The organism is Thioalkalivibrio sp. HK1, assembly GCA_000583135.1.
GTDB lineage: Bacteria > Pseudomonadota > Gammaproteobacteria > HK1 > HK1 > HK1.
The window spans coordinates 1-40514 of the sequence record JFBG01000032.1; the positions used below are offsets into that span (position 1 = coordinate 1).

Below are 40514 nucleotides of genomic sequence, written 5' to 3' on the forward strand. Positions count from 1 at the left end.
GTATGAGCCGAAGTTCAAGATCGAAAATCTGGGTGTCATTCGCGAAGGCGAGTTCACTCAAAAGCCCTTGACTATTTTTTGTGGCCCGAATAACAGTGGCAAGACATGGGTAATGTACTCCCTCTATTATTGGTCGAAAATGCTGAGTGATCCAGACTTTCGTTGCTCTCAATACTACCGCATAAGTAATGGTCACTCTGTTAAACCGACCAATTTCAAGGATATTGTGAATAGCGGACTGGCCGGTGTTTTTAATGTTAAAGAGGCGATGTTGGAGGGATCCAGAGTCGATTTAGTCGGCTCGGTCAAATCGCTGAAAGTCTTGTTGGACGAAAAGCGAAAGACTCGAAACGTTATTTTGATGCCTGTGGAACGCAGTAGTCTGTATCCGTTTTACCGTAACATCGGAAATCGTTCGACGACATTACCACATCATGTAGCGGAAGGTATATATAGTCCCAGTGAATCGTTGCGCGATACGATGCGCTCGTACTACGCCCAGCCGATCGCCGACTATATCGATTGGTTGAGTGAAATACCGGAGATCATGCGTGAAGGTAGAGGAGGGTTTCATAAATGCGCCGATGTACTCAGAAAGCGTCTTCTTCGAGGCACTTTCAGTATCAATAGAAGAACCGGCGATATCACATTCAAATCCCACCAAGCGAAGTGCGAAGGTCATAAGGTCCGACCCGTGAATCTGCATATTGCATCGGCAACGGTCAAAAGCCTGTTCGGGCTATGGTTTTATCTCGAATATCAAGCCCAAAAAGGCGATCTGTTGATGATCGAAGAGCCGGAAATCAATCTTCATCCGGCAAACCAAGTTGAAATGGCTCGCCTTCTGGCAAGACTGATCAATGCCGGATTGCGGTTGGTTATCAGTACCCATAGCGACTACATCGTCCGAGAACTGAATTCTCTCATCATGCTGAACCAACAAGGATCTAGCGGTATGCGGAAGCAATATCGCTACAAAGAAGAAGAGGTTCTCGATCCCGAAAAAGTCAGCGCCTATCAATTCGACGATCAGGTCATCGAACCGATGGAGATTTTCATGGAGGATGGTATTTACGCTATCACATTCGATAAGGTGATAGCAATGCAAGAAAAATCTAACGATGATATCTATTATACAATGAAAGAGCGCAGAGATGGATATTGATATTATCAGGATGATTGAGAAGGCGATCGATTATCGATATCGTTTGGAAAGAAACGCTCGTAGTTGGCTGCTGAACGAGTTTGATAAGCGAATCGAATTCCGGGTTCCCAGCAGCAATTCAATTGCTTTCTCATTAGACAGCGAGAGGGAAAAGCCTTTTTCCTTCTTCAGTAAATCACCGCCTTTACACTGGGCAAAGATATGCGATGCCTTTTTAGCTTGTGCTCACGAGGGTATCGTATATTTTTTCATTATAGAAATTAAATCCTCTTATGAGAATGAATGTGAGAAGCAGCTCATCAATGGCAAGTTATTTTGTGATTGGCTGTTGGCTTTATGTCGGGAGCACAACTATCCGAATGCTGAATTTTCGACCGCTTCCATGTTGGTATGGGAGCCGCGTGAACGAAAAACGACTCGTAAGGTCACGAGCGGCCACACTAGCCCCGATAGCCTTGGCATACAACAGCATGGCATTGTAGAAAAACAGGGGACGAACCATTTCCCCATTCGATTCGATGTCAGTAATCAAAGAAAAATAGACATCGGAGAGTTGATCTCTCGTATGAACCGCCGCCCCCGGCGGTAGCCAACCAATGGGCAGCGTGTCTTTCGAGTGACGGAGATGCCGACGACAAGAATCGATAGATGATTTTGACCATACGGACACTCGATGTGCCGCGAAGGATTGAAAATCGCTACGAAATGCCATTTCTAATTAATGCCACTAAGATGGCTATTAAGCGGATATAGGATAGCTCTCCCCAACAAAAATAAGGAGACACCATAATGATCGACCCTCGCCCGTTCGATAGTCTGGGAGCCTTCAAAACCAACTGGCTCGATGCCAAGCATCATTTCAGTTTCGGCCATTACACGGATCCCGAGCGCATGGGGGTGGGTGCCCTGCGTGTTTGGAACGATGACACCATCGAGCCCGGAACCGGCTTCGATCCGCACCCGCACCGTGATATGGAGATCATCACTTATGTTCGAAAAGGGGCGATCACTCACCAAGATGCTCTGGGCAACGAGGGACGCACCCAAGCCGGAGATGTACAGGTGATGTCCGCAGGTACCGGTATCGTTCATGCCGAATACAACCGGGAAAGCGAGCGGACGCAGATCTTCCAGATCTGGATCACCCCGGATTCAACGGATTATGAGCCTCGTTGGGATACCAGATCCTTTCCCAAGGGCGACCGGGCCGGAGAGTTGGTCGTGCTGGCATCGGGTCGCTCCCAAGACGAGGGTGCGCTGAAGATCAACCAAAACGCCGCCGTCTTGGGCGCCACTTTGGTATCCGGCCAAAGCGTCACCCACCGACTCGATAAGGATCGCAAGGCCTACCTCGTCCCGGCGATGGGTCAGGTGACGGTCAACGGCATCGCCATCAACGCGCGCGACGGCGTTGCGATCTTCGATGAGTCCGAGATCGTCATCACCGCAACCGAGACCGCCGAGATCGTCTTGGTCGATGTTCCCTAAGACCCTTCACGGCACGCTCCTCCATCGACACCGAAGCTAGATGAGCCCCGTAGGGAAGACAGCGAGGCGCGCTCACCCTTCATTTTCGCGGTGAGTCGGCGGTCAACGGTGTCGCCATCAATGTGCGAGATGGTGTTGCAATCCATGATGAACCCTAAATCGTCGTCCCCGTGACCGAGACTGCCGAGGTCGTTATGGTCGATGCCCCTGAAGATTCCGCTCGGATCCTTGGCGCCCCTTATTAGGAGTCAGGCGAGCCATTCGAGGGACGACGGAGCGCGCACGCTTGGAAAAGATCGCCGCATCTATCCCGGCTACATCCACAAATCGTTGCTGTCAAGATGACCCAATATCCGCCAGACTAAAAAGCGGTAAGGCGCTTTTGGGCGCGAGGTCACGACAAGAACGAAGGGAGGGTGAGTGACCAGAGCGAACCAGTTGAAGGCGTTTTTGAAGCCATCTAGAAGAGGACGAAGATCGCCCCCTCTCTGTGGCGATGCAGGTGGCAGCCATCGATCAAGCCAAGACTCGTCGGGGTTTGCCATCGCCGAGTGGGGGCGGGGAGATGAGGCTTTCGATCAGGCGCCCGCACGATGATATTGGCGGTCATCTACCCGAAGGTGCACGGGCTCCGCAGAGATGGTGCTCGAAATGCCTTGGCGAGCCAACACAATCGGGCGATCAAGGGGCAGCGGCAACCATCGAAGGCTCTCTCCCGCCGCAACTCTGCTGATGGGTGTACCGGGCACCGGAAAAAATGATGACGACATCAGTGTTCGCTGGCGAACTCGGCCTGCCGCTCACTCAAAGTGCATTTGGGCAGTCTGATCACCAAGTACATGGGCTAGACCGCGGTCAAACTACGGAAAGTCTTCGATTTGACCGGCCGCCCTCAATGCGTATATCTTGTCGATGAGTTTGATGCCATCGTCTCGCAGCGCGGATTCGTCGACGATATCGGTGAAGTTCAAAGCACCCTGAACAGTTTCCAGCAAATGATCGAGCAAGATGACCCGCAAAGCCTGATCATGATCGCGATCAACCACCCTGAAATCCTTGGCCCAGTGCTCTTTCTCCGCTTCGACAACGTTCTGTACTACAATCTACCTAGCGAAGCCAGCATCATAACGATCCTCAAATCTAGCATCGGAAAGATGGTCGCCAACGGCATATCATGGAAGCGCCTCGCCACCTTGGCTACGCCGAAGAGCCCTGCATATCGGAAGAGGCCTTGAAGGAAGCCCTGATCGACAATCGTCAGAGCCTCACGGAGGCTGATATTCGCCGAATGCAGGAAGAAAGGTAGAGAATCTCGAATCGAATCGCCCATCTACAAGGGGAAAGCGATTGATCTTTGGTAGGCATGAAGTAGAGTAGGGGCCAAGTGGGTATCTTAATGCAGTCCAAGATCGTCCCCCTCAATGCCATTTCCTTCTGGATAAATAAAATGAGAGCATATCGAGGGTGATTTTAAAATGCAATTTATCAAAGATGGTCCTGATATTCCAGAGCGATTGTTGCAGGCGCATGAAGAAGGTGGTGTCGTGTTTTTTTGTGGTGCCGGCATCTCCCGTTCGGCGGGATTGCCGGATTTTGAGGGTTTAGTGAAAAAGCTATTTGAGAGCGTTGGTGTTGATCCTAACAATAATAAAGAACAAAGAGAAGCTATAAAGGCACGTCAGTATGATACTGCCATTGGACTTCTGGAAAAATTTCGCAATGATCGTAAGATGGTGCGAAAAAAACTAGCAAGTATTTTGAAACTAAATTCCGATATCAAAAATTCCACTGAAATTCATGAGGCACTACTGATGTTGAGTAGAGATCGTAAATATCTTGATAATAGTGACGGACGTATGCGTTTGGTTACTACCAATTATGACCGTTTATTTGAAGAAATAATTACCAAGAAATATCCGTCAATGGAAAGATTTAGAGCTCCACTCTTACCTATTCCAAAGAAAAGTCAATGGAATGGGTTGGTTTATCTGCACGGATTATTAGAGGAGAATCCAACATCTACTGATTTGGAACGTCTAGTAATTTCAAGCGGCGATTTCGGCTTGGCATATCTCACTGAACGTTGGGCGGCTCGCTTTGTGAGTGAGCTACTTCATAACTACATAGTTTGTTTTGTCGGATATAGTATCAACGATCCTATGCTGCGTTACATGATGGATGCACTTGCTGCCGATCGCTTACTCGGAGAAGTGCCCCTTGATATGTTCGCTTTTGGAGATTACTCGAAAGGTAAGTATGATGATGTTGCCGAGCAATGGAAGGCAAAAAATGTCATACCTATTCTGTATCGTAAATATAAAAATCATTTCTATTTACGCAAGACACTATGTAATTGGGCTGATACATATCGCAATGGAGTGCGCGGTAAGGAGCAAATAGTTGTTGAGCTTGCTCGTTCGCGTCCTTCAAATAGTACATTAGAAGATGATTTCGTTGGACGTATGCTGTGGGCTCTGAGTGATTCTAGAGGCATACCTGCTAGAAAATTTACTGATTTTAGTCCATCCCCGTCTTTAGATTGGTTAAGTGTTTTGAGCGAAAACCGTTATCATAATGCCGACTTATACCGTTTTGAAATTTTCCCAAAATCAGATACCGACAAAAATATCACTTTCAGCATGATTCGAAGACCGCCGCCTTATTTCTTGGCGCCGCTGATGAGTATTGCAGATGATGGCGCCAAAAGAAGTGAATGGGATAATATAATGTGGCAGCTGGGGTGCTGGTTAGTCAATCACATTGATAATCCGAAGTTGTTGCTTTGGCTTGCCAAACAGGGCGGTCAATTACATGATAATTTTATTAGATTAATAAAAGACGAGATGGATAAATCTGCTGATATGAATCATGATAGCGAGACACCAAGGCAGATGTCATCTTCTGGATATGATGGCAAGAAAACCCTCAGTCCTGCAATGCGAATTTTTTGGAATTTGATGATTGCTGGCCGTGTTAGATCCAGAGAAAATAGCACGGGAATAGACAAACATCACATGTATCATTGGTGTGAGCGATTCAAGAGAAATGGACTTACTTCAGATATGCGTCTGAAGCTTCGGGAGTATCTGACGCCATGTGTATTTCTGCACGAACCGATTTATCGATCAATCGAAGGTAACGATGAATCAAAAGATATCAGACACTCGATTGGTTGGATGATCGTACTATCGGTGGACCATGTTCATCGGGACATAAAAAATCTATTCAATAACGAGCAATGGATCGATCGCTTACCGGAACTCCTATCCGATTTTACCAGCTTGCTCCAAGATACACTTGATCTCATGCACGAACTTGGAGTTGAGGATGAACAGGATGAAAAATCTCATATTCATCAGCCTTCCATAAGCAAGCATTCTCAGAATAGGAAATTTCACGATTGGACAGTACTAATTGACTTGGCTCGAGATGCATGGGTTGAGGTCGCAGAGGAATCATGTAAACGAGCGATTATTGAGGCAGAGCTTTGGTGGAGTATGCCATATCCATTGTTCCGTAGGCTCGCTCTTTTCGCAGCAGCGCAAGAGACTAAAGATAATCGACCAGTGATACCTGATCGTATTGCTCTGGAGTGGCTCTTGGCGGATTCATGTCGGTGGCTTTGGTCTGGGATAGCCAAACGAGAAGTCATACGATTACTTGTGGTTCTTGCGAAAAGACTTGATAAGGGTATGTTGGCGGAATTGGAGCAGGCTATTCTTGACGGACCGCCATCTAATATTTCCAAGAGCGATATTAAATTTGATGATGATAATTTTATTGTGGATAAGAAGGTGTGGCTGCGATTAGCAAAAATTGATGAATCAATTGATGTTTTGAGTGAGGTTGCCAAAAAACGACTAAATTCTTTATCTTCCCAATATCCAGATTGGAAATTGGAAAAAGATCAGCGTGATGAATTTCTTTTTTGGGCTGATGATATCAAGCGTGTTCCAACCAAAGATTTAGATCAACGAGACGATTGGTCTCAAATCTGCCGAGATGATTTTGAGATGGCTACCGATGTTTTGTGTGCATTGGCAAAGAAAAAGGATTGGCCATCTGGCCGTTGGCAGGAGGCACTTCGTGTTTGGTCGGAGGACGAATTTACTCAAAAATCATGGAGTAAGTTAGCTCCGATTTTGATCGATATGCCGAGAAGTAAGTTGCAATGTGTCGCTAATGAATTAACTCGGTGGATATTGTCAATTGCCAAGACATTTGAATACTATGAAGATAATTTTTTTACTATTATAAATATGATTCTTGAATCGGACTATGAAGATTACACTGGTAGCGAAGATTCTTTTACTCGCGCTATCAATCATCCTGTAGGGATCATAACCGAGGCGTTAATTTTTTGGTGGCATCGGATGACGCTTAAGGACGATCAAGGATTCCCTGAAAAAATAGAAAATATATTTACTAAACTGTGCGATAGAGAAATTAAGAGATATTGCTATGGTCGAATAATATTGGCCGCTTACTCTGTCATGCTATATCGAGTAGATTCAAAATGGACGGAATCACATTTACTGTCATTATTTAGCTGGAGTAAATGTCAAGAGGAGGCTCGATTGATTTGGGGAGGTTTTTTATGGACACCTCGATTATACCTACCTTTGATGGATCGCCTCAAGAAAGATTTTCTTGAGGCTCTGAATCATCTTTCTAAACTGAGTAGAGTGGAGCGCGTGCAATATGTCGCATTTCTTATTTTTGTCATCATTAATTTAGATGATAAATTTATTAATGATAAAGCAAAGGGATTTGTCGGTGAATTGCCATCAGATATTGTTCCTGTGGTTTTTGACGAGTTATTAAGGATGCTTGAAGGTTCTGATAATCGACGAGCGGAATTTTGGGCTAATCGAATTACCCCATGTATAAAAACGATCTTACCAATCGAACATGATAGAATTTCATCAGTAATGATCAACAATATAAGCATTTTTTGTATCCATTCGAAAGAACAATTTCCGAATGCGATCAGTCTTCTTCGTGATCGAATGAGAGCCATTGAAGACATTGGTTATCCAATTTTTGAACTTGATCAATCTGATATATGTATAAATTATCCAATGGATGCGTTAAATTTTTTGGATTGTATTATTGGTAAAAATACGAGAGATTTACCGCTAAGCAAACTTAGGTGTTGTCTTGATGCAATCATCGAGTCTAATGGTGATCTTGTAAACGATATTAGATATAAAAAATTGAATAGTTATCTAATAGAATCTGGAGAAAGATAAATATTGAGAAAGCCATTCTGTTTGATTTTTCTATGGAAATACAAATAAGTTGATAAGCCATAAATAAGAAACGTTTGATTCGAGAATTCTTTCTATGTATATTTTTATTTGATTTAATCTATGATTCTCCAGAACCTTTATACTTCCAACCATCATTGATGATGGACTGGCTAATGGAGGATGAGATGAAAATCGAAATACGGCCGGAGATGCTGCGGTGGGCGCGGGAGCGGGCTGGGTTGGGCTTGGATGAGGTTGTCTCCAAGTTTGCCGGCTATGCTGAGTGGGAGGGTGGGGATGTTCTTCCGACGCTGATGCAGTTGGAGGGAGTTGCACAAAAGATGAACACCCCGGTCGGTTATTTCTTTTTGGATGCTCCGCCGGATGAGCCTTTGCCTATTCCCGATCTTCGTACGTTGCGCGATCGGGCGTCTCGTCGTCCTGGTCCGGATTTGCTGGAGACGATTTATCTTTGTCTGCGTCGTCAGGATTGGTATCGGGATTATTGTCTTTTCGAGGGCTATGAGCCGCTTTCGTTGGTTGGTTCGGCAAGGCTTGGGCAATCGGTCGAGCAGGTTGCGGCGTCGATGAGGGAAGCCTTCGGCTTTGGCTTGGAGGCTCGATCTCGATGTGGAACGTGGCGGGATGCGCTGGATCGGCTCTTGGCGGATATCGATGATGCCGGGATTATGGTGATGCGTAGCGGGGTGGTCTTCGGTAATGGTGAGCGTGAGTTGAAGGTCGGGGAGTTTCGGGGTTTTGTGCTTGCCGATGAGATGGCGCCGCTCGTTTTTATCAACGGTGGCGATGCGAGGTCGGCGCAGATGTTGACGCTGGCTCATGGGTTGGCGCATTTATGGCTGGGTGAATCGGCGTTGTTCACGGCGCATATCGATGGTGGCGAAGAGGAGCGAGTCGAGCGATGGTGTAATGAGGTGGCGGCGGAGATGTTGCTTCCTCTCGATGCTTTGCGTGCCGATATTGATCCCGGCGAGCCGGTCGATGATGCGGTTGCAAGGCTGGTTCGTCGATTCAAGGTCGGTCCGTTGGTTGTCCTTCGGCGATTGTTCGATCTTGGATTTCTTGATCGGTCCGATCTTTATGGTCGATACGATGCCGAGGTCGAAGGTGTGGCGATTTCGGGTAGCGGGGAATCGAGTGATGGACTCGAGTCATCTCAAATCGCCGGGTTGAGTCGGCGGTTCGGGTGGGCTTTGATCGGGGATACCTTGGAAGGCCGGACCTTGTATCGGGATGCTTTGCGTTTGGCGGGCTTGAAGAGGGTTTTGACCCTCCATGAGATCGGTCGTCGTTTGGGGTTTTCGATTTGATGACTTCGTGTTGCAGGTGCCGATCGTTGTCATAGCCGGCATCGGGTTTGCTTGGCTCACCCGAGACCAAGTTCCGCCACGATGCCGGTGAAGATGGCCGCCCCCGCCCAGTGGTTGTTGCGGAAGGCGCGAAAGCAGGCTCGGGGTTCTCGGTTTCGGATCAGCCATTGTTGGTAGGAGAAAAGGGCGATCGTGGCGACAAGGCCTGCTTTGTAGAAGCCTTTGAAGTCTTCGAATTGGCCGACGAGGGCGAGGATTGCGATGGTCGTGATTTGGCACGAGGCGATGAAGGCGCGGTCGTGTTGTCCGCAGAGGATGGCGGTGGATTTGATGCCGATTTTGAGATCGTCCTGCCGGTCGACCATTGCGTAGATGGTGTCGTAGGCAACGGCCCAGATGGCCACGGCGGTGAAGATCAGCCATGCCAATCGGGGTACTTCGTCGGTCAGGGCCGCAAATGCCATCGGCACTCCCCAAGCGAAGGCGAGTCCCAAGTAGAGTTGGGGCAGGGATGTCCATCGCTTCATGAAGGGATAGCTGGCGGTGAGAAGGATCCCGCCGATGGAGTAGAGCCAGGTCAGGGGGTTGAGCATCGATACCAAGGCGAGGGCGATCAGCCCCAGGAAAGTGAAGAGCGCCAAGGCTTCGGCGCTGCCGATTTCTCCGCTGGCCAAGGGTCGGTTGCGGGTGCGCTCGACGTGGGGGTCGAGTCTTCGATCCGCGAAATCGTTGATGACGCAGCCGGCGGAGCGCATGACGAAAACGCCGATCACGAAGATGATCACGATCGTGGGCTGCGGGTGGCCGTCGCCTGCAATCCAAAGCGCCCAGAGGGTCGGCCAGAGCAAGAGCAAGGTGCCGATGGGTTGGTGAGCCCGCATCAGCCGAAGGTAGATCGGGATGCGTTTGGTCCAAGGCCTCGGGCTGCGCTTTGTGTGGAAGTGGTTCATATTTCTTGGCGCCGGTTTCGACTTGGCCTTAGGCCCGTGGTTCTCGCCACTTGCGGGATCGGGCGGTACGAGAGATTGCCCCCGCCAGCCCCCAAGGGAGCAAGCGGGCAGGCATCGAGCGAGGATGAATCGTCGCCCGCCCGATCGAGATCCGCACGCTGTTCGTTGCCGAAGAGATCGTCAGACACATCCGCAGCACAACCCTCAAACTCGCCCGTAGACCGCATCTTCGGCCTTGACCCAGCGGCGGATGATTGCCGCGCTTCGATCAAGGGGATGGCGGGTGAGCAGTTCGGATCCGGCGCGGGCGACTGCGGGTAACAGGGCTCGGTCTCGAAGGTGATCGGCGATGCGCATTCGTGCGATTCCGGTTTGGCGGGTTCCCAAGACCTCTCCCGGGCCGCGGATTTCGAGGTCCTTTTGGGCGATCTCGAAGCCGTCGTTGGTTGCGCGCAATACGCCCAAGCGTTGACGCGCGGTGTCGGTCAGGGGGCGGTCGTACATCATGACGCAAACGCTGTGTTTGCTGCCTCGCCCCACTCGTCCGCGCAACTGATGGAGCTGGGCGAGACCCAAACGGTCGGCATTGTCGATGATCATCAGCGATGCCTCGGGCACATCGACCCCGACCTCGATCACCGTGGTGGCCACGAGCACGTTGTACCGGGCCTCTTTGAAGGCCCGCATCGCGGCATCCTTGTCCGCCGCCTTCATCCGCCCGTGCACCAAGCCGATATTCAAATCGGGAAGGGCCTGCCGCAGATCGCGAGCGGTATCTTCGGCCGCTTGGCATTCCAAGGCCTCGGATTCCTCGATCACGGTGCAAACCCAATAGGCTTGCCCGCCCGCCCGACACGCAATCTCGATGCGCTCGACGACGTTCGGGCGTTTGGTCGATGGCATCACCGCGGTATTCACCGGTGTGCGTCCCGGCGGCAGTTCGTTCAAGGTAGACATATCGAGATCCGCCCAAGCGGTCATGGCGAGGGTGCGGGGGATCGGGGTGGCGGTCATCAGCAGTTGATGGGGATGCATCCCCTCTCGCTCCCCCTTGTCGCGCAATGCCAAACGCTGATCCACGCCGAAACGATGTTGTTCGTCGATGATCGCAAGGCCCAGCCGGGAAAACTCGATTTGCGATTGAAAGAGGGCATGGGTGCCAATCGCCAGCACCGGCTCTTTGTCTTTCGCCAGCCGTTCCATCGTCGAACGCCGTTCTTTGCCGCCGGTCTTTCCCGATAGCCAAAGCACCTCCATGCCCAGCGGCGAAAGCCAAGCATCGAGGGTATGCCAGTGCTGCTCGGCCAGGAGCTCGGTGGGAGCCATGAGGGCGCATTGCCATCCGCTGTCCAAGGCCAATACCGCGGCATAAGCGGCTACCACCGTCTTCCCCGCCCCCACATCGCCTTGTAAGAGTCGGTGCATCGGGCGGCCAAGACGCAGATCCTTTCGAATCTCCTTGATGACTCGGCTTTGAGCGGCGGTGGGGGAGAAGGGCAGGGATGCGATGAAGCGCTCGGCAAGGCTCGGCGGCGAGGCGGCTTTTTTCGATCCCGAACCGTGTTCCTCGGCTCCGGCCTCGATCCCGGTTCCGGACTTGCGCCCGCGCGGGCGTTTGGCGCCGGTCAATTTCGGCGCTTTGCGATCGTCGAGGCGTCGGCGCAGCATGCGAAGCGCAAGGTGATTGGCCAGTAATTCCTCGAAGGCAAGACGTCGACGATAGAGATTGTCCGGGGAGATCAGGGCCTCGACATCGGCCTCGGGCGGCGGTCGGTGCATCGCTTGCAAGGAGGGCAGGAGACCGGGGAGTCGATTGTCCTGCACGATATCCTCGGGCAGCAGTTCCATCGCCTTCGAAAGAGCGGAGTGAGCGTTCACTTTATCCAACGCCCCGAGGATCAACCTTTGCAAGGGGCGATCTTTGAGTCCCGCCAGCGTCGGGTAGATCGGGGTCAGATAGGGATCGAGCGGGGGTGATTGACCGGTCTCGACGATCCCGAAATTCGGATTCGACATCGCCGGTCTGCCGCCCAAGCCGCTGCGCACCGATCCGTAGCACCACAGCCTTCGACCCATCTGAATCCGTTTGGTCAGCCAAGGCTTGCTGTTGAACCATTGCAGTTCGATCTGACCGCTTTCATCGCGCAGGACCACGGTCATCGGACGACGTCCGAGTGCAAGTGTAAGTTTGGTGATGTGTCCGCAGATCAGGACATCGTCGCCCGGCTTCGAAGAAGCGATGGGGCTGATGCGGGTGCGATCTTCGTAGCGAAGCGGAAGGTGGAAAAGGAGATCGACGATGGTCTCGATCCCTTCCGCGCGCAGTTTCTCGACATTTGCGGCCTTGATGCCGGGGAGCGATTCGATCGGCGGCGGTTCGAAAAGCGGTTCGAGGGACGATTCGAGAGGCGATGCGACCGGCGGATTCATGGTGCACTGCATGTCGGCACATCCCTCGAACGAGGCGAAAGGCGGATAACGAGCGCTTATTTTGGGGCCGAAGAGTTTTCCATCGAAGAGCGCCATCGAAGGCTAGTGTCGAAAAAGCGCAAGCCCTTCGATATCCGCAAGATCACAACCCCTTGACGAGGATTCCCTCGATCTCGACCTCGACATCCAAGGGCAAAGAGGCCACGCCGATCGCCGCCCGGGCCGGGTAGGGGGAAGTGAAATACTCGGCCATCACCTCGTTGACGAGGGGAAAGATCGACAGGTCTTTTAAATAGACATTGAGTTTGACCACATCGTCGAGGCTTCCTCCTGCGGCTTGGGCGACGGCCGAGAGGTTTCGCAGCACCTGATGGATTTGCTCTTTGGGATCGTCGGAGACGACTTTCATGGACTGAGGGTGCAAAGGGATTTGACCGGAGAGGTAGACGGTATCGCCGGCTCGAATCGCTTGGGAATAAGCGCCGATCGCCCCCGGCGCATCGGGGGTGACAATCGCTGTTCTGGGCATGAGGGATCTCCTTGGCGGGGGGTTGCGAACGGATGATCGAAGCGACGAATCGAGGAGCGTCGCCCCGATGGCGGCTTTTTATATGCGGGTGATTCGAGATACGTCGTTGATGCTCCGGATGCGATGGATGATTTTCTCGAGGTGGGTGCGATCTCGCACCTCCAACAAGAAGCTCAAGGTGGAGTTTAATCCGTCGCGCCCTTTGAAATCGATATTGTCGATATTGGAGTTCATATCCGCGATGACGGTGGCGACGGTTGCCAGCACCCCGGCGCGGTTGGCCATGTCCACCCGGATCTCGACCGGAAAATCACCCTCGACCCCGGGCTCCCACGCCACTTCCACCCAGCGTTCGGGTTGGTCGGAGTGCTCGGTGGCATTGCGGCAATTCATGGTATGGATCGTAAGTCCGCGGCCGGCGCTCAAAATGCCGATCACCGCATCGCCGGGGATCGGACGGCAGCAGCGCCCGAGATCGACCGCCATCCCCTCGGAGCCGCGAATATATAAAGGAGCGATTTCGCGCGAAAGAACGGTGGCTCTTTCATGCTCCACGGTGATCGCTTGTGCGGATTCGTTGTCGGCGAGCAAACGTCGTGCGACCAAAGGAGCGATATGTTCCCCGATCCCGATCGCCTTGTGCAGATCCTCTAGACCATCGAGACGAAATTCCTTGAGCAGGGAATCGAGCGGCTCGGGCGGGATATCATCGAATCTTATGGATTCCGCCGCCAAGGCCCGTTCCAGCAGTTGTTTGCCGATCGCTTTTGCCTCTTCGCCTTGCAGATTCTTCAAATAGCTGCGGATCGCGGAGCGGGCTTTGCCGGTGGTGGCGAAATCCAACCATGAGGCATTGGGTCGCCCCCAGTCGGCTTTGATGATCTCGATGGTATCCCCGGTGAACAGTTGTCTTTGCAAGGAGACATAGCGCCCGTCCAGTTTGGCGCCGATGCAATGATTCCCGATATCGGTATGGATGGAATAGGCATAGTCGATGACCGTCGCTCCTCGAGGGAGTACCACGGTTTCGCCGTCGGGGGTGAAGATATAGATTTCCTTGGGAAAGAGATCCTCTTTGACGCTTTCCAGGAATTCCATCGAATCCCCGGCATGGCTTTGCATCTCCAATAAATCTTTCACCCACTTTCGGATACGCCTTTGCGCCGCATTCGTTCCCGGTTTTCCGGTTTTATAAATCCAGTGGGCGGCGATCCCCGCTTCGGCCACCCGATTCATCTCTTTGGTACGGATCTGAATCTCTATCGGCTCGTCGAGAGGGCCGAATAAAACGGTATGCAAGGATTGATAGCCGTTGGCTTTGGGGATGGCGATGAAGTCCTTGAATTTTCCCGGTACCGGTTTATAAAGGCGATGCACCACGCCCAAGGCTCGATAGCAGTCGTCCGGGAGTTCGACGATGATTTTGAAACCGTAGCCATAGCGAATTTTTTCCAAGGAGATGCGTTTGGCGCGCATCTTGCGATAAAGGTCGTAGATATGTCGTTCTCGTCTTTCGATATGCGCTTTGATAATGAATCCCCGGCGTAGTTGTCGACCGATTTCCTTTTCGACTTTTTGCAATACCCGCTTATGGTTGCCCTGCAATTTTTTGACATGGGAGGCGATGATGCGGTGGCGCCAAGGATGGAGCGCTCGAAAGCAAAGATCCTCGAGTTCCATCCAGATCCCGCGCAACCCCAAGCGATTGGCGATCGGAGCGTAGATATCCAAGGTCTCTCGGGCGATCCGGCGCTGTTTTTCGATCGGCAGCGGATCGATGGTGCGCATATTGTGCAGGCGATCCGTGAGTTTGATCAGGATGACGCGGATATCGCGAGACATCGCCATCAATATCTTGCGAAAGTTTTCCGCCTGCGCCAAGGCGCGGTTCTCGCGCGAAAGGTGGGTGAGCTTGCTGACCCCGTCCACGAGTTCGGCCACCTCGTTGCCGAACTCCGCCAAGATCTGATCCTTGGCGGTGGGGGTGTCCTCGATCACGTCATGCAAGATGGCGGCGACGACGGTCTCATGATCGAGACGCATCTTCGCCAAGATGGTGGCGACCTCGATGGGATGAACGATATAGTCTTCGCCCGACGCTCTTTGCTGGCCTTTATGGGCGCGCTCACCGAAACGGATGGCGCGCCGTATTTCCTCCACCTGTGCCGGGCTGAGGTATTTCCCGGCCAAGTTGCACAATTCTCTGGAGGAAAACACTCCTGTCGGGTACCTAAAACTCTAAATATCCGTCCCTACCGCGTCGGGCTCGGGGGCATGGAAAGCGCTTTTTCGAAAGCCCGAGCCCGAAGGTCATCCGATGCTTTCGATAGGGATGACGACATCGGCCCGCAAAGGGCGAGGAGGTGGGGCGAAGTGAGGGATCAAGCATGATTTCGATGCGTCGTTTGAACGATCGGTCAATCTTCATCGGGTGCCGGCGACATCGTTTTATGCGGCGACAATATCGGCGAGGGGGTCGGCAAGACCGCCATGTCGTCGATGTATTCGTCGTCCTCGTCCTCGTCCATGCTCTTTCTCGGGACGGATCCGGGGGCGGGAATTCCCTCGGTCAGCGACATCGTCTCCGAGGGTCTGCGCGGCTCTTCCAAGATGGTTTTATCCACCTTGCCGTCGGCGATTTCGCGCAGAGCGATCACCGCCGGTTTGTCTTTCTCCACGGGGACGAGCGGCTCGCTGCCGAGAGAGATCAGGCGGGTGCGACGGGCCGCCACCAATACCAGATCGAATCGATTGGGAATCTTTTCGATGCAATCTTCAACGGTCACTCTGGCCATGCCGATACTCCGAGGGATGTTCCGGTGGATGATGATGGGTATTCGACGAGCGGGCGAACGATAGCCCCAGGCTCGTTTTGTTTGGGTCAAGCGCATGACGAAGTGTACTTCAATCGCGCATTGCGCTCCACGGATTTGCACTTGACGTTCGTTTTTTCGATGATCGCTTTTCGAGGCCCGCCCATCGAATCTCGCCCTTCGATCTTCGGGAAAAAGCGAGAAGCGTCAAGCGAAAAAAGGGGGGTTAGATGACACTGCGCATTGCATCTTCGATCAATGCCGCGGCCAAAGCCACCGCTTCTCGTCGCCCCGAGGCGTAGCGACCCTCATGGCTTTCGTCCAAGATCGCCGACAGGGCCGCTCTTGCCCCATCGAAATCGTCGTTGATCACCACGTGGTCGAATTCCGAGCAATGCTCGATGGTCGAGGATACCTCTCGCATGCGGCGTTCGATGGTCGGCAGATCCTGCCCGCGCTGCATCAACCGCCTTCTTAACTCGGCGATCGACGGGGGCAGGATGAAGACCCCGATCGCATCCGGAAGCGCCTTTCGCACCTGCTGCGCCCCTTGCCAATCGATATCGAGGATCGCATCTTGCCCGGCATCGAGTATCTCTCGCACCGCCCCCCTCGATGTGCCGTAGCGACAATCGAAAACCCGGGCATGCTCGAGGAATTCCCCGGCGTCGACCATCGCCTGAAATCGTTCGTCATCGACGAAATGATAGTCCCGACCTTGCACCTCGCCGCCTCGCGGAGCGCGGGTGGTGTGGGAGACGCTGAAAGCGGCCGCTCGATCCCTCGTCAGGGCATGGGCCAGTCTCGTTTTTCCCGCGCCCGAGGGTGCGGTCAAGATGATCGCCTGCGGTTGCGGATCTCGATCGAGGGAGTCTTTCACGGTGGATGCGGTCATTCGATATTTTGAATCTGCTCGCGCATCTGCTCGATCAACACTTTGAGATTGACCGAGCCGCGCGAGGTGGTCAGGGCCGCCGATTTCGCGCCCAAGGTATTCGCCTCCCGGTTGAGTTCTTGCATCAGGAAATCGAGCCGTCGGCCCACCGCGGCGCTTTGATCGAGGCTGTCTTTGATCTCCTCGACATGGGCATCGAGCCGATCCAGCTCTTCGGCCACATCCATGCGTTGAGCGATCAAGACCAGTTCTTGTTCGAGCCTTCCTTCGCCGACGGCCTCCGCCCCCTCTTGCCGGTTGATGCGGTTTCTCAAACGCTCGGCCAAGGAATCGAGGATGGCGGGCATCTGGGCGCGGATCGCTTGCACTTCTTCGGCCAGCTGATCGAGGCGTTCGATCAGCATCCGTCGGATACGTTCTCCTTCTCGGGCGCGCATCTCGACGAGCTGGTCCACGCCGCTTTCCAAGAGCTTGAGCAAGGCGGGTTCGAAGGGCTCGCCGTTCGGGGCCGGCGAGCGCACCACGCCGGGCCAGCGCATGATATCCAAGGGGTTGATCCCGGCGGTCCCGGCGGGAGAGGGGATCAGGGACGATACTTGGTGCGCGGCCTTGGCGATCTCCGTCGCCAGCGCTTGGTCCAAAACCAAACTGCCGGCGCCGGGCACCCTTCCCGATGCGCTCAAGGTGCAATCGACCTTTCCGCGCGAAAGACGGGTGCGGATCAATTCCTTGGCCTGATTTTCGAGGCTGCGGAATTCATCCGGCAGGCGGATATGGACATCCAGATAGCGGTGGTTGACGGAGCGGATCTCCCACTGGCATCGAAGAGCCTCGGGATGCGAATCCTCCACGGTGATCTGCGCTTCGGTGCGCGAATAGGCAGTCATGCTATGGAGCATGCTTTATGGACTCCGTCGGTTCGGGGATCCGCGATGTTCGATGACGCATCGATCGCAGGTTTTGGATCGTCGATTTTTCGGGGGATCGCAAGGCGATGGCGGGCTCGTCGATGTGTATCGTCGGGATTCGATGGCCGGATCGGATCCGGCGAGGATCGACGATAAGGCATTGGGGGGAAGGGCGAGCCCTCGAAGCGTTGCCGGACTAAGGTGGCCAAGGGAGGGTCGGCCGAGGGCATGCGCTTCGTTTTTTTCTCGCGCGTCCTTTTTTCGCAACGCATCGATGCGCAAGATCATCGGAACCGTCGGGAAGGGCGGTGGTGGCCAGGGGCGGAATCGAACCACCGACACGCGGATTTTCAGTCCGCTGCTCTACCAACTGAGCTACCTGGCCTTCTTCGAAATCCATCTGCGTCTTTCGTACGAACCTTCGCACAAGGTGGATATTCTACATTCGCCGACGAAACAGGCAAGCGGAAATCGCTTTGCCTGCCGATGCGCCAAGATGTGCGCCAAGGATCGAGGGATCGTCGGATCGAGATCCGGTCGATGAAAAAAGCCGAGGGATCGAGGCTCAATCGGCCAGATGGTCGATCAGCCGCCCGATGAAGCGTTCGCATTCCTCGACTTGGGCGAGATCGATGAATTCGTTGGCCTGATGGGCCTGGTCGATCGATCCCGGACCGCAGATCACGGTCGAAAATCCCGCCTCCTGAAATTGGCCGGCCTCGGCCGCATAGGCCGCAGCATGTACCGCATTGTCTCCGGTCAGCGAACGAACCAGACGCTCGGCTTCGCCTTGCGGCTCGGGGGCGAGCGCGGGGACGGAGCACAGCGCTCGGGTCGAGACCCCGGTATCGGGGGCGATGGCCCGCATTCCGGGCAGGATCTCCTCTTCCACCCACCGATCGAGATCCGCTCGGTAGCGCGAGGGATCGTCCCCGGGGATGGGGCGGATATCCCATAGAAAGCGGCAGTGTCGGCTGATGATATTGGGCGCCGTTCCTCCCTCGATCTTTCCGACATGGACGGTGGTGTAGGGGGGGTCGAAGGGGATATCCGATATCTCTCGGGCGGCGGTACGGGCCATCTCGTCGATTTTCGCGATCAGCCTGGCGGCGGTCATCACCGCGCTCACCCCGCGATGCGTTTGGCTGGAATGGGCTTCTCGACCGGTGACCGTCGTTTCCATGGTCACGATGCCCTTGTGGGCGCTCGTGACTCTCATCATGGTCGGTTCGCCGACGATCACCGCGGACGGGGTCGGGATGTCGGCGAGGATCTTGCGAATGATCGCCGGGGCTCCCAAGCAACCGACCTCCTCGTCGTAGGAAAGGGCGAAGTGGATGGGGCGCCGTATCGATCGCTCGAGCATCCTGGGCACCATTGCCAGGGCGATGGCATAAAAACTCTTCATATCCGCGGTGCCCCGCCCGAAAAGCCGTCCCGATCGCTCGACGACGGTGAAAGGGTCGCTCTCCCAAGGCTGATCGTTCACCGGCACCACATCCGTATGCCCGGAAAGCACGATCCCGCCGCTCGTTTGCGGCCCGATCGTGGCCAAAAGATTGGCTTTGGTGCCCTCTTCGTTGGGGATCAATTGCGATTCGATGCCGTGGGAGGCCAGATAATCCCTCACGAAATGGATCAGATCGAGGTTGGAATCGCAAGAGACCGTCGGAAAGCCGACCAGCTTCTCGATCAGTTCGCGAGATGTCATCTGCATGGGGCTTCCTTGGTCGATGTCGGGGGATCGATGGGATGATTGGCGCTATCGTCGTTCGATCATCGATGATCCTTCGACGAGCGGTCGACGACAAGGCTTCGAACGATCTTATCGGACACCGCTTTTTATCGGACGATCCTTAGCGCCGATGGCTTGCGATGACCGGTTGCAATCGCCAAGGCATCGACGGCAGTGACGGATTCCAAGCCCGCACGAGAAGCGCCGACAAAATCCTATCATGCGATCGCAGAATCATCCGGTGCGATCCGACGGAGGTTAGATCCCCATGACGTTGCGAAGACAGGATCTCGAACAGGGCGTGACGCTCCTGACCATCGATCGACCCGAGGCGCGCAATGCGCTCTCGGCGCAAATTCGAGATGACTTGGCGAGATGCTGTCGGTCGATGGCTTTCGAAGACAGCGTCCGAGCGGTGGTATTGACCGGTGCCGGGGATCATTTCTGTGCCGGCGGGGATGTGAAGACGATGGGGGGACAAGATCGCGCCGCCTTGGAGGAGCGTTATGCGGCGATGGCCCGCGCCGCCGAGGCCGTGATCCTCTTCCCCAAACCGCTGATCGCCGCGGTGAGAGGTCATGCGGCGGGGGCCGGGGTGGGGCTTGCTTGTCTTGCCGATGTGGTGGTGGCCGATACCAGCGCGAAGTTCACCCTTTCCTTCCTCAAAGTGGGGTTGGTTCCGGATTGGGGGCTCAGCCATACCCTGCCTCGGCGGGTCGGGGCCGCGGCCGCTCGCCGTCTGGCATTGACCCAAGAGCGCCTCGATGCCTTCGAGGCCCATCGCTTGGGGCTCGTGGATCGATGCGTGGAGGAGGGCGATCTGATGAGCGCGGCTTTGATGCAGGCGCAATCCCTTGCCGCTTCCGCTCCCGGTGCCATCGCCGCCATCAAGTCCATGGGCGACGATCCTCAAGCGGTGCGCAAGGCCCTTCGCATCGAGGCGCGAAATCAGCTGGAGCGGGCGCTGACCCTCGAGCATCGAGAGGGGGTGGCGGCCTTTCGCGAAAAGCGCGCCCCGGATTTCACCTCCTCTTCGCCTTCGCGCTGATCCCTATATCCCGATCCCGAACTCCCTCGTCTTCGAATCATCGCTCGAACCCTTGAAGACCCTCGCAATCAACCCCATTTCGTTCGATGATGCGAAGGCGGGGTATGCAATCGAGGATGAGCGACCGAGGATGGGATAAAAGATGGATGCGGGATCGACCTTCGGATAACGACCGCTTCGATAAAATGATATCGGATGATATTGGATGCTTTCGATCGGCGGATCGGCCTTAGGTACGAATCGCTCTTTTTCGAAGCGACATCCGATGCTCGGATTTTGCCCCGAGCGACCCCGCTGCAAGGCGGATTTTCAGCAAGGAGAATCGACGATGGATCACGAGCGACCGGCATACGCCGAGATCACCGAGGTCGGTCCCCGGGATGGCTTTCAGGCCGAGGCGACATTCATTCCCACCGCCCGCAAGATCGAGTTCATCGAGCGGCTGATTCAAGCCGGTATGCCTCGCATCGAGGCCACGTCTTTCGTCTCTCCCAAGGCCGTGCCCCAACTCGCCGATGCCGAGGAAGTGATGCGTGCATTGCCTCGAGGCCATGCCACTCGACTTGCGGCCCTGGTGCCGAACAAGCGCGGGGCCTTGCGAGCCGCCGAAGCGCAAGTGGACGATATGGTGGTTTTCGTATCCGCCTCCGAAAGCCACAACTCAAAGAACGTCAACTGCGCGATCGAGGATTCCTTGAAGGGCTTCGAGGATGTGGTGCGGGTGGCGCAAGAGGCGATGATTCCGGTGCACGGCGCGATAGCGACCGCCTTCGGTTGCCCCTTCGAAGGGGATGTGAAGGTGGCGCAGGTGGGCGAGATCGCGCGCCGATTTCAAGCGCTGGGATTTGCCGGGATCAGCCTCGGCGATACCACGGGCATGGCGACCCCTCCTCTCGTCGAAGCCGTCGTGCGGCAGGTGCGCAAGAGCGCTCCGGCATTGACTTTGGGGCTGCATTTTCACAATACCCGCGGGATCGGCCTTGCCAATGTCATGGCCGGGCTTGCGCTGGGCGTCGATCGCTACGAGGGATCCTTCGGGGGGATCGGTGGCTGTCCTTTCGCACCCAAGGCCACCGGCAATATCTGCACCGAGGATCTGGTCTACCTGCTCGAGGAATGCGGCGTTCGCACCGGCATCGACCTTCGTCGTCTGTGCGCCATCGCCTGCGATGTGGAGCGCGAAGTCGCGCATGAATTGCCGGGGCAGGTGATGAAGGCGGGCCCGCGGCTCGATTTGCATCCGATGGATTCGGTGCGCGCCGCGGTCGGTTGATAAAAGTTGATAGGGGAAGTGCGTAAGAACAGGGTAGGGATGGCGATGAAAAAGCGATCATGGCGTATGATCCCGACCCTTAAGGTTTTTTCGACGATCTCGGCCGGGATCCGAGCGCGGATCGGGCGGCTTGGGCAGATCGATGACGATAAGACCTGACGGCAATCGGCGATGCCCCGGGCGTAATCGATAAAAGAAGCACCGAAAAAACATGGCGATTGACGGTGGATTGACGGTGGATGCACGGTGACGCCGGCGATCTTCGAGGATCTTCGTGCATGATCGATCCTTGTCCGATCCTTGTCCGATCCTTGTCCGATCCTTGTCGGTCATCGCATCGTGATCTTGAACGTTCGCGAAATCCCCTGCAATTCGCAAAGTTTCATAACAAGTGTCTAAGACAATCGACCAAAGGGTCGAAGGCGGTCAATGAAATGGAGCGGTTTTCCGAAATCTCCCATCCCGAGAATCCATCGTCCCTTTCGATGGGACAAGCCTCGGCCATTCCCGTCGATCGAGATATCGCTCCCGACGCCTCGATGATGCGCTTGGGCGAGCTCTTGGTCGCCCGCGGCCATGTCCGGATGGCGGATGTGGAGACCGCGTTGCAGATACAAGAAGCCGGCGGAGGGCGCATCGGAGCGTTGCTGGTGCGAACCGGCGCCCTTTCCGAGGATCTGCTGCTGCGCACTCTTTCGGATCAGCTCGGCGCCACCTATCTCGTCGACGGCGGTGACTTTCCCGATAGTCTCTCGATGTATCAGTTCATGTCCGATTCCCCGATACGCATGGATTGGTTCTTGGACCACGGCGTGCTGATGTGGAGCGAGGGGGAGAAACTGCATTGCATCGCCCGCGATATCGTCGACCCCAGCCTGCTGGAGACCATCGAATATTTCTATGCCGGACACACGATCAATCTATGTCTTGCCGCCAATCACCAGATCGATCGCTTGGTGGATTTCGTGCGCAAGGAGCGCGCCATCGAGCGCCTGTTCGCCAGCGACGATGTGCGTCAGTTGCGGGAGATGGCGGAAGAGGCCCCGGTGATCGAGCTGGTCAACAACCTCCTCTCCCAGGCGGTGGATCTCAACGCCTCCGATATCCATGTCGAGCCCGCCGAAGAGAATTTCACGGTGCGGATGCGGATCGACGGCGTTTTGCATACCCGACTCGCCCAGCCGATGGAACGCTTCCCGGCGGTGGCTTCCCGCATCAAGTTGATATCGGGTATCGATATCGCCGAGCGCCGACTGCCGCAGGACGGGCGCATCACCGCGCGCATCTCGGGCCGGGAGATGGATATCCGGGTTTCCACCGTCCCTTGCGCCTTCGGCGAGTCCGTGGTGCTGCGTCTGCTGGCCAAGGAGCGGGGCGAGTTCGACCTGCCGGGGCTCGGCATCCAATCGGATCATCTCGAGATGTTCCGTGGCTGGCTCAGGGTCAGCAATGGCATCGTGCTGGTCACCGGTCCCACCGGCTCGGGGAAATCCACCACCCTCGCCGCCGCCTTGCAAGATCTGAATGACGGGGTCAAGAAGATCATCACGGTCGAGGATCCGGTGGAATTCCAGTTGCCGAATATCACTCAGATCCAAACCCACGCCGAGATCGGCTACACCTTCGCCCGCGCCCTGCGCGCCATCTTGCGCCAGGACCCGGATGTGATCATGATCGGCGAGATCCGCGATCTGGAGACGGCGGAGATCGCGATCCGGGCCGCGCTGACGGGTCATGTGGTTCTATCCACCGTCCACACCAACGATGCCATTTCCAGCTATACGCGCTTGATCGACATGGGCATCGAGCCCTTCCTCGTCGCCTCCCCGATGCGCGGGGTGCAAGCGCAGCGCTTGTTGCGGCGCACTTGCTCGAAATGCGTCGTCCCCGCAGAGCCGCCGCCCCTCGATGTGCGCGAGCGTCTCGAGCGCATCGCCCCGCAGATGGTCGGGGATCGTTGGGTGCGCGCCAACGGTTGCAGCCTGTGCCAAGGCACCGGTTATCGGGGACGGGTCGGTATCTACGAGATGGTGCCGATGAGCGACGAACTGCAAGATCTGATCGTCGGCGGAGCCAGTCTCAACGATCTCAAGCGTTTCGCTTCCGATCGGGGATATCGCACCCTGGCCGAGGATGGCTTGATCAAGGCCTCGCAAGGACATACCACTTTGGAAGAGGTGGCGCGCCTGACCTTGACCTCCTCCGAGTGATAGAGCCTTTCCAAGGATCCCTTTCGAGGGATCTTTGGAACGAAGGTGGAACGGCGGCGGAACGACGGCGCTTTTTTCATCCTCGATCGATTTTTTTTCATCGAACTCCCATCGAAAAAACGGCAGGCAAGATGCCCGAATACGACTATCAAGCGGTCGATCGCAGCGGACAGGTTTTTCGCGGACGGCTGGAATCCGAATCCGAGGCGGCGGCGGTGCGGGCTTTGGGCGCCGAGGGCCGCACGGTCATCGAGCTGAGCGAGCGGCAAAGCGCGGCCGCCGCCGGACAGGGATTGTTCAAGCGCAAGTTGCAGGGGCAGGAGACGGTGGTCGCCTTCAACGAACTGGCCACCTTGCTCGAATCCGGAGTGGCGCTTGCCGATGCGGTGCGGGCTTTGGGTCGCGGTTCGCGTCATCCGATCCTGGACGCCGGTTTCGAGTCCGTATCGAGGGAACTTCTGCGCGGCGGCAGTTTGCTCGATGCCTTGCGGGGCAGTGCCATCCCCTTGCCCGAATATGTCTTTCAGCTGGTCGAGGCCGGGGAGTTGAGCGGACAATTGCCGCAATCCCTGCGTCAGGCGGTCGGGCAGATGGAATACGATCAGCAGATCGCCTCCGATATTCGAGGGGCGCTGACCTATCCGGCGATCCTGATCGTCGCCGGGGTGGCGGCGGTGCTGATGGTCTTCGTCTTCGTGGTGCCGCAGTTCGCCGATCTGCTCGAAGACAATCAGAACCTGCCCCTGCTGGCGGAGATCGTATTGCGATCCGGGGTCTGGTTCGGTTCCAATCGCTTGGAGTTGGCCGGAGCTCTGTTCGCCCTCGTTGCGATCATCACCCTCCTCTCCCGGCAAGCGGCGGTGCGTCAGTGGGCGATGGATACGCTATCGGTCCTGCCGGTGCTGGGGGAGTGGTTCTCGGAGTCGGATACCGCCCGCTGGGCCGCGGTGATGAGCGCGATGCTCAGCACCCGGGTCGAGCTGATGGACGCCTTGGGGCTCGCCTCGCAGGGGGTGCGGGTTTCCAAGCGCAAGGCCCGTCTCGATCAGGTCACCATGGACGTGCGCGGCGGGGCGTCGCTCTCGCAGGCCTTGGAAAAGCGGGATGCCCTGACCGCCACCGGCTATAATCTTTTGCGAGCCGGAGAGCAGGCGGGCAAGATGCCCCAGATGCTACGAGCCTTGGCCACGCTTTACCAGCAAAACAGCACCCGCCGGATGAAGCGAACGCTTTCCTTGATCGAACCCTTGGCGGTCGTGGTCATCGGTGTGGTCTTGGGAACCGTGATGATCGGTGTGGTTCTCGCTATCACCAGCGTCAATGAAATCCCCATTTAATTCTCGGATCCCGGCTCATCTTCGCCGTTGCCGACCATCTTCGAATGGCAGCATGTCCATGATATCCATGATCGCTTCGCGAAATCGTCCGTCTTCGGTGCGCCGCAAGATCGCCGGATTCACGCTCATCGAGCTGATGGTGGTCCTCGTGATTTTGGGTCTTCTCGGCGGATTGGTCGGGCCGCAACTCTTCGGCAATGTCGATACTTCCAAAGTCAAGACCGCCGAGGCCCAAATCAAGATGATGCGCAGCGCCTTGCATGCCTATCGCTTGGAAGTCGGCAGCTATCCCACCACATCCGAGGGCTTGTCGGCGCTGAACACCCCTCCGCAACAAGCCTCGACATTGTGGAACGGCCCTTACCTCGAAGACGATTTGCCGCTCGATCCTTGGCAAAGCCCCTATCGCTACGAAAGCCCGGCCAAGAACAATCAGGGTTTCGCGCTTTACTCTCTCGGCGCGGACAAGACCGTCGGCGGAGAAGGTATCGATGCCGATATCGGATATCTGCCACAGAACTAGGCATCGTCGTCGGCAAGGTCCATCGCCCTCTCCCTCCGACCTTCTCTTTCGAGACGATTCGCTTCGGTGCCAAGAGGGGATCGGATCGCTTTTTCCCGTGCGCGGCTTCACCCTGATCGAGTTGATCGTGGCCTTGGTGCTGCTCGGGTTGCTGAGCGCCGTGGCCATCCCCAATCTGCAAAATCTCATCGGCGGTGTCGATCGCACGACCGAGCGGGATCGAATCATCGATCAGATCAACGGGCTCGGGCGGCGGGCCGTGCTCGAACGAAGCGCTTGGGTCGTGATGAGTTCGACGCAGACATCGAGCGGGGAGTCATCGGCCTTTCCCGACGAGGAGACGAGCGAGGGGTTCTCGGCGAACTCGGACGATATCCACCTCGGCGAGATCCCCGGCGATCGCTTCGTTCGCTACCCCCTCGAGGTCCCCGAACAATGGGAAATCAGGCTCGATCCTCCCTTGCTGATTCGTGCCAACGGGGTGTGCCTCGGATCGGAGATGACCTTGTTGCACCAAGCCGAACAGGTGTTGCAGTTGACCCTTCACCCTCCTTATTGCGAGTTGAAGCAAGAAGATGATCCCGAGAATTCGGATTCGGGAAGCGGTTAGGTCGCACAAGCCGTGTTCTCCTCGCCGCCTCCCGGACGGCTTCGAGATGCGCCGATCGAGCGGCTCGCCGGCGGCGATGGGTGATCTCGGCTCGCATCGTCGATCCCGCCGATCCCAGCGCGGATTTTCCCTGCTCGAGGCGGTGGTGGCGCTGGCCGTTTTCGCCGGGGTCGGCATGAGCCTCTACGCCTTGCTCGATAGCAGCCTGCTCGGATTGAATCGCGCCAAGGATGCGGCGCACCAAGAGGCTGCCGTCCACCGCGCCTTCGAATACCTTGGGGCCATCAACCCGAGGCGACGGCCCCAAGGGCAGGCGGATGTCGGCGGCGATTATCTCGTCAGATGGAATTCGACGCTCTTGGAGCCGGTGCGCCAAAGCCAAGGAACGCAAGGGGGGAAGGGGCTCTACGAGGTGGGTCTTTATGCCGTGGATATCGATTTGATCAAAAACGAGGATTCGAGGGAGAGAGAAGTCGGTCGCTACCGTTTGCGCCTCGTCGGCTTCGAAAAAGTCCGTTCGCTGGATAACTGATCGATGAGCATCGAATTCCCTTTTCGCGCTCGCAGCGCATCGCCCCGCCCAAGATCGCAGGCCTTGGCTTTCAAGAGGGTTGCCGGATTGACCCTGCTCGAGATGCTGGTGGTCTTGATCATGGTATCGCTGGTCGGGACCATCCTCGTTCAAGCCTTCGGGAATTATCTCAACGGCTACAGCGTGATTCGGCGGGTGCATCGAGATGCCGCCACCATCGGTTTGGGGCAGCATTGGTTCATGTCGACGGTGCAATCCATGGTGCCCTCGATGGATGCGGAAAAACGAGGCTTTTCCGGGGGAACGACGGAATTCCAAGGCCTGACCTTGCAACCCCTCGCCTCCCCTCCGGGCACCCCGGCGATCGCCCGTTGGGAGATCCGCAACGATGGCAGCCCGCCCTACCTCGCCTATAGCGAATATCGTCCGGGAGCCGTCGAGGGCGACGATGGCCGGATCGATTGGGTCATCGATGTCGGGGACGAGGGCGGAGCCCTTTCCTTTCAATACGCCGACGAGCCGGATCAATGGCATACCCTGTGGCGGGCCGAAGCCTTCTCCAGAGTGCGCATTCCGCGCATGGTGCGCCTCGTCTCCCAATCCGGGCATACCGTCTGGCTGGCCCGCCTGGCCCATCATCCGGAGCCGATGTCGGATAAAAGGGAAGTGCCGTGAGCCATCGTATCGTCAGCCCAAGCCTTGCCGCTCGCCGCCCTTTGCGGTGCGCCAAGGGTTTCATCCTCGTCGCCACGCTTTGGATCATGGCGGGCTTGGCGCTGCTCGCCGCCTATGTCGACAACGCCGTCACCGAGGATATCGAGCGGGCGATCAAAGCCCGAGAGGCGATCCAAAAGGAGATCGATCTGCTCGATACCGAGAACACCTTGATCTACATGCTCGTAACCGGACGGATGGGTCATCGCGGATTGCTGATCGAGCCCGTGCAACGCTTTTACGGCGAGAGCGTGGACGGCGCCTCCCTGCCGCTGTCGGGGGATGGGATCGACGGGGTCTTGCAACTTGCGGGGCAGACCTACCAAGGCATCGGCGAGACCCTTTTCTCGGTGCAAGACGAAAGCGGCTTGGTCTCGATCAGCACCCCGGGCACGCGCCTGTTCCCGCGGGTATTGGCCTCGATCGGTTTGTCCGAATCCGAGATTTCGCGCTTGGTCCCGAAGATCGAGGATTATGTCGATCATGATCGGGAGATGCGCATGGGCGGGGCCGAGGATTACGAGTATCGATTGGAAAAGATGCCGGTTCCGGCGAATTGGATGATGACGAGCCCGCTCGAGTTGCAGCAGGTTCTAGGGAGCGATGTGCTCACCCCCGATCAATGGCAGCGCTTGTTGCCGATGCTCTCCATGCATCAGTTGATGGGATACAATTTCAATACCATGCGGCTCGATGTGATCGCCGCTTGGCTGAATGTCGACGAGGAATCGCTCCAAGCCTTGGAGGAAGCGCGCAGTTGGCAGTCGATCAACGATCCCCAGCAGATAGCGAGCCTCACCGGCGAGACCCCGGATATCGACAAAATGGAGTATCTGAGGTTTCCCCAGCGCTATTTGCGCATCGCGATATGGTCGAAGGGGGATCGCACGCAGCGCTTTTTCGGCATCCGACTTCGGCCTTTGGGCGATAAGGTCCCTTGGAATACGGTTTATCGATATCCGCAGCCTTTGGTGCCCGATGAGGCATACGAAACGCCCCGGCTTGTCCCCACCTCGCTCTTTCAAGAAGCCTCGCCGGACGAAGAGGATGCGAACGAAGACGATCCTCCGGAAGATCCCGAACAATGACGATCAGGCAGAGTTTGGGCGCGATTCGAAGACGTTTTTTCAGCGCGCCCGCCACCATCCGCACCCGCAAAGGGGTGCATCTTTTTCCGGTACGCCCTGCGAACTCCTACCGGGTCGTGGGGCGGGGCCTGTGTATTTTTCGGTGCGAGGATTTCGCGCAGATCCCGCGCGATCGCCGGCGCAGCGCCTTGGCGTTTCAGGTGCCGATTTGGAGCCCCTTCGAGCGCACCGGCTATCACTGCGTTTGGTCCGGCAGCAAGGCGATGGTCTGGTGCTGGGACGAGGAGGCCTTGGATCGCTCGCCCGACAACGCCGAGGTCGATCCCGACCTTCCGGAGCTCGACGGCGCCGTAGCGGTGTTGCCGGAGACCGTTTTTCTGCCGCGCAAGACAACCGGAGCGGCGTTGCAGCGTTGTCATGACGGTTGGGAAATCCAGATCTGGAAAGACGGAGTCCTGCTCGATTCGAGATGGTTTTCCGAACAACCCGGAAAATCGGATATCACGCGCTTCCATCATTCCCTGCGCCAAGCGGGGAGCGATGAATCGCAGCTCGCCGCCGGTCTTCCGGCGGCGCTGACAAATCCTCTTCCCGCCACCCATCACCCCGATCCTTGGATCGCCCCTCGTTCCGCACGCGAGTGGTTGGAGGATAACGAGTGGAGTTTGGTGGCGGCTTGCGTTTTCGCGGTGGCCGCCGCCCTCGTTTGGCAAGAGGCGCGGGTGTGGAAATACCGCCAGCTCACCGAGGTCGCCGCCGGCGAATACGCTCGGGTGCAAGACGAGCTCGATCCGATACTGGCCTCTCGAGACGATTTCGTGAAGCTGCGTCGGCGCAACGAATCGCTGGCGGCGCTGGATCGGCAGCCCTCCCAAGCCTATTTGATGAAACTCGTCGACGATGCCCTGCCTGCGGAATCGGCGCAACTGCATAATTGGGACTACCAACAAAAGACGCTGCGCTTCGTCATCGAGGAAAAATCATCGACCCCGGATCCCATCGCTTATGTGCGGGCCTTGGAGAGCGTGCCCGAATTCGCCCGCGTCAAGGTGGAGCCCGCAAGAGAGGCGGATCGCCTTGAAGTCACGTTGGAGGTGGAGGGATGAGTCTTTTCGGCAAGACCGTACGGCATATCCACGGCGAGTTGGTCAGCCGTCGCCGACTGCGCATCGGGGTGTGGTTCATCTTGGCGATCATCGCCCTCCAATCGCTGTTGGTGCAATCCGATCGTTTGGCCGCGGTCGAAAACGAATATCTTTCCGTGGCCGATCGAGGGGCGCGCGCCTCGGCCTTGTTGGAGCACAAGGATTGGCCCATGCGCCTGTCGCAGGAGCAATCCGTCAACGAGCGACTGAGGGAAACCTTTTGGCTTAACGAGACCGAAGGGCTCGCCCAGGCCCAGTTGCAGACCGCCTTGCTCGAGATCTCCCGAGAGGCGGGGATGCATACGCCCCATATCCGCTCCGGGGTCAGTCAGCCGGTGACGGACTTGCCGGGGCTCTATCGCATACAAACGCGTCTCGATGCGAAATATCGTCCCGGGAGCGAGGTGCGCATGCTCCATGCCTTGGCCATCCACCCGGGTCAGATCGTGGTGGATCGCCTGACCATCAATGCCCGCACCATGAGGATCCGAATGATCGTCTCCGCCTATACCATCGTTTCCGAGGCCGGGGATACCGCATCCACGGATGCCGCTACGGCCCCGGCGAGCGCTTCGCCCTCGTGATGAGTGCATCCCCCGCCATTCCTTCTTCCGCATCGGAGGGTTTGTCCTCCGGTGCGTCGTCGGCGCCCGGTGTCAGATCCGCACGTCGCGGGCGGTGGCGTACGATTACGCTGCTGACCCTATCGATGATCGCGGTGCTGGCGGCGGCGCTGTATTTGCCGATCCCGGTACCGGTTTCCGAGCCGGATGTGAGGGTCAATACATTCTTGGAAGGCGAAGCGCCGAGCGTCGCCCCCGCAGAGGATCTCGATGGATTTCTCTCCACCGAGCTGTGGGGTAGGCTTCCGGCCGTGGTCAGCGAGCAGATCCCGGTGATCCCCGCCCCCGAAGCCCCTCCTCCCTCTCCCGAGCCCGCGTTCGAGGCCACCACCAACCCCGAGCTGCAAAAGATAGGATTTATCGGGTTGATCGTTACCGGCAACAACAGCGCGATGCTCTTGAAGGGAGCCTCGGGGGATATCTCGCGCTACGGATTGGGCCAGGCATTGCCCGACGGGCGCATTTTGACCAGCGTATCGGGCAATTCCTTGACCTTGAGAAATCCGCAAAATGAGCAGGACGAGATTTTGGAACTCTTTCCGAGATCGACCTCGGGGGATCCATCGTCGTCCTCGACGGCACCGGATGCCCCGGCGCAGTGAGCCTTGTCCCATCGGGGCATTTCGAATCGCGGCATCGAAACGCATCGCATTGAGTTGCATCGAATCGAATTGAATCGAATCGAAATACATCGAAACGAGATGAGAAGGCGAGCGCAGATGGATCTCTTTCGATCCGAGGATTCCCGATGAATCCCTCGCCTTGGCCGCTTCGGGGCGAAAGGACCATCGATCATCGAGGCTCGATCTTGGGCAACCGGGCTTGGGCCGCCGACATTTGCCCGAAGTCCGAGACCATCGCCTTCGGATGATCCCGTCAGCCCCCCGGCCAAGGCCGACGGATCCCCTTAAAATCCCGACCGTTCGCACCTCGTGCGAAGACGGTCATCGAAGGAACAATCGAGCGAGTTATCTTAGATGAAAAAAATCTCACCCATGAGCGATGCGCTGTTCGGCACCCGAATCCTCGCAGGTCTCGAAGATCGCTCCAAGCGTTTCTTTCGCCTATCTTGCGTGTTGTGTCTGTCGGTGCTGGCAAGCGCTTGTCAGAATATCCAGATTCCCCCCTTGCCCGAGCCGCTTCGGGAACCCCGACCGCCGGTTTGGCCATCCCCGGCATCGGAGGAAGTTCCCATTTCCACCCCGCTGACGACGAGCCGGGAGGCACAGCAGGGTCAAGGTGCGGGTCTGCGAACCAGCCGACCCCCGGGGGTGGATATTCAGCGCACGATGGCCGAGGGGATCGCGGATCGGATGGGGCAGGATCTGACGGGCGATCCGGTCCTGGTCAGTTTCAACGAAGTGCCCTTGGTCACCTTCATCAACGAGGTCTTCGGGCAGGAACTGGGGATGTCTTTCGTCATCTCCCCGGAATTGAGGCAGCGATCGGACTTGGTGACCTTGCGTTTGACCGAGCCCTTGCCGCCCTCCCGCTTGTTCTCCGCCGCCCGTCAGGTGCTGCGGGAATACGGGATCGAATTGCGCGAAACGGAAGGCTTGATCACGTTCTCTTTGAGCCAGGAAAGCGCCACCCGCGAGATCCCGCTCTTGATCAGCGGCCGAGCCATGCTGGATGTGCCGCCGAGCCATCGCACCATCTTTCAGTTGGTTCCCTTGCGGGTGATGCGCAGCCCCCAAGTGATCGGTTGGCTAAGGCAAGCCTTCGAGGGGCAGCCCCTCCAGATAGCCCAGGACGGCGACCGCAACGCCTTGCTGTTGAGCGGCAGCGCGGAGTTGATCGCCCAGGCCATCGATATGATGGACGTTCTCGATCAGCCTTTGCTGCACGGGCGCTACGGGATCATCATCGAGCCCCGCTACCTCGACCCCCAATCGCTTGCCCGAGCGTTGGAGACCGTTCTCCTCGCCGAGGGTTATCAGCCCAGCATCGGTCGCATCGGCGGCAGTTCGGTGCTGCTGCCCATCGATGGCACCAACAAGCTGATCGTCTTCGCTGCGGATCAGGATGGGCTCGACCATATCCTCGAGTGGGCGCGGGTGCTCGACGAGGATCGCAGCAAGTCGGTCGAGCAGGATGTCTATTCCTACCTCGTGCGCAATGTCAAGGCCGAGAGCATCACCGCCACCATCGGTCAGATGCGCCCCCAGATGGCCGACGGCGAGGATCGCACGCCGGGGACCTTGGTCGTGGACGCCAATACCAACACCCTCTTTTTCCGGGGCACCGGTGTCGAGTGGGCGGCCATTCTCGATATCGCCAGGAGGTTGGACAAGCCTGAGCCTGCGGTGTTGATCGAAGTGCTCTTGGCCGAGATCACTCTCTCCGATTCCGAGGGCAGCGGTTTCGAGTTCCTGATCAAAAACGATATTGGCGAGCGCAGCCTGACGGGGCGCACTTTGGGAGCCCTCGGCGTCAGCACTCGCGGACTCTCTTTCGCCTTGGACAGCGCAGGACAAACGAGGGCGGCGCTGAGTTTTTTCCGGGAGAGCAATCGGGTGGTGATTCACTCGAATCCGCGCCTGTTGGTGCGCAGCGGCAAAACCGCTTCCATCAATGTCGGTAACGAGATCCCGCTGATCACCCAGCGCTCCGCCGAGCAGACGACGACCCAGACCAGCGGAACCAGCGATATCGTGCAGCAAGTTACCTATCGCAAGACCGGTGTGGATCTCTCCGTCACTCCCACCGTGCAGGCCAACGGTCTCGTGGAGCTCGATATCAACCAGAGCCTGAGCGAGGCGCGTCCGGCCGCCAGCACCAGTTTGGAGGGTTCTCCCACCATCCTCAACCGCCAAGTGAGCACCTCTTTGGTTCTGCGCGATGGCGGCTCGCTGCTGATGGGGGGGTTGATCTCGAATACCCAAAGCGACGGTCGCAACGATTTGCCCGGGGGACTGAGCGATATTCCCCTGATCGGCTCGTTGTTCCGGGCGGATAATTTTCAAAAAGATCGCACCGAGCTGATCATCATGGTGATCCCTTATGTGGTCAACAGCAACGAGGACGGTCGTCGACTCACGGCCACCTTGCGCGATCAGATGAATCTTCGCTCGGGGATGAGCATCGGAGTCGATGATGCCTCCACCGGCTTCGGTGCTTCCGCCGAGCCCGATCCCGCCACGACTCCTTCCGCTCCCGAGCCTTTCATCGTCGAGACCCCCGAGGATATCTCCGAGTCCGGCTCGGATGCGCAACGAAGCGAGTTGCAAGTGCGTCCCGCTCCCGGTGCCGTCTCCGATGTCGGCGTCGAGAGCCTTGCGCAATCCGCATTGCAAGCCCCGCCGCCGCCCGCTCCTGATACCCCGGAAGAGGGGAATTTGCAAGGTCCGGTTGCAAGGCTAGGCGCAAGGTAGGATGCTTCGTCGATCGTCGATCGATCATCGGCTCGGATCGTTCGAAGCCTTGTCCCTTTCGGGCCGGCTTGGATCGGGTGTGGATCATCGTCGAGGCGTCGGTGGTTGTGGTCCTCGTGCGAGGGCTTTTCGAGCGATCTCGAAAAAAAAAGCGAGGGATCGTCTCGGCGAACGATTTCGAACCGAGCCGATCCGAATCCGCATAGAATCGGCGCCGATAGCGGACCCGATCCGGTGGGAGGATCTCCCCCGGGGCCAAGAGCCATCGAGCCGAAAAAGCAAGACGGTGGATCCGAAAGGCGTACAGCGTCCATCCTCGGATGGATGCAGCGATGGCGAGCAAGGCCAAGGCGTGCGAAAAAACCTCAAGGCTTTCGGTGTTTTGGTAAGATCCAATCAGTTCGATGCCGTTCGATGTGTGGTATAGTTCGCAGCCGAATCGGGATGCATCGACCCCGGCCGGTAGGCTAGGGGAGTGGCGTGAGTGTGATGATGCGGGGCAAACGCCTCGTTCGTCTTCCATGAAATGGCCGCTACCTCGGGACTGCCGATCCGGGTCGTTGAAGATATCCCGATTTTCGAACTCGCCCAAGCCTTTTCGGATGGCGGTATCGTGACCTGCGATCCTCGTGAGGGGATCATCGGGAAGATGATCGATCGAAGGGCTATCGGTCGAAGGTCCGCAAGATGTGGAACGAGGCGGGCGAATTCGAAAATCGGATCGTATAATCCAGCGAAGCGGCAGTAAAAGAATTTCCGGCTTCGACGAGTTCGGTTCATGCCGAGGTGCACATGCCAAAGATGCAGTCGGGATCCTTGGCGAAGTTCGGGTCGAGTGGTTCGGGCGATTTTCGAACTTGGATTGATAAACGAAGTGGACGTTCGAAGCGGATGTCATGCATCAAAGAAGGGAACCCCATCAGGCAGGCTTCATTCCTGCATGAGCTTTCGAGGAGCGCAACAATGTTCATCCTGAAATCGTTTTTTGCCGAACCGATGGCCATTCTCCGGCCTTTCGGAAACGGGTCGGCTACAGGGCGCGTTCTGGCGCTCATCACTGCCATGGCGGGTGCGGTGCTGATTGCCCTTCAGCCGGTTCAGGCACAAGAAGCGGATTTCTACGCCACCCTATATGAAGACACAAGTGATGGTAAGGATAAAATCATCCTCACCTTCAAACCGAGTCTCGGTACGGGTCGGGCTCCCAACGCCGCCGATCACGACGAGACGTATATTTTCACCCAGAAGCACAACGGCCTCGAGAATATCCTTTTTTGGAGCGGTGGTAGTAACCTTACAGGCACAAATAATGGTGGACTCAACGCCATCCAGAATGCGAGCATGACGGCGCCGGCCGGTACCAATATCACGAGTACCGGTGCGACAGTTTATGACAATAGACTCGATGCCAACGTCAATCGGATCGTGATCAACTTGGGAGACACCCATAGCTTCAGGGCCGGGGATATTCTGACAGTCCTCTCGGGGAAGCGCGATCCCAGCAATGACAGCGCCATCCAGAGTGATAAGTGGAACGTGCAGTTCACCATCGGCATCGAGGAGCTGAACTGGGGAAGCGATGAAAGCCGCTATACCATCGGAGTGCCGCAGCTCACAACCGATATGGAATACGCCCTTAGCGGGGTGCCCGGGGGCACCGATGGTATCGGGGATGTAGCCTATTCCTTCGGTTCCGGCTCGAGTATCACGAATGTCACTCATTTGAGCCACGTAACGGGTCGTAATGTCCTGAGGGTTGCGGCCAATATCACGATACCGACTACCCCGACGGCCGGCTGCAGCGGTCACCATTGCCTGACCAAATATATGGCAACGGATGCCAACGGTGCGTCGATCGAGCGAACCATCATCGTCTTCATCGTCGAGCAACTGCATTCGGACGATGTCGCATCCGGTATTCCCTCTTTGCAGCAGCAGGTGGAGGGCGGTGTTGCCGTCTACGCCAGGGAGATGTTCGGTACCGATTCGGCCAACTTGGTGTTGATGCGCGGCAAGTACGGCTCGATAGAACTGGCCACCGACACCGTATCGGAGACTCCGAAAGACGCCACCGGCTTTTTCATCTTGCAGTTCCGCAAGCCGGTCGATACCGAGAACTCGGGTCAGATCACCTTGAATTTGCATGGAGCGGCCTTCGGTGATGTGATGGCTCCCTCGCATGTCAAAGTGATGAACGGAATTAGTGCGGGCAACAACGCAGATACTGAAATTGCCAATATCACGGTGCAGCGCAGACAAGGCGGCAATGTCGGTGATAATCAAGTCGTCTTCCGAATCACGACCGGCAGCAGCAATTCCATCAAAATCGGTGATTACATCCGATTCGAGATACCCGCTTTGATGGGTACCAATCTGGGCAATGGCGAGATGGTCTTCATCAGCGCCACTGCCTCTTCGGTATCGAAATCCGGCAACAACTTCTTCCCGGATGGCCCCAACGGTGTTTCCAAGTGCCTTTCGCAACGCATCGACGGTGCTCGGGAATGCATCTATGCCAAGGCCGTCGAAGCGGTGACGGCAGAGGTCAAGGGCTACGACCAAAGGGCCAAGATCAATGTCAATGATCGCACCAGAGCTGCGGGACCGGAAAGCGGCACCCCGAATGTTTCGGTCACCCTGACTCCGGATTCGATCCCCCAACTTCGCTCCCGTAAGAGCGCCAATGTATTCGATCTCGGTAAGGCCGAAATCAGCATCGTCTATGCGACGATGGTCGATGTCCGGGAAAGGAGCCATACGTCTTTTCCGCCGGACGCTAAGGTGTATGTTCCGATCTTCAATGCATCGGGCGAGATATTTGCCACCAACTCCGTCTCTCCCAATGACTTCTACCATCTTCGGGTCGCCCCGACCCCCAGCCACGGTGCTTTGATAGCGGCCGAGTACGAAGGTACCAGCCACAGCAGCGATCTAAAGCCCGTCCAACAGGCTTCCTATCAAGGAAGGCTGCAGGATGTGATAGACAAGAACGGGGTGGATGGCAAGAAGACGCTGGTCAAGTCTTTGCTCTATGTCCCGAGCGGTGCGATCGATTCGACCGGTGCCACCCCGTTGGAGCATGGCGAGCTCTACAACATGACCGCCTCGGTTGATTTCAGCAACGCCTCGTTCGAGGATAAGACCTCCAATCCCAACACCACGGCGTTCGAGTTGAGCTCGGTGCAGTCGAAGGCGATCGCTTATGCCATTCCTCCGCCCTCCTCTGCCGACGATGCCTTCATTCGGATTCGCTGCGAAAACTCATCCGGCTGCGATGTTTCCCTTCGGTGCTCCAACCAGACCGGTGCGACTTGGTTCGGCGAGCTCTCCGGTCGGGTCAATCACAATGCCACCGAGGTTTTGACCGCCGAGGAGATCGCGGAAATCCTTTCGGGCGAGGGCTTCGATGCCTCTCGTCATTGGGGAGGCCCGTCCAATGGCCGTCTATCCTGCGAGGTGATGACTCGCGGGGGCTCGGTTTCCACCCAAGTCTTGGTGCGCTCGGGCGGAATCCTCACCAACAACACCAATGTCAGCATGGGTGGCACCCCCGGCAGCTGATAAAGTCTTTCCCGGGCATCGGAAATCTTGCATATTGCGCAAAATTACCTATCGCTCGGGATGATTTTGAAGACTTTCAAACCCCGGCTTCGAAAGGAGCCGGGGTTTTTTCTTTTCATTCCCCGGATTCGATCCTCGATAGGAAAGAGCGATGGCGATGGGGTTTCGGATCGGATTTCAAGAATCCCGCTTCTCTTTTCGAAGATGAAATCGTGTCGAAGATAAAATCGGCTTTGTTTTGTCTTGGATGGAGATTCCAAGAGTGGATCGGCAAGAGTGGATCGGTCAGGACGATTTCGATGGATGAGGGGATGGAAGGGGGCGCAAGGGAAGGGGAGTCGGTTCTCCTAAAGGGCCGCCTTTTTCAAAATACTCCCATTGCAAGGCCTGCGCTCATCGTCTCACCGAGTTCCTCGCAGCGTTCGATCATCTCCGCTTCCAACGCCCCTCGGCAGATGATCGCCTCTTGGACTTCGTGCAAGGCGAGACCGCGTACGATACGCCGCAGGGCTTTTAGGGCGCCGCGGCCGTCATTGCCCGCCCCTATCACCACGGCATAAGGCATTCCCTCCAAGCGGCCTTGACAGGGGTAGAAGATACGATCCAGAAGATCCTTCATCGCTCCGGATAGATAGCCGAAGTTTTCCGGGGTCGCGAAAATCACCGCATCGCTTCGGATCAGATCCGAAGGGCCGGCTTGGGCGGCGAAGAGCAGTTTCGCTTTGACTTCCCCATCCCCGGATCGAGTCGCGCCCCGCAGCACCGCCTCGGCCATCGAAGCGGTCTTGCCGGACTGCGAGTGAACGACGATCAGCAGATTTTTCACGAAGGATTCCTGTGCGAAGGATTGTTCATGGTCTCGTCATTCATGGATCTAAGATCGCCATCGAGAGCCCTCGATGCAAGGCGGTGCTCGGATCGATGCGATCCAAGTTCAAGGGTCGATCTTCGCTGCGGATAAGGAATCCGGTGAGGACTCATCGCAAGACTCGTCGATGTCGGCATTCGTTTTTCTTGCCCTTTCCATCGCAAGAAAAGTGAATGATTTTTTTGAACTGCGCAGCACGGTCGATAGCGAAAAAGGGGTTTTTCGAAGTGTCGGGATCATTACGCGATGCATTGATGAAAGCGGGATTCGCCCCCGCCCCTCGTACTCGAAAATCGCGCCCCGAGGGGTCGAAAGGGGATGGGGGCAGATCGTCCGGCCGCACCTATCAAAGTGGCTTGCAAAAGAAGCGATCATCTCGCTCCTTGCTACCATCGAAGCCGAGCCCGTCTCATATCCCGGCGGGACCTAAGACCCCAAGGCCGGATGCGCCCTCCGACTTGCCCGCCGGCGAAGGGGAGGATGAGGTCCGGCAGCGCCACAATGCGGAGATCCGTCGGATACTCGATGAGCAGGCGGAGAAGATCGATGCCAAGGCGGAGACGATACCCTTTCATTTTATCCGCCACGAGCGCATCAAGCGTATCCACCTGAGCCAAGAGCAGCGGGAGCGATTGCTTCGAGGGGAACTCGTCGTGGTCGGTTTTCGGCGTTTGAACCACTTGGTGCCCCGAGCGGCGGGTGAGCGCATCCTTTCCTTGCGACCGGAGGTTTCGGTTTTCATCGTCGACGGGAGCGAAGATGCGCCTGCGAGCGATGATGGCTACGAGTCCTTCAAGGTGCCCGAAGACCTGATTTGGTGAAGCCCCGTCTTTTTTGACTTCCGAAGGCGTCTTATGCGATGCGGTGGGCGATGCCCCGAGTGCGAGTGCGATAGTGAGGGCGGGGCGAGAAATCCCGCCTTCGTTTCGAGCCTGTCGATGCCGCTCGATGCCACCTTCGAGGGTCGGATACGACGATATCGAATCATCGTAAAAGACGGCAAACCCTCGAAATTCCCTAAAAAAAAGCGATCCTTCGAAAGCGAAAAGATAGGACAATTCGGATAAGGATCACCCTTCGTCGATCGCCCCTTTCAAGGAGAGAAGAGATGAGTGCAAGCACAGCGGATACGAAGACATCGGTCAAGACGGCTTTTATCGGCCTCGGAGTCATGGGTTATTGGATGGCGGGGCATCTTGCGAAGGCGGGACACGATGTCGTCGTTTTCAATCGCACCGCCTCCAAGGCCGATCGATGGGTGGCGGAATTCGCAGGGAAAAAAGCGGATACCCCGGCGGCGGCGGCTGCGGGCCGGGAGATCGTATTCGCTTGCGTGGGGAACGATGACGATGTGCGCGAGGTGACGACCGGAAAGGAAGGGGCATTTGCGGGCATGGGAGCGGGGTCGATTTTCATCGACCACACCACGGCCTCCGCCGAGGTGGCCAAGGAGGTGGCCGAGGCGGCGCAGCGGCGCGATATCGCCTTCCTCGACGCCCCGGTTTCCGGCGGCGAGGCGGGAGCGCAAAACGGAGTGCTCACGGTCATGGTCGGCGGTGATATCGAACCCTTCGAGCGTTCGAAGTCGACGATCGACGCCTATGCCCGGGCGGTGACCTTGATGGGACCGGTGGGCTGCGGGCAGCTGACCAAGATGGTCAATCAAATCTGCATCGCCGGCGCGGTGCAAGGTCTTGCCGAGGGGTTGAATCTCGCCCTTCGCTCGGGGCTCGATGCCGATCGGGTGCTCGATGTGATCTCCAAGGGTGCCGCCCAGTCATGGCAGATGGAAAATCGCGGCCCGACGATGGCAAGGGATGAATTCGAATTCGGTTTTGCGGTGGATTGGATGCGAAAAGATCTGGATATTTGCCTGACTCAGGGGCATCGGGTCGGGGCGCCTTTGCCGCTGACGGCATTGGTCAACGAGTTCTATGCCAAGCTCCAGATGCGAGGCGGCGGGAGACTCGATACCTCGAGCCTGATGCGCTTGTTGACTCGTCCTTAGATCCAGGACCTGTTTGTCGTCTTCGATCCCGCGGCGGCGGGATATCCCATGATCCATCCGGTGTTGCCGGTGAGATCGATCTCGTTCGAAGCCCCATCGTCCAT

Annotated in this window: 31 protein-coding genes, 1 tRNA gene and 1 pseudogene; 22 read left to right on the forward strand and 11 right to left on the reverse strand. The window is 56.8% G+C overall.

What is annotated here, in order from left to right; translation table 11 throughout:
- The 6 genes and pseudogenes from BF99_RS22465 to BF99_RS0109535 form a co-directional block, all read left to right on the forward strand.
- A partial coding sequence (locus BF99_RS22465; RefSeq protein WP_081759195.1) for an AAA family ATPase occupies positions 1-1165 on the forward strand: 1165 nt, incomplete at its 5' end.
- On the forward strand, positions 1155-1754 hold the full coding sequence (locus BF99_RS0109500; protein WP_025770673.1) for a hypothetical protein: 600 nt from the start codon (positions 1155-1157) through the stop codon (positions 1752-1754). The genes BF99_RS22465 and BF99_RS0109500, both read left to right, overlap by 11 nt.
- Before the next feature lie 200 nt (positions 1755-1954).
- Positions 1955-2653: a pirin family protein gene (locus BF99_RS0109510; RefSeq protein ID WP_025770674.1), complete on the forward strand. Its 699-nt coding sequence runs from the start codon at positions 1955-1957 to the stop codon at positions 2651-2653.
- Positions 2654-3519: 866 nt separating this feature from the next.
- Positions 3520-3888: pseudogene (locus BF99_RS22470) on the forward strand (AAA family ATPase); the annotation flags it as partial.
- Between the two features lie 240 nt (positions 3889-4128).
- Positions 4129-7905 carry an SIR2 family protein gene (locus tag BF99_RS0109530; protein WP_025770677.1) on the forward strand — a complete coding sequence of 1259 codons (3777 nt, stop codon included), beginning with the start codon at positions 4129-4131 and terminating at the stop codon, positions 7903-7905.
- A gap of 185 nt (positions 7906-8090) precedes the next feature.
- Positions 8091-9236: an ImmA/IrrE family metallo-endopeptidase gene (locus BF99_RS0109535; RefSeq protein ID WP_025770678.1), complete on the forward strand. Its 1146-nt coding sequence runs from the start codon at positions 8091-8093 to the stop codon at positions 9234-9236.
- A 56-nt stretch (positions 9237-9292) separates the two neighbouring features.
- Here the strand turns inward: BF99_RS0109535 and ubiA are convergent, their stop codons facing one another.
- The 9 genes from ubiA to argE form a co-directional block, all read right to left on the reverse strand.
- Positions 9293-10186, reverse strand: coding sequence for a 4-hydroxybenzoate octaprenyltransferase (gene ubiA / locus BF99_RS0109540; RefSeq protein ID WP_025770679.1), 894 nt, complete (start codon positions 10184-10186; stop codon positions 9293-9295).
- Positions 10187-10390: 204 nt separating this feature from the next.
- Positions 10391-12712 (reverse strand): ATP-dependent DNA helicase RecG, encoded by a 2322-nt coding sequence (recG, locus tag BF99_RS0109545; RefSeq protein WP_025770680.1) that lies wholly within the window; start codon positions 12710-12712, stop codon positions 10391-10393.
- A gap of 46 nt (positions 12713-12758) precedes the next feature.
- Entirely contained in the window at positions 12759-13145 is a 387-nt protein-coding gene (locus BF99_RS0109550) for a RidA family protein (RefSeq protein WP_025770681.1), read from the reverse strand.
- A 78-nt stretch (positions 13146-13223) separates the two neighbouring features.
- Positions 13224-15335 (reverse strand): RelA/SpoT family protein, encoded by a 2112-nt coding sequence (locus BF99_RS0109555; RefSeq protein ID WP_231471356.1) that lies wholly within the window; start codon positions 15333-15335, stop codon positions 13224-13226.
- A gap of 227 nt (positions 15336-15562) precedes the next feature.
- The gene (gene rpoZ, locus BF99_RS23935; protein WP_025770683.1) at positions 15563-15940 is read right to left on the reverse strand and encodes a DNA-directed RNA polymerase subunit omega; all 378 of its coding nucleotides are present in this window, start codon (positions 15938-15940) and stop codon (positions 15563-15565) included.
- A 244-nt stretch (positions 15941-16184) separates the two neighbouring features.
- Positions 16185-16853 carry a guanylate kinase gene (gene gmk / locus BF99_RS0109575; protein ID WP_025770684.1) on the reverse strand — a complete coding sequence of 223 codons (669 nt, stop codon included), beginning with the start codon at positions 16851-16853 and terminating at the stop codon, positions 16185-16187.
- Positions 16850-17752, reverse strand: coding sequence for a YicC/YloC family endoribonuclease (locus BF99_RS0109580; RefSeq protein WP_025770685.1), 903 nt, complete (start codon positions 17750-17752; stop codon positions 16850-16852). The genes gmk and BF99_RS0109580 overlap by 4 nt, the downstream gene beginning before the upstream one ends.
- Before the next feature lie 318 nt (positions 17753-18070).
- A tRNA-Phe gene (locus BF99_RS0109590) sits at positions 18071-18146 on the reverse strand.
- 180 nt (positions 18147-18326) lie between these two features.
- Positions 18327-19472, reverse strand: coding sequence for an acetylornithine deacetylase (argE, locus tag BF99_RS0109595; protein WP_231471357.1), 1146 nt, complete (start codon positions 19470-19472; stop codon positions 18327-18329).
- 292 nt (positions 19473-19764) lie between these two features.
- On the opposite strand from argE, the gene BF99_RS0109605 reads away from it, so the two are divergent.
- The 13 genes from BF99_RS0109605 to BF99_RS20640 all read left to right on the forward strand — a co-directional run bounded on the left by BF99_RS0109605 (position 19765) and on the right by BF99_RS20640 (position 33973).
- A complete protein-coding gene (locus BF99_RS0109605; protein WP_025770689.1) occupies positions 19765-20544 on the forward strand; it encodes an enoyl-CoA hydratase/isomerase family protein in 780 nt (259 codons plus the stop codon).
- A gap of 328 nt (positions 20545-20872) precedes the next feature.
- Positions 20873-21817: a hydroxymethylglutaryl-CoA lyase gene (locus tag BF99_RS0109615; protein WP_038097940.1), complete on the forward strand. Its 945-nt coding sequence runs from the start codon at positions 20873-20875 to the stop codon at positions 21815-21817.
- A gap of 434 nt (positions 21818-22251) precedes the next feature.
- Positions 22252-24027 carry a GspE/PulE family protein gene (locus BF99_RS0109625; protein ID WP_197019098.1) on the forward strand — a complete coding sequence of 592 codons (1776 nt, stop codon included), beginning with the start codon at positions 22252-22254 and terminating at the stop codon, positions 24025-24027.
- A gap of 131 nt (positions 24028-24158) precedes the next feature.
- Complete coding sequence (locus tag BF99_RS0109630; RefSeq protein WP_038097943.1) at positions 24159-25364, forward strand: type II secretion system F family protein; 1206 nt, start codon at positions 24159-24161, stop codon at positions 25362-25364.
- 52 nt (positions 25365-25416) lie between these two features.
- Complete coding sequence (gene gspG, locus BF99_RS0109635; RefSeq protein ID WP_156013248.1) at positions 25417-25887, forward strand: type II secretion system major pseudopilin GspG; 471 nt, start codon at positions 25417-25419, stop codon at positions 25885-25887.
- Between the two features lie 97 nt (positions 25888-25984).
- Positions 25985-26497 (forward strand): prepilin-type N-terminal cleavage/methylation domain-containing protein, encoded by a 513-nt coding sequence (locus tag BF99_RS0109640; protein ID WP_025770695.1) that lies wholly within the window; start codon positions 25985-25987, stop codon positions 26495-26497.
- Between the two features lie 46 nt (positions 26498-26543).
- Positions 26544-27029, forward strand: coding sequence for a PulJ/GspJ family protein (locus BF99_RS21965; RefSeq protein WP_025770696.1), 486 nt, complete (start codon positions 26544-26546; stop codon positions 27027-27029).
- Between the two features lie 3 nt (positions 27030-27032).
- Positions 27033-27704 (forward strand): type II secretion system protein, encoded by a 672-nt coding sequence (locus BF99_RS0109650; protein WP_025770697.1) that lies wholly within the window; start codon positions 27033-27035, stop codon positions 27702-27704.
- On the forward strand, positions 27701-28831 hold the full coding sequence (locus BF99_RS0109655) for a general secretion pathway protein GspK (RefSeq protein WP_156013249.1): 1131 nt from the start codon (positions 27701-27703) through the stop codon (positions 28829-28831). Before BF99_RS0109650 ends, BF99_RS0109655 begins: the two co-directional genes overlap by 4 nt.
- Positions 28828-29937, forward strand: a complete 1110-nt coding sequence (locus BF99_RS0109660; protein ID WP_025770699.1) for a hypothetical protein — start codon at positions 28828-28830, stop codon at positions 29935-29937. Before BF99_RS0109655 ends, BF99_RS0109660 begins: the two co-directional genes overlap by 4 nt.
- A complete protein-coding gene (locus BF99_RS0109665; RefSeq protein WP_025770700.1) occupies positions 29934-30560 on the forward strand; it encodes a hypothetical protein in 627 nt (208 codons plus the stop codon). Before BF99_RS0109660 ends, BF99_RS0109665 begins: the two co-directional genes overlap by 4 nt.
- Positions 30560-31201: a hypothetical protein gene (locus BF99_RS0109670; protein WP_156013250.1), complete on the forward strand. Its 642-nt coding sequence runs from the start codon at positions 30560-30562 to the stop codon at positions 31199-31201. The genes BF99_RS0109665 and BF99_RS0109670 overlap by 1 nt, the downstream gene beginning before the upstream one ends.
- A gap of 375 nt (positions 31202-31576) precedes the next feature.
- Complete coding sequence (locus BF99_RS20640; RefSeq protein ID WP_025770702.1) at positions 31577-33973, forward strand: type II secretion system protein GspD; 2397 nt, start codon at positions 31577-31579, stop codon at positions 33971-33973.
- Positions 33974-34749: 776 nt separating this feature from the next.
- Here BF99_RS20640 and BF99_RS22910 read toward each other — a convergent pair.
- Complete coding sequence (locus BF99_RS22910; protein ID WP_156013251.1) at positions 34750-34944, reverse strand: hypothetical protein; 195 nt, start codon at positions 34942-34944, stop codon at positions 34750-34752.
- Between BF99_RS22910 and BF99_RS0109700 the strand changes: the two genes are divergently transcribed.
- Positions 34937-37534: a hypothetical protein gene (locus tag BF99_RS0109700; RefSeq protein ID WP_025770705.1), complete on the forward strand. Its 2598-nt coding sequence runs from the start codon at positions 34937-34939 to the stop codon at positions 37532-37534. The genes BF99_RS22910 and BF99_RS0109700 overlap by 8 nt on opposite strands.
- A gap of 364 nt (positions 37535-37898) precedes the next feature.
- Here BF99_RS0109700 and BF99_RS0109710 read toward each other — a convergent pair whose 3' ends face one another.
- A complete protein-coding gene (locus BF99_RS0109710; protein ID WP_025770706.1) occupies positions 37899-38360 on the reverse strand; it encodes a flavodoxin family protein in 462 nt (153 codons plus the stop codon).
- A gap of 425 nt (positions 38361-38785) precedes the next feature.
- Here BF99_RS0109710 and BF99_RS22485 point away from each other — a divergent pair, with 425 nt between their 5' ends.
- Both BF99_RS22485 and BF99_RS0109730 read left to right on the forward strand, forming a co-directional pair.
- Complete coding sequence (locus BF99_RS22485; RefSeq protein ID WP_197019101.1) at positions 38786-39223, forward strand: DUF2058 family protein; 438 nt, start codon at positions 38786-38788, stop codon at positions 39221-39223.
- Positions 39224-39510: 287 nt separating this feature from the next.
- Positions 39511-40410 (forward strand): NAD(P)-dependent oxidoreductase, encoded by a 900-nt coding sequence (locus tag BF99_RS0109730; protein ID WP_025770710.1) that lies wholly within the window; start codon positions 39511-39513, stop codon positions 40408-40410.
- The last annotated feature ends 104 nt before the right edge of the window (positions 40411-40514 follow it).

Excerpts from the sequence above, each read along its gene's own strand:
- gmk (WP_025770684.1), bottom strand. The coding sequence starts at position 16,853 with ATGACCGCATCCACCGTGAAAGACTCCCTCGATCGAGATCCGCAACCG.
- rpoZ (WP_025770683.1), bottom strand. The coding sequence starts at position 15,940 with ATGGCCAGAGTGACCGTTGAAGATTGCATCGAAAAGATTCCCAATCGA.
- BF99_RS0109650 (WP_025770697.1), top strand. The coding sequence starts at position 27,033 with ATGAGCATCGAATTCCCTTTTCGCGCTCGCAGCGCATCGCCCCGCCCA.
- BF99_RS0109535 (WP_025770678.1), top strand. The coding sequence starts at position 8,091 with ATGAAAATCGAAATACGGCCGGAGATGCTGCGGTGGGCGCGGGAGCGG.
- BF99_RS0109625 (WP_197019098.1), top strand. The coding sequence starts at position 22,252 with ATGGAGCGGTTTTCCGAAATCTCCCATCCCGAGAATCCATCGTCCCTT.
- BF99_RS0109605 (WP_025770689.1), top strand. The coding sequence starts at position 19,765 with ATGACGTTGCGAAGACAGGATCTCGAACAGGGCGTGACGCTCCTGACC.
- BF99_RS20640 (WP_025770702.1), top strand. The coding sequence starts at position 31,577 with ATGAAAAAAATCTCACCCATGAGCGATGCGCTGTTCGGCACCCGAATC.
- BF99_RS0109660 (WP_025770699.1), top strand. The coding sequence starts at position 28,828 with ATGACGATCAGGCAGAGTTTGGGCGCGATTCGAAGACGTTTTTTCAGC.
- BF99_RS0109630 (WP_038097943.1), top strand. The coding sequence starts at position 24,159 with ATGCCCGAATACGACTATCAAGCGGTCGATCGCAGCGGACAGGTTTTT.
- BF99_RS22910 (WP_156013251.1), bottom strand. The coding sequence starts at position 34,944 with ATGAACATTGTTGCGCTCCTCGAAAGCTCATGCAGGAATGAAGCCTGC.
- argE (WP_231471357.1), bottom strand. The coding sequence starts at position 19,472 with ATGACATCTCGCGAACTGATCGAGAAGCTGGTCGGCTTTCCGACGGTC.
- BF99_RS0109700 (WP_025770705.1), top strand. The coding sequence starts at position 34,937 with ATGTTCATCCTGAAATCGTTTTTTGCCGAACCGATGGCCATTCTCCGG.
- BF99_RS0109530 (WP_025770677.1), top strand. The coding sequence starts at position 4,129 with ATGCAATTTATCAAAGATGGTCCTGATATTCCAGAGCGATTGTTGCAG.
- BF99_RS0109670 (WP_156013250.1), top strand. The coding sequence starts at position 30,560 with ATGAGTGCATCCCCCGCCATTCCTTCTTCCGCATCGGAGGGTTTGTCC.
- BF99_RS0109550 (WP_025770681.1), bottom strand. The coding sequence starts at position 13,145 with ATGCCCAGAACAGCGATTGTCACCCCCGATGCGCCGGGGGCGATCGGC.
- BF99_RS21965 (WP_025770696.1), top strand. The coding sequence starts at position 26,544 with ATGCGCCGATCGAGCGGCTCGCCGGCGGCGATGGGTGATCTCGGCTCG.
- gspG (WP_156013248.1), top strand. The coding sequence starts at position 25,417 with ATGTCCATGATATCCATGATCGCTTCGCGAAATCGTCCGTCTTCGGTG.
- BF99_RS0109615 (WP_038097940.1), top strand. The coding sequence starts at position 20,873 with ATGGATCACGAGCGACCGGCATACGCCGAGATCACCGAGGTCGGTCCC.
- BF99_RS0109580 (WP_025770685.1), bottom strand. The coding sequence starts at position 17,752 with ATGCTCCATAGCATGACTGCCTATTCGCGCACCGAAGCGCAGATCACC.
- BF99_RS0109730 (WP_025770710.1), top strand. The coding sequence starts at position 39,511 with ATGAGTGCAAGCACAGCGGATACGAAGACATCGGTCAAGACGGCTTTT.
- BF99_RS0109665 (WP_025770700.1), top strand. The coding sequence starts at position 29,934 with ATGAGTCTTTTCGGCAAGACCGTACGGCATATCCACGGCGAGTTGGTC.
- recG (WP_025770680.1), bottom strand. The coding sequence starts at position 12,712 with ATGGCGCTCTTCGATGGAAAACTCTTCGGCCCCAAAATAAGCGCTCGT.
- ubiA (WP_025770679.1), bottom strand. The coding sequence starts at position 10,186 with ATGAACCACTTCCACACAAAGCGCAGCCCGAGGCCTTGGACCAAACGC.
- BF99_RS0109500 (WP_025770673.1), top strand. The coding sequence starts at position 1,155 with ATGGATATTGATATTATCAGGATGATTGAGAAGGCGATCGATTATCGA.
- BF99_RS0109510 (WP_025770674.1), top strand. The coding sequence starts at position 1,955 with ATGATCGACCCTCGCCCGTTCGATAGTCTGGGAGCCTTCAAAACCAAC.